This is a genomic window from Xanthomonas hortorum pv. cynarae, from assembly GCF_002939985.1.
In the GTDB taxonomy this organism is placed as follows: domain Bacteria; phylum Pseudomonadota; class Gammaproteobacteria; order Xanthomonadales; family Xanthomonadaceae; genus Xanthomonas; species Xanthomonas hortorum_D.
On sequence record NZ_MDFM01000032.1, the window covers coordinates 1 to 56,454 of the forward strand.

At 63.8% G+C, this 56,454-nt stretch carries 50 protein-coding genes, 1 tRNA gene, 1 other RNA gene and 2 pseudogenes (1 of these 54 only partly in view); 23 read left to right on the forward strand and 31 right to left on the reverse strand.

Translation table 11 applies throughout. The annotated features are described in order from the left end of the window. Positions 1-468 precede the first annotated feature (468 nt). From tsaB to mrcB, 4 genes are all read right to left on the reverse strand, one after another. Positions 469-1,191, reverse strand: coding sequence for a tRNA (adenosine(37)-N6)-threonylcarbamoyltransferase complex dimerization subunit type 1 TsaB (tsaB, locus tag XcyCFBP4188_RS18300; protein ID WP_006452753.1), 723 nt, complete (start codon positions 1,189-1,191; stop codon positions 469-471). A 28-nt stretch (positions 1,192-1,219) separates the two neighbouring features. Beyond that, on the reverse strand, positions 1,220-3,226 hold the full coding sequence (yoaA, locus tag XcyCFBP4188_RS18305) for a DNA repair helicase YoaA (RefSeq protein WP_006452754.1): 2,007 nt from the start codon (positions 3,224-3,226) through the stop codon (positions 1,220-1,222). A gap of 279 nt (positions 3,227-3,505) precedes the next feature. Continuing rightward, positions 3,506-4,033 (reverse strand): hypothetical protein, encoded by a 528-nt coding sequence (locus XcyCFBP4188_RS18310; protein WP_006452755.1) that lies wholly within the window; start codon positions 4,031-4,033, stop codon positions 3,506-3,508. Between the two features lie 14 nt (positions 4,034-4,047). Continuing rightward, positions 4,048-6,495, reverse strand: a complete 2,448-nt coding sequence (mrcB, locus tag XcyCFBP4188_RS18315; RefSeq protein ID WP_104592582.1) for a penicillin-binding protein 1B — start codon at positions 6,493-6,495, stop codon at positions 4,048-4,050. A 95-nt stretch (positions 6,496-6,590) separates the two neighbouring features. On the opposite strand from mrcB, the gene XcyCFBP4188_RS18320 reads away from it, so the two are divergent. Beyond that, positions 6,591-8,693, forward strand: coding sequence for a glycosyltransferase (locus XcyCFBP4188_RS18320; RefSeq protein ID WP_006452757.1), 2,103 nt, complete (start codon positions 6,591-6,593; stop codon positions 8,691-8,693). Positions 8,694-8,842: 149 nt separating this feature from the next. On the opposite strand, the gene XcyCFBP4188_RS18325 is transcribed toward XcyCFBP4188_RS18320, so the two are convergent. Together XcyCFBP4188_RS18325 and XcyCFBP4188_RS18330 are read right to left on the reverse strand one after the other, a co-directional pair. Beyond that, on the reverse strand, positions 8,843-10,357 hold the full coding sequence (locus XcyCFBP4188_RS18325; protein ID WP_104592583.1) for a hypothetical protein: 1,515 nt from the start codon (positions 10,355-10,357) through the stop codon (positions 8,843-8,845). A 190-nt stretch (positions 10,358-10,547) separates the two neighbouring features. Continuing rightward, a complete protein-coding gene (locus XcyCFBP4188_RS18330) occupies positions 10,548-12,734 on the reverse strand; it encodes a RelA/SpoT family protein (RefSeq protein ID WP_104592596.1) in 2,187 nt (728 codons plus the stop codon). Between the two features lie 289 nt (positions 12,735-13,023). Between XcyCFBP4188_RS18330 and pqqA the strand changes: the two genes are divergently transcribed. The 8 genes from pqqA (at position 13,024) to XcyCFBP4188_RS18370 (ending at position 20,956) form a co-directional block, all read left to right on the forward strand. Continuing rightward, entirely contained in the window at positions 13,024-13,104 is an 81-nt protein-coding gene (pqqA, locus tag XcyCFBP4188_RS18335; protein ID WP_002812057.1) for a pyrroloquinoline quinone precursor peptide PqqA, read from the forward strand. A gap of 67 nt (positions 13,105-13,171) precedes the next feature. Beyond that, positions 13,172-14,071 carry a pyrroloquinoline quinone biosynthesis protein PqqB gene (pqqB, locus tag XcyCFBP4188_RS18340; protein WP_043910884.1) on the forward strand — a complete coding sequence of 300 codons (900 nt, stop codon included), beginning with the start codon at positions 13,172-13,174 and terminating at the stop codon, positions 14,069-14,071. Then, the gene (gene pqqC / locus XcyCFBP4188_RS18345) at positions 14,068-14,820 is read left to right on the forward strand and encodes a pyrroloquinoline-quinone synthase PqqC (RefSeq protein WP_006452761.1); all 753 of its coding nucleotides are present in this window, start codon (positions 14,068-14,070) and stop codon (positions 14,818-14,820) included. Before pqqB ends, pqqC begins: the two co-directional genes overlap by 4 nt. After that, positions 14,817-15,095, forward strand: coding sequence for a pyrroloquinoline quinone biosynthesis peptide chaperone PqqD (pqqD, locus tag XcyCFBP4188_RS18350; protein WP_006452762.1), 279 nt, complete (start codon positions 14,817-14,819; stop codon positions 15,093-15,095). The genes pqqC and pqqD overlap by 4 nt, the downstream gene beginning before the upstream one ends. Next, entirely contained in the window at positions 15,092-16,216 is a 1,125-nt protein-coding gene (pqqE, locus tag XcyCFBP4188_RS18355; protein WP_006452763.1) for a pyrroloquinoline quinone biosynthesis protein PqqE, read from the forward strand. Before pqqD ends, pqqE begins: the two co-directional genes overlap by 4 nt. A 171-nt stretch (positions 16,217-16,387) precedes the next feature. Next, positions 16,388-16,900, forward strand: coding sequence for a hypothetical protein (locus XcyCFBP4188_RS18360; protein WP_074058016.1), 513 nt, complete (start codon positions 16,388-16,390; stop codon positions 16,898-16,900). A gap of 277 nt (positions 16,901-17,177) precedes the next feature. Further along, entirely contained in the window at positions 17,178-18,212 is a 1,035-nt protein-coding gene (locus XcyCFBP4188_RS18365; protein WP_104592597.1) for a glucokinase family protein, read from the forward strand. Positions 18,213-18,319: 107 nt separating this feature from the next. Beyond that, positions 18,320-20,956 (forward strand): TonB-dependent receptor, encoded by a 2,637-nt coding sequence (locus XcyCFBP4188_RS18370; RefSeq protein ID WP_104592584.1) that lies wholly within the window; start codon positions 18,320-18,322, stop codon positions 20,954-20,956. Positions 20,957-21,203: 247 nt separating this feature from the next. On the opposite strand, the gene hrpA is transcribed toward XcyCFBP4188_RS18370, so the two are convergent. Beyond that, on the reverse strand, positions 21,204-25,325 hold the full coding sequence (gene hrpA, locus XcyCFBP4188_RS18375) for an ATP-dependent RNA helicase HrpA (protein ID WP_104592585.1): 4,122 nt from the start codon (positions 25,323-25,325) through the stop codon (positions 21,204-21,206). A 90-nt stretch (positions 25,326-25,415) separates the two neighbouring features. Here hrpA and XcyCFBP4188_RS18380 point away from each other — a divergent pair, with 90 nt between their 5' ends. The 4 genes from XcyCFBP4188_RS18380 to XcyCFBP4188_RS18395 all read left to right on the forward strand — a co-directional run bounded on the left by XcyCFBP4188_RS18380 (position 25,416) and on the right by XcyCFBP4188_RS18395 (position 29,126). Continuing rightward, on the forward strand, positions 25,416-25,973 hold the full coding sequence (locus tag XcyCFBP4188_RS18380) for a Dps family protein (RefSeq protein WP_006452768.1): 558 nt from the start codon (positions 25,416-25,418) through the stop codon (positions 25,971-25,973). 214 nt (positions 25,974-26,187) lie between these two features. Then, on the forward strand, positions 26,188-27,990 hold the full coding sequence (recQ, locus tag XcyCFBP4188_RS18385; protein ID WP_074058019.1) for a DNA helicase RecQ: 1,803 nt from the start codon (positions 26,188-26,190) through the stop codon (positions 27,988-27,990). 170 nt (positions 27,991-28,160) lie between these two features. Continuing rightward, complete coding sequence (locus XcyCFBP4188_RS18390; protein WP_023904796.1) at positions 28,161-28,643, forward strand: hypothetical protein; 483 nt, start codon at positions 28,161-28,163, stop codon at positions 28,641-28,643. A gap of 78 nt (positions 28,644-28,721) precedes the next feature. Next, positions 28,722-29,126 carry a response regulator gene (locus XcyCFBP4188_RS18395; protein ID WP_043910889.1) on the forward strand — a complete coding sequence of 135 codons (405 nt, stop codon included), beginning with the start codon at positions 28,722-28,724 and terminating at the stop codon, positions 29,124-29,126. A gap of 528 nt (positions 29,127-29,654) precedes the next feature. On the opposite strand, the gene XcyCFBP4188_RS18405 is transcribed toward XcyCFBP4188_RS18395, so the two are convergent. Further along, positions 29,655-30,365, reverse strand: coding sequence for an rRNA pseudouridine synthase (locus XcyCFBP4188_RS18405; protein WP_104592586.1), 711 nt, complete (start codon positions 30,363-30,365; stop codon positions 29,655-29,657). A 245-nt stretch (positions 30,366-30,610) separates the two neighbouring features. Between XcyCFBP4188_RS18405 and XcyCFBP4188_RS18410 the strand changes: the two genes are divergently transcribed. Both XcyCFBP4188_RS18410 and XcyCFBP4188_RS18415 read left to right on the forward strand, forming a co-directional pair. Further along, positions 30,611-30,817 carry a hypothetical protein gene (locus XcyCFBP4188_RS18410; RefSeq protein ID WP_006448620.1) on the forward strand — a complete coding sequence of 69 codons (207 nt, stop codon included), beginning with the start codon at positions 30,611-30,613 and terminating at the stop codon, positions 30,815-30,817. Positions 30,818-31,317: 500 nt separating this feature from the next. Continuing rightward, positions 31,318-32,712, forward strand: a pseudogene (locus XcyCFBP4188_RS18415) (methyl-accepting chemotaxis protein); the annotation flags it as partial. Positions 32,713-32,913: 201 nt separating this feature from the next. Here the strand turns inward: XcyCFBP4188_RS18415 and XcyCFBP4188_RS18420 are convergent. After that, positions 32,914-33,354 carry a GNAT family N-acetyltransferase gene (locus tag XcyCFBP4188_RS18420; RefSeq protein WP_104592598.1) on the reverse strand — a complete coding sequence of 147 codons (441 nt, stop codon included), beginning with the start codon at positions 33,352-33,354 and terminating at the stop codon, positions 32,914-32,916. A 27-nt stretch (positions 33,355-33,381) separates the two neighbouring features. After that, positions 33,382-34,008 (reverse strand): LysE/ArgO family amino acid transporter, encoded by a 627-nt coding sequence (locus XcyCFBP4188_RS18425; protein ID WP_104592599.1) that lies wholly within the window; start codon positions 34,006-34,008, stop codon positions 33,382-33,384. 106 nt (positions 34,009-34,114) lie between these two features. Here XcyCFBP4188_RS18425 and XcyCFBP4188_RS18430 point away from each other — a divergent pair, with 106 nt between their 5' ends. Then, entirely contained in the window at positions 34,115-35,020 is a 906-nt protein-coding gene (locus XcyCFBP4188_RS18430; RefSeq protein WP_104592587.1) for a LysR family transcriptional regulator ArgP, read from the forward strand. Positions 35,021-35,113: 93 nt separating this feature from the next. On the opposite strand, the gene XcyCFBP4188_RS18435 is transcribed toward XcyCFBP4188_RS18430, so the two are convergent. Next, positions 35,114-35,473 carry a response regulator gene (locus XcyCFBP4188_RS18435; RefSeq protein ID WP_006448627.1) on the reverse strand — a complete coding sequence of 120 codons (360 nt, stop codon included), beginning with the start codon at positions 35,471-35,473 and terminating at the stop codon, positions 35,114-35,116. Then, a complete protein-coding gene (locus XcyCFBP4188_RS18440; RefSeq protein WP_104592588.1) occupies positions 35,470-36,477 on the reverse strand; it encodes a sensor histidine kinase in 1,008 nt (335 codons plus the stop codon). The genes XcyCFBP4188_RS18435 and XcyCFBP4188_RS18440 overlap by 4 nt, the downstream gene beginning before the upstream one ends. Before the next feature lie 299 nt (positions 36,478-36,776). On the opposite strand from XcyCFBP4188_RS18440, the gene queC reads away from it, so the two are divergent. After that, entirely contained in the window at positions 36,777-37,451 is a 675-nt protein-coding gene (gene queC / locus XcyCFBP4188_RS18445; RefSeq protein WP_104592589.1) for a 7-cyano-7-deazaguanine synthase QueC, read from the forward strand. A 47-nt stretch (positions 37,452-37,498) separates the two neighbouring features. Next, positions 37,499-37,574 (forward strand) — tRNA-Lys (locus XcyCFBP4188_RS18450). 255 nt (positions 37,575-37,829) lie between these two features. Here the strand turns inward: XcyCFBP4188_RS18450 and XcyCFBP4188_RS18455 are convergent. From XcyCFBP4188_RS18455 to XcyCFBP4188_RS22935, 3 genes are all read right to left on the reverse strand, one after another. Continuing rightward, positions 37,830-38,138: a hypothetical protein gene (locus XcyCFBP4188_RS18455; protein ID WP_006449145.1), complete on the reverse strand. Its 309-nt coding sequence runs from the start codon at positions 38,136-38,138 to the stop codon at positions 37,830-37,832. Next, positions 38,135-38,530 (reverse strand): hypothetical protein, encoded by a 396-nt coding sequence (locus XcyCFBP4188_RS23485; RefSeq protein WP_233397311.1) that lies wholly within the window; start codon positions 38,528-38,530, stop codon positions 38,135-38,137. Before XcyCFBP4188_RS23485 ends, XcyCFBP4188_RS18455 begins: the two co-directional genes overlap by 4 nt. Before the next feature lie 103 nt (positions 38,531-38,633). Continuing rightward, the gene (locus XcyCFBP4188_RS22935; RefSeq protein ID WP_160113182.1) at positions 38,634-38,780 is read right to left on the reverse strand and encodes a hypothetical protein; all 147 of its coding nucleotides are present in this window, start codon (positions 38,778-38,780) and stop codon (positions 38,634-38,636) included. Positions 38,781-38,822: 42 nt separating this feature from the next. On the opposite strand from XcyCFBP4188_RS22935, the gene XcyCFBP4188_RS18465 reads away from it, so the two are divergent. Together XcyCFBP4188_RS18465 and XcyCFBP4188_RS18470 are read left to right on the forward strand one after the other, a co-directional pair. Then, positions 38,823-39,119, forward strand: coding sequence for a Com family DNA-binding transcriptional regulator (locus XcyCFBP4188_RS18465; protein ID WP_233397310.1), 297 nt, complete (start codon positions 38,823-38,825; stop codon positions 39,117-39,119). Beyond that, a pseudogene (locus XcyCFBP4188_RS18470) lies at positions 39,037-39,463 on the forward strand (DNA methyltransferase). Before XcyCFBP4188_RS18465 ends, XcyCFBP4188_RS18470 begins: the two are co-directional and overlap by 83 nt. A gap of 61 nt (positions 39,464-39,524) precedes the next feature. Here the strand turns inward: XcyCFBP4188_RS18470 and XcyCFBP4188_RS18475 are convergent. Together XcyCFBP4188_RS18475 and XcyCFBP4188_RS18480 are read right to left on the reverse strand one after the other, a co-directional pair. After that, the gene (locus tag XcyCFBP4188_RS18475) at positions 39,525-39,887 is read right to left on the reverse strand and encodes an ASCH domain-containing protein (RefSeq protein WP_233397309.1); all 363 of its coding nucleotides are present in this window, start codon (positions 39,885-39,887) and stop codon (positions 39,525-39,527) included. Continuing rightward, a complete protein-coding gene (locus XcyCFBP4188_RS18480) occupies positions 39,871-40,926 on the reverse strand; it encodes an N-acetyltransferase (protein WP_104592591.1) in 1,056 nt (351 codons plus the stop codon). The genes XcyCFBP4188_RS18475 and XcyCFBP4188_RS18480 overlap by 17 nt, the downstream gene beginning before the upstream one ends. 313 nt (positions 40,927-41,239) lie before the next feature. Here XcyCFBP4188_RS18480 and XcyCFBP4188_RS18485 point away from each other — a divergent pair, with 313 nt between their 5' ends. The 3 genes from XcyCFBP4188_RS18485 to XcyCFBP4188_RS18495 all read left to right on the forward strand — a co-directional run bounded on the left by XcyCFBP4188_RS18485 (position 41,240) and on the right by XcyCFBP4188_RS18495 (position 44,965). Then, entirely contained in the window at positions 41,240-41,887 is a 648-nt protein-coding gene (locus XcyCFBP4188_RS18485; RefSeq protein WP_104592592.1) for a hypothetical protein, read from the forward strand. A gap of 78 nt (positions 41,888-41,965) precedes the next feature. Then, the gene (locus XcyCFBP4188_RS18490) at positions 41,966-43,813 is read left to right on the forward strand and encodes an XVIPCD domain-containing protein (protein ID WP_104592602.1); all 1,848 of its coding nucleotides are present in this window, start codon (positions 41,966-41,968) and stop codon (positions 43,811-43,813) included. Positions 43,814-44,098: 285 nt separating this feature from the next. Further along, positions 44,099-44,965, forward strand: coding sequence for an aldo/keto reductase family oxidoreductase (locus XcyCFBP4188_RS18495; protein ID WP_104592593.1), 867 nt, complete (start codon positions 44,099-44,101; stop codon positions 44,963-44,965). Positions 44,966-45,012: 47 nt separating this feature from the next. On the opposite strand, the gene queE is transcribed toward XcyCFBP4188_RS18495, so the two are convergent. From queE to XcyCFBP4188_RS18565, 14 genes are all read right to left on the reverse strand, one after another. Beyond that, positions 45,013-45,696 carry a 7-carboxy-7-deazaguanine synthase QueE gene (gene queE / locus XcyCFBP4188_RS18500; RefSeq protein WP_006452382.1) on the reverse strand — a complete coding sequence of 228 codons (684 nt, stop codon included), beginning with the start codon at positions 45,694-45,696 and terminating at the stop codon, positions 45,013-45,015. A gap of 42 nt (positions 45,697-45,738) precedes the next feature. Continuing rightward, positions 45,739-46,557: a tol-pal system protein YbgF gene (gene ybgF / locus XcyCFBP4188_RS18505; RefSeq protein WP_104592594.1), complete on the reverse strand. Its 819-nt coding sequence runs from the start codon at positions 46,555-46,557 to the stop codon at positions 45,739-45,741. 6 nt (positions 46,558-46,563) lie between these two features. Further along, the gene (pal, locus tag XcyCFBP4188_RS18510; protein WP_006452380.1) at positions 46,564-47,082 is read right to left on the reverse strand and encodes a peptidoglycan-associated lipoprotein Pal; all 519 of its coding nucleotides are present in this window, start codon (positions 47,080-47,082) and stop codon (positions 46,564-46,566) included. A 56-nt stretch (positions 47,083-47,138) separates the two neighbouring features. Further along, complete coding sequence (gene tolB, locus XcyCFBP4188_RS18515) at positions 47,139-48,458, reverse strand: Tol-Pal system beta propeller repeat protein TolB (protein WP_006452379.1); 1,320 nt, start codon at positions 48,456-48,458, stop codon at positions 47,139-47,141. 157 nt (positions 48,459-48,615) lie between these two features. Next, positions 48,616-49,656: a cell envelope integrity protein TolA gene (tolA, locus tag XcyCFBP4188_RS18520; protein WP_006452378.1), complete on the reverse strand. Its 1,041-nt coding sequence runs from the start codon at positions 49,654-49,656 to the stop codon at positions 48,616-48,618. Further along, positions 49,646-50,095, reverse strand: coding sequence for a protein TolR (tolR, locus tag XcyCFBP4188_RS18525; RefSeq protein WP_006452377.1), 450 nt, complete (start codon positions 50,093-50,095; stop codon positions 49,646-49,648). The genes tolA and tolR overlap by 11 nt, the downstream gene beginning before the upstream one ends. Before the next feature lie 139 nt (positions 50,096-50,234). After that, on the reverse strand, positions 50,235-51,014 hold the full coding sequence (tolQ, locus tag XcyCFBP4188_RS18530; RefSeq protein WP_006452376.1) for a protein TolQ: 780 nt from the start codon (positions 51,012-51,014) through the stop codon (positions 50,235-50,237). Positions 51,015-51,025: 11 nt separating this feature from the next. After that, entirely contained in the window at positions 51,026-51,457 is a 432-nt protein-coding gene (ybgC, locus tag XcyCFBP4188_RS18535; RefSeq protein WP_043910488.1) for a tol-pal system-associated acyl-CoA thioesterase, read from the reverse strand. Next, positions 51,447-52,484, reverse strand: coding sequence for a Holliday junction branch migration DNA helicase RuvB (ruvB, locus tag XcyCFBP4188_RS18540; RefSeq protein WP_006452374.1), 1,038 nt, complete (start codon positions 52,482-52,484; stop codon positions 51,447-51,449). Before ruvB ends, ybgC begins: the two co-directional genes overlap by 11 nt. A 178-nt stretch (positions 52,485-52,662) precedes the next feature. Beyond that, complete coding sequence (locus tag XcyCFBP4188_RS18545) at positions 52,663-54,570, reverse strand: potassium transporter Kup (protein WP_104592595.1); 1,908 nt, start codon at positions 54,568-54,570, stop codon at positions 52,663-52,665. Between the two features lie 59 nt (positions 54,571-54,629). Continuing rightward, a non-coding RNA gene (locus XcyCFBP4188_RS18550) (sX9 sRNA) lies at positions 54,630-54,701 on the reverse strand. Between the two features lie 61 nt (positions 54,702-54,762). Beyond that, the gene (gene ruvA, locus XcyCFBP4188_RS18555; protein ID WP_006450983.1) at positions 54,763-55,347 is read right to left on the reverse strand and encodes a Holliday junction branch migration protein RuvA; all 585 of its coding nucleotides are present in this window, start codon (positions 55,345-55,347) and stop codon (positions 54,763-54,765) included. A 118-nt stretch (positions 55,348-55,465) separates the two neighbouring features. After that, positions 55,466-55,990, reverse strand: a complete 525-nt coding sequence (ruvC, locus tag XcyCFBP4188_RS18560; RefSeq protein WP_006451884.1) for a crossover junction endodeoxyribonuclease RuvC — start codon at positions 55,988-55,990, stop codon at positions 55,466-55,468. Between the two features lie 129 nt (positions 55,991-56,119). Continuing rightward, a protein-coding gene (locus XcyCFBP4188_RS18565; protein WP_006451885.1) for a YebC/PmpR family DNA-binding transcriptional regulator crosses the window boundary here: on the reverse strand, positions 56,120-56,454 show its end. Its footprint extends 394 nt past the window's final position; only the last 335 of its 729 coding nucleotides appear in the window; the start codon falls outside the window, past its right edge; the stop codon is at positions 56,120-56,122.

The following is a 56,454-nucleotide window of genomic DNA, read 5'->3' on the forward strand; positions in this document are numbered from 1 at the left end:
ACACCTAAACTGCCAGAATCCGAACAGATAAGGCTCTTACGCGGCATCCATGCCGCGTAAGGTCCCGCGACGGTGAGCGGGCAAGGACCAGTGGAGATGGTCGGTGTGCATGGTGCAATCAATGCCTGACGTGGGTTGCTTAGATAACGGGGCGCCCGATCATCTTCTCAATGCAAGCCGAGCAGTGGACAAGCTTTAAGAAAGCAACCGACAAACTCTCTGGTGCGGTGTCCTCACCGATTGCGGGACCGTGTGGCGGCATGGATGCCGCCACCGAGCCTACAGGGACGTACTTGCGGCGTGTCCCGCGAGCGGTGAGGGCACCGCACGCTCGACCGACCAAGCTTTTGACTCCATCTAAACGCCGCCAAGACTCGACATCTTGATTGCCTTTGAATCGTTGGACAGTTGTTGCAACTTCCATATCCGCAATCTTGCCGCTATCAAAACAGCGTTCAAAAGGTGTTGTTAGCCGCTCTTGGCGCCGACCGCCTTCGCTGCGCGTGCGGCCTGCTGCTCGACCAGGGTCAGCGCAACGTTGTCGCGCAGATAGGCTGGCTCGACCCGCTCCGGTGCCACGCCTTCGCCGCGCAACAGCGCCGGCACGGCGAGCGTGAGCAGATCGGCAGCGTGCGGGAGCGCGGCTGCATCGACGCTGGTCAGCTGCGTTGCGAATCGCTGTTGCAGCAGTGCATCGGCAGCGGCGAATCCGGTGCCCACACCGGCAAAACGTTGCAGCGTATTCGGCAGAACCAAGGCGTCCGGTGCACAGACCACTTCCGGCGCCAGTTCCAGCAGCGTGTCGCTGCGGCGCTCGAACACGCCGGCATACACCTCGCCCATGCGCGCATCGATGCAGGCCATCACGTGCGTCGCATCGGCCGGCGCGCGCAAGGCCAGCACCTGTAGCGTGGAAACGGCAAGCACCGGCACGTCCAGGCCCAGGGCGATGCCTTGCGCGATGCCAATCGCCAGGCGCACGCCGGTGAAGGCGCCGGGGCCACGGCCGACCGCAATCGCATCCAGCTGGCGGCGCGCGATGCCTGCTTCGGCCAGCAGTTGCTCGGCCCACGGCAGCGCCAGCTCGGCGTGGCGGCGCGGCGCCAGTTCGAAGCGCTCGAGCACGCGGCCATCCACATGCAGCGCGACGGAACAGGCTTCGGTGGAGGTCTCGAACGCGAGGACTTTCATGACAGGACCGCAGGCAGGAAGGGAAAGATCACGCGTCGCCGAACGGCAACGCGTGCACGCCATTGTCGCCCACCGGCTCGGCGACGCCAAAAAACGCGCGCACATCGCCGATCTCGCGGGTGCGCGCAAACGGCGGCAGCGAGTTCATGAAGGTGCGGCCGTAGCCTTTGTTCAACAGCCGCGGGTCGCACAGCACCAGCACGCCGCGATCGGTCTCGCTGCGGATCAACCGGCCCACGCCCTGCTTCAGCGCAATCACCGCCTGCGGCAATTGCTCGTCGCGGAACGGGTTGCCGCCCTCGCGGCGGATCGCATCCAGGCGCGCTTCGAAGACCGGGTCGTCGGGCGCGGCAAACGGCAGCTTGTCGATCACCACCACGCTCAAGGCATCGCCGACCACGTCCACGCCCTCGCGGAAGCTGGCAGACCCCAGCAGCACACCGTTGCCGGAAGTGCGGAAACGCTGCAGTAACGTGGCGCGTGGCGCTTCGCCTTGCACGAACAAGGGCCACGGCGCACCGCGCAATGCCTCGGCGGCTTCGCGCAGCGCGCGGTGCGAGGCGAACAACAGGAATGCGCGGCCGTTGGAGGCTTCCAGTACCGGCGTCAATGCGGCGATCAGCGCCGTGCCGAAGCCGCGCGCCGCCGGATCGGGCAGATGCGGCGGCAGATAGCACAGCGCCTGGCGCGCCCAATCGAAGGGACTGGGCTGCAGCAAGGTCACCGGATCGCTCAAGCCCAGGCGCTGCGCAATGTGGTCGAACTCGCCGCCCACCGCCAACGTGGCCGAGGTGAACACCCATGCCGCGTGCGATTTTTCGCGGTGTTCGCGCAGCGGGCCAGAGACATCCAGCGGCGTGCGTTGGCAGCGGAAACCGCGCGGACTCAGCTCGTACCACAGCACATCGTTGTCGACGGTGTCCGGCAATTCCTGCGCAAAATCCAGCACCGGCGCGTCTTCGCCCAGCCAGCGCGACAGCCGCGCGAGCGCTTCCTGCGCGCGTGCAGAGCAGCCGTCGAACCCGGGCGATGCCTCGCGCAACGGCAGCAAGGCATCGCCCAACCGTGCCAGCGACGACAGCACCGCATCGAAGCCCTCGCGCACCTGCGGCTTGGCCAGCGCGCGCCATTGGGTGCCGCGTGGCGGCAGGCCTTCCATGCCTGAGCGCAGGCCGCGCAACGCTTCGTCCAAGGCGAGAATCGGTTCCTGCAGGCTGGCCTGCGCGCCGGCCACCAGCCGCGCTTCGACCATGCAATCGCGGGCCAGCTCCTGCCAGGGCCGCATGCCGAAACTTTCGCCAAAGAAATTCGCCGCCAGTTCCGGCAGCTGATGCGCTTCGTCGATGACGAAGGCCTGCGCGCCGGGCAGGATCTCGCCGAAGCCTTCCTGCTTGAGCGCCAGATCGGCCAGCAGCAGATGATGATTGACCACCACCAGGTCGGCGGCCTGCGCGCGCTGACGCGCCTGCACCACAAAACACTCGCTGTAGAACGGGCATTCGGTGCCCAGGCAGTTGTCGACCGTGGAAGTCACCAGCGGCAGCAGTGGCGAGTCGTCCGGTAGGGCTTCCATCTCGGCCATGTCGCCGAACTGGGTACGCCCGCTCCAGGCAACGATGCGATGGAACTGCGAGACCTGTTCGGGCGTAGAAAAACGCGGTTCGCCGCGCGCCTGCTGGGTGCGGTACTTGCACAGATAATTGGCGCGCCCTTTCAGCAGTGCGCTGCGCAGGCCGATGCCCAACGCGGCGCGTACGCGCGGCAGATCGCGATGGAACAACTGGTCCTGCAGCGCGCGGGTGCCGGTCGAGATGATGGTCTTGAGCCCGGACAGCAGCACCGGCACCAGATAGGCGTAGGTCTTGCCGGTCCCGGTGCCGGCCTCGGCCAACAGCACATCGCGCTGCTCGAACGCCTCGGCGATGGCGCCGGTCAGGCGCAACTGCGCGGCACGCGGCGCAAATGCGTCGAGCTGACGCGCAAGCGCCCCGCCCTCGCTGAGCGCCTCGATGCTGGCAGTGGCAAGTTGGGACATGGGATCGAACGGATGCGGGACACAGAAGCGCGACAGCCTAGCGCGTGCGCAGTGATGCTGCCTGGATTGCGCTTTATGGATTGCGGACTAGCGCCATTGCGCCAGCAACAGCCACCTCCCGTGCCTGCATCACCTCTGACGGCCTGCATAACGCAGCGAGCAGCATTCACATCAGCAGGGGGCAGCTTTCCAACCACCGATGCGCGGCAGTGACACCAGCTGCACCAAGCGCCGACCGCGCCCCCCTGGCGGTGAGCGCAGTCGGCCTGATTACTGCAATCAGTACCGCTTCACACCAGGCACCGTGCACCCGGCAATCTGCACCTTGGCCGAGGCGGCATTTTCTTTTTCGCCACGGGCAATTCGCGACTGCTCGATGGTGGCCCAGTGACGACGGCACAGCGGGCCGGTCTTGGAACCCAGTTCGATGGCCTGTTTGGCAAAGCGCTCGGCGGCCGGCCAATCGGCTTGCAGCACGGAAATTTCCGCACGCTCCTGCAGCACCGCCGGGTCGCCGGCGACCAGACCCAACGCCTGATCCAGCGCTGCAGCGGCGCCGGCCAGATCGCCGGCCTGGCGCTTGGCCTTGGCGGTCTCGCGCAGATCGTCCACCTGCGGGTCGCGCAGCGGCTGCACCGACAGTTCGGTGTCGTCGACGCCGGCCTCGCGTTCGATCAGCAACAGCCGCTGTGTCGGGGTGGTCGGGTCCACAGGTGCCGGCGGCGGCGGCGCGGGCGGCGCACTGACGCAGGCAGACAGCGCGGCAAGCACGCCGAAAAGGGCAAGGAGGCGGTGCAGTCGGTTCATGAGGTCACTCCAATTCAATGCGCGGGCGGGGGCGAGGCAGGCGCTTGCGCGGGTTCTTCCGGCTTTTTGTCCAGACCGAAGAAGCGGCGCCAGCCACCCCCGCCGGATTGTTCGGCAGGCGCTGCAGGATCGCCGGGCGCGCCTTCGATCGACGGTGCATTGCCGGCACACGGGGCGTAGGCCGGCGTGAACCCGACCACGAACGGGAACTGGCGCGCGCCCGGGCAACCGGGGTCGGTCACGCCGGTGCCGGCCGCATCCACCCACTGCCAATCCAGGCCCTTGCCGCTGACCTTCAACGGCGCACTCGGCAGCCGCGCGAAGATGCTCGACCACACCCGCATCGCGCCGGTGGCGCCGTACAGGCCGGTCTGCTCGTTCTGATCGTTGCCCATCCAGATCACCGCCAGATGGTCGCCGGTATAGCCGGCATACCAGCTGTCGCGGCCGTCGTTGGAAGTACCGGTCTTGCCGGCCGGCGACAGCCGGCCCAGGCCATAGCCCAGCAGTTGCCGCGCGGTACCGCCGCTCACCACTTGCTGCAAGGCGATGCTGATCAGGTTGGCGGCCACCGAATCACCTTCCTGCGCCGGAGCCGGGGTCTTGTCGTAGCGCTTGAGCAGCTTGCCCTGCGGGTCGAGCACGCCGCGCACCGCATGCAGCGGCTGGATCTCGCCACCGGCGGCCAGGAACTGATACAGCTGTGCCATGCCGTACGGGCTCTGATCGGTCGCCCCCAGGATCAGCGAGGGATTGGTGTCGGCCTTGATGCCGGCCAGCACCTGGATCAGCTGCGCGATGCGCTCCGGGCCGACCTGCATGCCCACGCGTACCGTGGCCTGGTTGTAGGAATGCGCCAGCGCATCGATCAGCCGCACCGTGCCATGACTGCGGTTGTCGGAATTGCCCGGCGACCAGGTCTTGCCACGGCTGAGCTGCACCGTCACCGGCGCATCGTCGACCCAGCTGGACAGCGCCCAGCGATCCGGCGAGGCCAATGCCAGCAAATACACGAACGGCTTGAGCAACGAGCCAACCTGCCGCTGTGCTTCGACGGCGCGATTGAAGCCGGGCTTGGCCACATCGCGGCTGCCGACCACCGCCAGCACATCGCCGTTATGCACATCGGTGAGCACCAGGCCGGCCTGCAGCGGCGGGCGCTTCTTGTTGTCCAGCCGCTTGATGGTGCCGGTCACTGCGCCTTCGGCGTACGCCTGCGCGGACGGCGACATGCCGGTGAGCACGCTCATGCCGGCGCCTTGCAGCACGCCTTCCGGGTAATCGTGCGCCAGCTGGCGCCGCACCAGATCCACGTAGGCCGGGAAGCGGTTGGCGGCGACCAGACCGGGTTCCTTGGGCACACCCAACGGCTCGGCCAGTGCGCGCTTGTACTCGGCCGCGTCGATCAGGTTGTTTTCGTGCAGTTTGCCCAGCACGAAATTGCGTCGATCCAGCGCACGCTCGGGGTTACGCCGCGGGTCGTAGTAGGACGGCCCCTTGACCAGCCCGATCAGCAAGGCGATCTGCTCGGTGGTCATCGAGTTGAGTTCGCGGCCGAACCACAGCTCCGCACCGGAGGACACGCCGTGGATCGCCTGCCCGCCGCGCTGCCCCAGATATACCTGATTGAGATAGGCCTCCAGGATGGTGCGCTTGTCGTAACGCGCCTCCATGATCACGGCATACAGAATTTCGTTGAACTTGCGGGTAACCGTCTGTTCCTTGCCGATGCCGAGCAGGCCGCTGCGTGCCAGCTGCTGGGTCAAGGTGCTGGCGCCCTGCCGCACCTGGCCGCCGGAGCGCGCCATGATCCAGGCCGCGCGCACCATGCCGCTGAGATCGATGCCGTGGTGGCTGTTGAAGTCGCGGTCCTCGACCGCCTGCAGGCCGGTGACCAGCAGCTCGGGCACTTCTTCCATGCGCACCAGGCGGCGCTCTTCCTGCTTCTGCCCGTACAGCGTGGCGATGCGCGCCGGGTCCAGGCGCGCACTTTTCAGCGCCTTGCGGTCGCCGGCATCGCGCAGGCTGGCCACACGCCCGCCCGACACGCTGACCTCGATGCGCCGCGCAGGCACCCGCCCGTCCACGTCGATGTAGCCGCGGCTGGCGATGGTGAAGCGGCTGCCGTCCTGCTGATAGGTACCGGCCAGTTTGGCTTGACCATCGTCACGGTACGAGGCTGCATCCAGCTCGGTCTTCAAGGTGGCCGCATCCAGCGCATCGCCGGGCACCAGCACCAATGGCCGCCCGTACACGCGGGTCGGGATCTGCCAACGCAGCTCGCCGAAACGCTGGGTGACCTGCTTGTTCAGATACACCGTGTAGGGAATCAGAAAACCAAGCGCCAGCGCGAATGCCGCAAAGGCCCAGACAATCAGCCTGCGTTGCCAGCGGGAGCCTTGCTCGTTGGTGTCGTCCTCGAAATCGTCGGGAGCGTCGTGGTCGTCGTGGCGTCGGGGCACAGGGATGCGAGAATGTAGAGTCCGGCGAGTCTAGCGCAGCGCTGTGGTGGTTGTGGTCAGCCGGACCCTTTGACTTAAGCTGGAGTTTCAACGCGATGTCGATGTCCCTGGCCGATGCACGCTATCTGTTCAATCGCGTGCTTGGGCTGATCCACCGCAGCGTGGCAAGCATGCGCACACGCGGCTGGCGCGCCACCTGGCAGCGCATTCGCGTGCACACGCAGGCGCCGCCGGTCGCGCTCGGCACGCCGCTGTGGTTGCCGGACCCCGCACCGTTTGCCGCGTTTGCGGTCCCGCATAGCGCCACGCCGCGCGTGACGCTGGTGATTCCGGTCTACAACCACATCGCACACACGCTTGCCTGTTTGCGCGCGCTGGCTGCGCATCCACCGCAACTGGATGTGGAAATTGTGGTGGTGGACGACGGCAGCAGCGATGCCACCGAGGCGCAGCTGCCGCAGATACAGGGCCTGCACTACCACCGCCGCACCAGCAATGGCGGTTTCATCGCCGCCTGCAACGACGGCATCGCACTGGCGCGTGGCGATTTCGTGGTGCTGCTCAACAACGACACCATTCCGCAACCCGGCTGGCTGGATCGGCTGATCGACACGTTCGCGCAGCATCCCAGCGCCGGCATGGTCGGCGCGCAACTGGTGTATCCGGACGGACGCCTGCAGGAGTCCGGCGGCGTGGTGTTCGCCGATGGCAGCGCCTGGAGCTACGGCCGCTTCGAATCGGCCGACGATCCGCGCTACGCGTATGTACGTGCGATGGACTATTGCTCGGGCGCCGCAATTGCGCTGCCACGCGCGTTGCTGCAGACGCTGGGCGGGCTGGATCGCCGTTACATGCCTGCATATTACGAAGACACCGATCTGGCGTTTGCGGTGCGTGCGGCCGGGTATCGGGTGCTGGTGCAGCCGGCCAGTGTGGTGGTGCATGACGAAGGTACCAGCAACGGCACCGACACTCGCACCGGGGTGAAGGCGTATCAGGTCCGCAATCAAGCCGTGTTCGCCGAAAAATGGCAGCAGGCGCTGGCAATGCAGTTGCCGGTCGGCACCGTGCCTGCGCCTGCGCTGCTGCATCGCGGCCAACGCCAGGTACTGATCCTGGACGAGAGCGTGCCGCAGCCGGACCGCGATTCCGGCTCGCTGCGGCAGTTCAATCTGATCCGCCTGCTGTGCGAAGAAGGCGCGCATGTGGTGTTCGTGCCCACCCGCCGCGAACACGCCGGGCGACATACGCAGGCACTGCAGCAACTGGGTGTGGAAGTCTGGTATGCGCCGTTTCTGGATGGCATCGGCAGCTGGCTACGCACACATGGCGCGCGCTTTGCGGTGGTGCTGCTGGTACGCCATCACGTTGCGCATGCCTGCCTACCGTTGCTCAAACAATACGCCCCGCAGGCGCGCACCCTGTTCGACACCGTCGATCTGCATTACCTGCGCGAACGCCGCGGCGCGGAGCTGGCCGGCGATGCCAACCTGTTGCGCGCGGCAGAACGCACCCGCCTGCGCGAACTGGAGATCATGGCCGCCACCGACGTCACGCTGCTGGTCTCGGCAGCCGAACAGGCGCAGCTGCAGGCGGACGCACCGCAGATCCGCACCGCCCTGCTCTCCAATCTGCATGAAGTGGCCGGTAGCGGTCATCCCTTCGCGCAACGTCGCGACCTGGTGTTCGTGGGTGGCTTCCGGCATCCGCCCAATGTGGATGCGGTGCAATGGTTCATCAGCGCGATCTTTCCGCAGGTGCGTGCGCAGTTGCCGGAGGTGATCTTCCACTGCATCGGTGCGGATATGCCGGAGGCACTGAAGCTCTTGGCCGACGAGTGCCCGGGCGTGCAATTGCACGGACATGTGCCGGATCTGGTGCCGTATATGGACACTGCGCGCATCGCGGTGGCGCCGTTGCGCTTCGGCGCCGGCGTCAAGGGCAAGATCAATCTGAGCATGGCACACGGCCAACCAGTGGTCGGCACCACCTGTGCAGTGGAAGGCATGCATCTGCGCGATGGCGAAGATGTATGCGTAGCGGATAACGCCGACGCCTTCGCCGCTGCGATTGTGCGCCTGTATCGGGATGCAGCGCTGTGGCAGCGCCTGGCCGACAACGGCTTGCGCAACGTGGCGCAGCATTTTTCGCTGGATGCCGCGCGTAGCACGGTACGCGCGTTGTTTATCGAGGCTTGAGTTGCCTGCCACTGGCGTGCGTGCCTTGGTACACCAGCGCTGCCAGCGTGGCCGGGCACGTAGCGGGAGTTGGGGGGGCGGAGCTGCCATTCCCTGCGCGCCGCCCAGGCCTCGCGCTCAAGGAAGCGCCGTCAAAAGCGGCCTCCACCTCAGCGCTGCTCAGCTACCGCCTTGACCCGGCGCGTAAACTCGACCAATTCCGGCAGCCCCGGATCCAGCTGACGCGCCTCATCCTGCGCGCGCCTTGCAAACGCCGCATCCTCCTGCCCCAACCGCTCGCTGCCCACCGCAATCCAGCGCTGAGCCAGACGTCGGCGCGCGCCGATCAGCGCCTCGCCATTCGGCGTCAATGCCTGCCACGCATCCAAGCAACCGCGCGCGGCACGCAGACGGTTGTTGCGCAACTCGTCCTCGAAACAGCGCTGGCTCGCCGGCGCCACGCGTGCGGCGGCCTGCAATACGCGCGGATCGCGCGGTGCCAGCGCCTGCGCTGCTCGCACCGCGTCGTAGGCACTGGCGCCGGGCGGGGTCATCCATTGCTGCTGCGCTTCGGCATCTGTCACCCGTTGCAACAGCGCGCGCAGACGGCGCTCGCGTGCACCACGCGACAAACCGGTTTCAGGGCTGCGTTGTGCATCGCGTGCGCGCGCAATCGCCTGTTCTGCCTGCGCGATCGATGCAGCGCCCGGCACCAGGGCGCGCGCCTCCTGCAGCGATTGCAGTGCAGCGTCGAAGTGGAAATCCGCCGCCTGCCGGCTGGCCTGCGCGGCGTATTCGCTCGCGACCTGATCGAGCCCGCGACGCGCTGCGGCATCGTCTGGCTCGGCCGCCAGCACGGCGTTGAAATCGCGTGCGGCCGGCGCCAGGCGACCACGCCGCAACAAGCCTTCCGCGCGTTGACGGCGCTGCTCCAGCACGCGGTGGTAGTGGCCTTCGGTCAGCGGTACATCGGCATGCCCGGCGTCGTAGCGCTTGGCAGCGGCCAGCAACATCCCAGCATCGCCGAGCGCGTCGCGCGCCAGTGCATGGCGGGCCTGCGCCAGCAGATCGGTCAGGGCATCTTCGCGCCCTTCCAGGGCATCGGTGCGGTCCGGCGCCAGGGTCAGGATGCGTTGGTACAACGGCAATGCACTGTCCGGCGTGCCATCCAGGCGTCCTTGTTGCTGCGCGGCCACGGCCTGCGCGAACAAGGCATCCAACCCGGCGCGACGTGCCTGCAGCGCGCGCAAGCGCAGCGTGACTGGCGCGATCTGCGCTTGCGGCACTTCCAGCGCAGTCGCCAGCGCCAGTCTGCGTTGCGCTCCGGCGGCGTCACCGGCCGCGATTGCCGCACGCGCCTGCACCACTGCGGCGGCACCGGTGCGCGCCAGTCCGGCACGGGCTTCGCTGCGGTCGCTATCCAAGGCGAGCGCGGCAGCGAACAGTTCGCGCGCGCCGCTGCCATCGGCGGCACTGAGTTGGCCGCGCGACAAGGCCGCATCGCCCCGTTGCAGCAGCTGCTGGATACGCGTATCCGGCCACAGCCAATCGGCCAGCGGCTTGCGCAATACGATCGTGGTCAACAGCAGGCATGCGCAAAGCACCAATGCCACGCGCCATAGCGCACGGCTGCGCAACGGCGCCCAGAGGCGGGGCGATCTGGCCCAGCGCGGAAGCGGGAGCATGCGGTGGCGTCCATCCTTGGCGCGACCTGACGGGGACGCGTTCACACCGCTATGGTAGCCGGCCGTTGCGAAGACGATGTGCGCTTCGGGATTCGGGATTCGGGATTCGGGATTCGTCAGGCAAGCACACCTTTCTTGCTGTGTGTGCCGCCTGTTTCAAATCGATGGGCGCTGGCGAGGTGTGCGTCGCTCAGCCGAGTCGCCGCACCTCGCTCACCCCGGGTAAGGCATCCAGCTTGCCAAGCAAGCCGGACAGCTGGTCGTAATCGCTGACCTTCAAACGCAAACGCAGTTGCGCGCGGCCGGTGTCACGCACGTTGTCGCTGTTGATCTCCAGCACATGCGCATCCTCCTGCGCGATCAGGTTGGTGATGTCCTTCAGCAGCCAGCGCCGATCGACTGCGCGCACCTGCACATCCACTTCGTAGCCGCTGCCGGCCTGGCCCCATTCCACCGGCAACAAGCGCTGCGGATGCGCAGCAGCCAGACGCGACAGCGCCGCGCAATCGGTGCGATGCACGGTGATACCGCGGCCACGGGTCAGATAGCCGGCGATCGGCTCGCCCGCCACCGGCTGGCAGCAGCGCGCCAGCTGCACCAGCAGATTGCCCACGCCCTGCACGGTGAACTTGGATTTGCCCAGACCCTCGCGCCGCGCGGTGGGCCGTGGCGGCGCCGGTACCGCAGGCTGCGAGGCAGCGCGCTCGGCTTCCAGCAGCGCACGGCTGACCTGATTGGGCCCGGTATCGCCCAGCGCCACCTGGATATACAGATCGTCGATGTTTTCGGCGTGGAATTTACGCGTCGCCACACTCAGATCGGAGTGCTGCAGGCCCAGGCGCTTGAGCTCGCGATCCAGCAACTCCTTGCCCGCGTGCACGTTGCGCGCACGGTCGAGCTTGTGGAACCACGCGCGCACCTTGTCGCGCGAGCGCCCGCTGGCCAGGAATCCGTTGGACGCCAGCAACCAGTCGCGGCGCGGGTCGGCTTCCTTGGCGGTCATGATCTCCACCCGGTCGCCGCTGCGCAGCCGGTAGGTCAGCGGCACGATGCGATCGTTGACGCGCGCGCCGCGGCAGCGATGCCCGACCATGGTGTGCACGTGATACGCAAAATCCAGCGGCGTGGCGCCTTGCGGCAGATCGATCACCTCGCCCTTCGGCGTCAGCGCATACACGCGGTCTTCGATCAGCTCGGCATCCAGCGCGCCGGCCAGTTCGCCGTGGTCGCCCTCCTGCACCTGCTCCAGCAGCTGCCGCATCCACAGGATCTTGCGGTCGAACGCCTTCTCGGCGCCCTTGCCGCCCTCTTTGTACTTCCAGTGCGCCGCAACCCCGAGTTCGGCCTGCGCGTGCATCTCGTGGGTACGGATCTGGATTTCGATCGTGCGCCCTTCCGGGCCCAGCACTGCCGTGTGCAGCGAGCGATAGTCGTTGGCCTTGGGCCGGGCGATGTAGTCGTCGAACTCGCTCGGCACCGGCGCCCATAGCGAATGCACCGCACCCAGGGCGGCGTAACAGGCGGCCACGTCGTCGACCATCACCCGCACCGCGCGGATGTCGTATAGCTGGTCGAACGACAGGCGCTTTTTCTGCATCTTCCGCCAGATGCTGTAGATGTGTTTGGGCCGCCCGCTCACTTCCGCACGCAGGCCCTGCTGGGTCAACGACGTCGACAAGGTGCGCTTGACCGTTTCGAGATAGCGCTCGCGCGCCACGCGGGTTTCGTCCACCTCGCGGGCGATGCGGCGGTAGGTGTCCGGCTCCAGATGCCGGAACGCCAGGTCTTCCAGCTCCCACTTCACCTGCCAGATGCCCAGCCGGTTGGCCAGCGGTGCGTGGATGTCGCGGGTGAGCTGGGCAAGCGCGCGGCGTTGTTCCTCGCTCAGGCGGTCGGCCACGCGCATGCGCGCCAGCTGCCGCGCCAGCAGGATCGGCACCACCCGCAGGTCGTGGATGATGGACAGCAGCAGCCGCCGCAAGCCTTCGCTGTTGCGCCCGGCCTCGCGCCCGGCATGCAGCGCCCAGACCTGATCGGCCGCATCCAGCCCATCGAGCAAACCTTCAACCACCACACGCCGTTCGGCCGGTTGCCATGGCAGGCTCGCGACCACGCCGCGCAAGGCGGGCAGATCGAACAGCAATGCGGCAATCAAGGTGGCCTCATCGGCCGCCAGCAGCGCCAGCGCATCCAGCGTGTCGGCAAGCAGCGCCCACGGCACGGCATCGGCTTGCGCTGGCGGCACGTTCTGCCAGGCCTGCGCCAATGCGTCGCGCAAGGCGGGCGCGATCGACGCAATGGCAGGACGCTGCAGCACGGCATGCAGGCGGTCGAATGAGGAACTGGTCACAGCGGTAGACACGGGCGTGGGCAACAACAATGGTCTGACAGCTACGGTAACGTGCGCGTCACCTTCTCCACAACGCGCAATCGCAGCGCAGCCACGGAAATCCGACACCGTTGCGCTTATGACCGGTTCACCCGCCAACGCCTTGATTCGCAACCGCTCTGCGATGGAGACGCATCAACGCAGCGCGCCAGTTGCGACGTAATGGCGGCTTTTTACAAGCTATTTACAATTAAAATATACCGACTGCCTATGCTCGGCCCACGTCATCGCTGCATTACGCCGCGACGGCGTTTTTCCATCCACTGCGAGATAGCCGATGAAGACCTGGAAGAAGCCTGTCGTTCGTGAAGTCAATTGTGGCGCCGAGATCAACTGCTACGTCTCCGGCGAATTCTGAGCTCACCTGCCGCCCTTCCTCTTGATGCATGACCGGCTTGCTGCCGGCAGATAGGTAACAGTTCTCCATGCGCATCATCGTTCTGGGATCGGCGGCCGGCGGTGGGCACCCGCAGTGGAATTGCCACACCCCCGCGAGTCAACGGGCGTGGCAACAAACAGACGGTGCCCAACGTCGTACCCAGGCCAGTATCGCCGTCAGCGCCGACGGCCAACGCTGGGTACTGATTAATGCCTCACCCGATTTCCGTCAACAAATTCTCGCAACGCCTGCGCTTTGGCCGCAGCACGGCCTGCGCCATTCGCCGATTGAAGCAGTGCTGCTGACCAGCGGCGAGATCGACCATATCGCCGGGTTGCTGTCGATGCGAGAGAGCCAGGTGTTCTCACTGCATGCAAGCAGTCGCGTGCTTGATCTGCTTTCGCAAAACCCCATCTTCGATGCGGTCAATCCGCAGTATGTGCAGCGCCAGCCATTCGCGCTCGATACGCCGTTGTCGCTGCTGGGTTTGCAGCTCACGCCATTCTCGGTGCCCGGCAAGGTACCGCTGTTTATGGAATCGCGCAGCGGCGGCGATCTGGCCGGTTCCAACGAAGAAACCCTCGGGCTCACCATCGACGATGGCCAGCACCGCGTGCATTACATTCCCGGCTGCGCGGCAATGACCGATGCGTTGCGTGCGCGTCTGCAAGGCGCCGAACTGGTGTTCTTCGACGGCACGCTGTGGCGCGACGACGAGATGGTGCAACTGGGCATCAGCCAGAAAACCGGTCAGCGCATGGGTCACATGAGCATCGACGGCCCCGACGGCACCATCGCCGCCTTCGCCCCGCTGGATGTGGCACGCAAGATCTTCATCCATCTCAACACCACCAATCCCGTGCTCGACACCCACTCGCCGGAGTACGCCAGCGCGCGTGCCAGCGGCTGGGAGGTCGCGCACGACGGCCTGGAGATCACCCTGTGACCGCCCTGCTCACCCCCGACCAACTGGAAGCGGACCTGCGCGCCATCGGCGCCCGTCTGTACCACGACCAGCATCCATTCCACGCGCTCTTGCACGAGGGCAAGCTCGATCGCGGCCAGGTCCAGGCCTGGGCGCTGAATCGCTTCGAGTACCAGCGCTGCATTCCCTTGAAAGACGCCGCGATTCTGGCGCGTATGGAAGACCCGGCGCTGCGGCGGATCTGGCGTCAACGCATTCTCGACCACGATGGCAACAGCGCCAGCGATGGCGGCATCGCGCGTTGGCTGCACCTGACCGATGCGCTTGGCCTGGATCGCACGCTTGTTGAATCCGGCCGTGCGCTACTGCCCGGCACCCGTTTCGCCGTGCAGGCCTACCTGCAGTTCGTGCGCGAAAAAAGCCTGCTCGAAGCGATCGCCTCTTCGCTCACCGAGCTATTCGCCCCCAACATCATCGGCCGACGCGTGGCCGGCATGCTCAAGCACTACGACTTCGTCTCGCCCGAGGCGCTGGCCTACTTCGAGCATCGCCTGACCGAAGCGCCGCGCGATTCGGATTTCGCACTCGACTACGTCAAGCAGCACGCCACTACCGTCGAGAAGCAGGAGCTGGTGAAGGCCGCGCTACACTTCAAGTGCTCGGTGTTGTGGGCGCAACTGGATGCCTTGCACGTGGCCTACGTCACCCCGGGCATCGTGTGGCCGGATGCGTTCGTGCCCGAGCGCGATGCCAGCCGGGCCGCTGCGTGAGCAGCATCACCCGCGACTGCCAACCTGCCCTGCGCGCAGGCGTGCGCCTGCAGCATGACCGCGCACGCGACCAGTGGGTGCTGCTGGCGCCCGAGCGGGTGGTCGAGCTGGACGAGATCGCGCTGGTGGTGGCGCAGCGCTACGACGGCGTGCGTTCGCTGGCGCAGATCGCGCAGGAACTGGCGGCCGAATTCGATGCCGACGCGGCAGACATCGAGGTCGATGTAATCGAACTCACCAACACCCTGCATCAGAAACGCCTGCTGCGACTATGAGCATCGCCCCGCCGCCACTGTCCGTGCTGCTGGAGCTGACTCATCGCTGCCCGTTGGCGTGCCCGTATTGCTCCAACCCGATCGCACTGGCAGCGCTGCGCGAGGAAATGGACACCGCAGGCTGGTGCTCGTTGCTGCAGCAGGCCGCCGACATGGGCGTGCTGCAGGCGCATTTTTCCGGTGGCGAACCGATGCTGCGCAAGGACCTGCCCGAGCTGGTGGCGCATGCGCGCGCGCTCGGGTTGTACAGCAATCTGATCACCTCCGGCGTGGCCGGCGGCGAGCCGATGCTGGACCAATTGCAGGCTGCCGGACTGGAACACGTGCAGCTGAGCGTGCAGGACGTCGACCCGGCCGGTGCCGACCGCATTGCCGGCTATCGCAACAGCTTGTCAAAGAAGCGCGACTTCGCTGCCGCTGTGCGTGCGCGAGGTCTGCCGCTGACGCTCAACGCTGTACTGCACCGTCATAACGCCGAGCGCGTGCCGGGCATGATCGCGCTGGCGCTGGAATGGCAAGCCGAGCGTATCGAAGTGGCGCACACCCAGTATTACGGTTGGGGCCTGCGCAATCGCGCCGCGTTGATGCCCAGCCGCGAGCAACTGATGACCACGATTAAGGCAGTGGAAACCGCACGCCGCGAGCTCGGCGACCGCCTGGCGATCGACTTCGTCACGCCCGATTACTACGCGCGCCAGCCCAAACCCTGCATGGGCGGCTGGGGCCAGCGCTTCGTCAATATTTCCCCGCGTGGCGATGTACTGCCCTGCCACGCGGCCGAAACCATCGAGGGCATGCGCTTCGACAATCTGCGCGAGCGCTCGCTGGCCGATATCTGGAACAACGGCGAGGCGTTCGTGCGCTTCCGCGGCACGGCGTGGATGCCCGAGGTGTGCCAGGGCTGCCCCAAGCGCGAGATCGACTGGGGCGGCTGCCGCTGCCAGGCCCTGGCGCTGGCTGGCGATGCCGCCACGCTGGACCCCGTGTGCGAACGCTCGCCGCGGCATGCCGAGGTGCGCGCCACCGCCGAACGCGAGGCCGCCGCGCCCGCACCTGAGTTTGTCTACCGCCGTCCCGAACGTGCTGCGCGCGCGACCGTAGCGACGGTAGACGAGGAGTAATTCACAGCAGCAGCTTGGCCTTTCTGCGCATCTGCCTGCCACCTCTCCATGCGGCGCAAAAGGGCCTGTGGCTATTGGAGGCGAGCACCACGCAGCGAGCGCCGTAGGCCAAGCTGCACGATGCGCGCAAGCGTCTACACTAGCGGCCTCTTCGTCTTCCGGATCGCCTCCATGTCGCTCGCGCGCCGCATTCCCCTGCTGGTCTGCCTGACCTTCGCGTTGACCGCTCTCCCGGCCCTGGCGCAGCGCGCCGTGCAAGGCGATCTGCAGTCGCAGATGAGTGCCGAGCAATTCAAGGCAGCCGGCCTGGACAAGCTCAATGCCAGCGAGTTGGCCGCGCTCAACGACTGGCTGCAGGGCAAGGTCGCCAAGGAAGCGGCCGTGGTGGTCGAACAAGCCAAGGAAGCCGGCCGCCAGGAAGTGATCGTCAAGAACCGCGGCTTCTTCGATTTCGGCAGCAAGGAGCCGATCGAAAGCACGATCGTTGGCGAGTTCAAGGGCTTCTCTAAGGGTCGCGTCTACACGCTGGCCAATGGTCAGGACTGGGAGCAGACCGACGCCGCCAGCTTGGCCGGCGTTCGCAAGGATGCGCCCAAGGTCAAGATCAAGCCAGGCCTGGTCGGCGTGTGGTATCTGCAGATCGAGGGCTACAACACGCCTGCCAAGGTGCGTCGGGTCAAGTAAGCGCGGCTGACTGACGACTACGCCGCCTTGTCCAAACAGGCTTGCGGCTACAAACAGAGTCCACCGACAAACAGGCGCTACCCCAGCTGGGGAGCGCCTGTCCTGTTTGCGCATTGAAGTCCGCACAGACACCTCCAAAACCGCCTGTTTAGCGCTTGAGTGCGTCAACAAGATCGATCCAACCCGACTGATCCATTGACATCGTTGTCACCAACTCCTACACAGGCCCGTACTCGCTGACGGCATCGGACGCTCGGCGAACCCTTGAGGATTGAATGTGGCTGCGACCTCGCGTTCTGCTCACACTGCTTTATTGCCCGCTTGCCCCACTGCCACCGGCTTCATCGCTGCCGATGTCGGTGGCACGCATGTGCGTGTCGGCCACGTGGCGTATGCGGGCAACGCAGCGATCGAGTTGTCGCACTACCGCACTTATCGCGGCAGCGAGCACGCCAGTCTGGAGGCGATCCTCGGCGACTTTCTGCAGCAGGTGCGCGGTGTCGATGCGGTGGTGATCGCCAGTGCCGGTGTCGCACTGGACGATGGCAGCTTCATCAGCAACAACTTGCCGTGGACGATTTCGCCCAGCCAGATACGTCACGCGCTGGCAGTGCGCAGCGTGCATCTGGTCAACGATTTCGAAGCGGTCGCCTACGCCGCGCCACAGATGCAACAACGCGCGGTGCTGCAGCTCAGCGGGCCGACGCCACGGCATACGCGCGCCGCCGGTCCGATCCTGGTGGTCGGTCCCGGCACCGGGCTTGGTGCTGCAGTGTGGATCGATGCCAAGCCTCGTCCGATCGTGCTCGCCACCGAGGCCGGCCAGGTTGCGTTGGCCAGCACCGACGACAGGGAGCTGCAACTGCTGCAGATTCTCCAGCGCGGCCAGCCCTATCTGCCCCTTGAGCATGTGTTGTCCGGCCCCGGCCTGCTCAATCTCTACAACGCCGTGTGCGAACTGCACGCGGTGCCGCCACGCCATCGCCTGCCGGCCGCGATCACGCATGCAGCACTGCACGAAGACGATGCGGTGGCGCTCGACTGCCTGCACAGCTTCTGCGCATTGCTGGGCAGCGCGGTCGGCGATATGGCGCTGGCCTACGGCGCTGCCGGCGGCATCTATCTGGCCGGCGGGATCCTGCCGACGATCGGGCAGTTTCTGGCCAACAGTACTTTTCGCGAACGTTTTTTAGCCAAGGGAAACATGCGTGCGCTGCTCGAGCGCATCCCGGTCAAGCTGGTCGAGCACGGGCAGCTGGGCGTGCTCGGCGCGGCCAACTGGTATCTGCAACAACACGTCCACGTGTCGTAAGCGATCCACCACGCGTTTGTGCTCCCCGCAAAACGCGCGACATCAAGACCCGCATCCGGCGAGCTGTCGCTCGCCGTCCATCCCTGTGCGTGATGAGGAGAGACATCATGAAATACAGCACCACCCTGCTGTCCAGCGCGATCGCGTTGTCGCTGGCATTCGCGGCGCAAGCCCAGGACAACAATGACCCGCAAGCCACCGACCTGGACGCCGTGCAAGTCGTCGGCATCCGCGCGAGCCTGGAAAAATCGCTCGACACCAAACGCAACAACACCGGCATTTCCGAAGCGATCACCGCCGAAGACATCGGCAAGTTTCCCAGCACCAATGTGGCCGAAGCGCTGTCGCAGATTCCCGGCGTGACCCTGGACCGCCGCTTTGGCCAGGGCGAACGGGTGAGCATCGACGGCACCGACCCCAGCCTCAATCTATCGTTCCTGGACGGGCATCCGGTGGCGCAGGCGATCTGGTTGTATGGCGAGCAGCCCAGCCGCGGATTCGATTACACCTTGCTGGCACCGCAGATCCTGGGGCGTGTGGAAATTCTCAAATCCTCCGAAGCGCGTCTGACCGAAGGCAGCCTGGGCGGCACCGTGTTGATGCACACACGACAACCGCTCGATCTGGAGGTCAACGAGGTCGCCGCCTCCATCGGCTACAGCTACAGCGCGCAAGCCAGCCAGGGCAAACCGAATGCGGCACTGCTCTACAGCTGGAAAAACGCCGCCGACACCTTCGGCATCGCGGTGTCGGCGCAGCATTACGAAGAACGCGTCGACCGCCGCGGCATGGAAGTGTTCGGCTACGCGCCGGCCGGCAGCTTCGCTAATGCGGCCGGCAGCGTCCCCGCCGACGCGGACGTGCCCAATTCGATCAATGCGGCCTGGTTTCAGCAGGATCGCGAACGCGACAGCGCGGTGGTCAACCTGCAACTCAAGCCCAGCGAGGCGCTGGAGTTCAACCTCAGCGGCCTGTACATCAACGAGAATTTCGACAACTACAACCAGTCGATGTACAGCTTTCTGACCTGGAATCCTGGCACGGTTGCGGCAGTGGACCAGCTCGGCGGGCTGCGCAACGGGGTGGTGACCAGCGGGCATTCCAGCGCCAATGCCGACCCGCTCGGCGGCACGGTGATCTACGACAACAACGTGCGCGAATCGGAGGTGACCACCAAAGGCCTGGACCTGCGCGGTGCGTTTCGCGGCGATGGCTGGGGCCTGAGCGGGCAGCTCGGCCAGAGCAAGTCGGAGAACAAGGACCTCTCGCAATACTTCATCGAGCCGTTCTACAACGGCGGTTTCAGTTGGGATACGCGGCGTGGCATTCGCTTCGACGATCCGGCGCGCGCGCGAGACCCGGCCAACTGGGGATCGGCGGGTGGCTGGTTCGGCAATAACGGCATCTTCTCGACCGAAAGCAAGGACACCTATGGTCAACTGGATCTCGCTGTGCAGTTCGACAGCGTGTTCAATCAGTTGCTGCTGGGCGTGCGCCACGGCAAACACGAGGAGCGCTTCGAGCTCAATGTCTATGGCGGCGTCACGCCGGGCACGCTGGCCGATGTGGGCACGATCGGGCTGACCGATCTGCAGGACTTCTATCCCGATCATGGGCAGCATGTGCAGGCAGGTCGCAACAATGTGCTGAACTGGATCCGCAACAGCCCGGTCGACTACGGCGCGCCGGACCCGTCCAGTTATCTCAACAACACCTGGGCGCTGCAGCAGACCAATAACGCGGCGTACGCACAGCTGAATTTCTCAGGCGGCGGTTTGCGCGGCAATCTCGGGCTGCGCTATGTGGACTCCAAGACCGAAGGCAGCGGCTTTGTCTACAGCGGCACGCCGTCGCTGCTGAATGCCGACAGCCTGTGGCAGACACGCACCCGCAAGGAAGACTTCCTGCTGCCTTCGCTCACGCTGGCCTACGAGGCTGCAGACGACTGGGTGTTTCGCTTCGCTGCGGCCAAGGTGATCGCCTGGGCACCGTACAACCAGATGGTCAACAACACCTTCCTCAACGACACCACGCTGACCGGCAGCGGCGGCAATGCGGAGCTGTCGCCGTACGAATCGTGGAACTTCAATCTATCGGCCGAGTACTACTTCGCACAGCAGTCGGTGGTGGCGTGGTCGGTGTTCTACAAGAAGATCGACAACTACATCGACACCAGCGCCAGCGTGGAGCGCCAATACAACGCGCTGCGCGACACCGCACCGCAGAGCTGGGCGCAACTGGTCGGCAGCAATGGCTGCAGCGCAGATGGCTATTGCAATTACAGCATCCAGCGGCCACGCAATGCCGGCGACGGCAAGGTCAAGGGCTTCAACATCGCGTTCCAGCAACCGTTCGGCGACAGCGGCTTTGGCCTGACTTCCAATTACACCTACGCCAATGGCGAAAACAACACCGGCGATGCGCTGCCTTACCAGTCGCGCAACAGCGTTGCCTTCAGTCCGTACTACGAGAAAGGCCCGCTCAATGCACGGCTGACCTACAACTGGCGCGACAGCTACCTGGCAGGCGGCTACGTGGCCGGTGCGGCACCGGCGAGCGTGGATGATTACGCCGAACTCGGCGCGAGTGTCGGCTATGCATTCAGCCCGAACTGGTCGCTGCAAATCGATGCGCAGAACCTGTTGGACGAGGAGTACCTGCAGTATCTCGGCGACAAGCAACATCTGGCCGGCCGCTACAAGAGCGGGCGCCGTTACATGGCGAGCCTGCATGTGAAGTTCTGAGGGTATGACCAAAGCCCGCGCGCAGCGTCAGCAAGCTGCGCCCGGGCAGCATGGACCAACCCACGCGGCGGGCTCCAGGTATGCCGCACGCACCTGTCTGACACGCGCTCAGCAGGTTTTTTAGAGGCGTCATGTGGCTGCATGCGCTGGCCGCTCAGATGCGATCTGTCGGAGCGGCCAGTGGATGTCGATCCGCATGGATCAGCGCGTCTGGTGATCACCTCGACCCTGGCGCATCCGGCACCATTCAAGCGCGCAACGCAGCCACCCGCTGCGACAACTTCTTCGCAGACACGCCCGACTTGGCGCCCAGCTCCTGCGCGAACACCGAGACGCGCAACTCTTCCAGATCCCAGCGCAGCGACTCCCACTCGGGACGCTGCTGCAAACCGCGTGCGGCCGCATCACCCAACGCATCCACGAACGGTTTGAGTTCGAGCATGCGTGTCTGGTCGCGAGCCGGATCGCGTTTGGCCCGCTCGGTACGCAGGATCATCGCCTTGAGATAGCGCGGGTAGTTGGCCAGCGCCTCAGCCGGGGTCTCGCGCAGGAAGCCGGCATGCACCAACGCGCGCAACTGCTGCTCCATATCGTCCAGATTGCCGCGCGCCCAGCCCATCAACGGCGCTTCCAGCAAGGGCTTGAGTTCGGCCACGGCACCGAGAATGCTTTCGGCCAGTGTCAGGCGTTCCATCGCCTCGCCGAACAAGCGCTTGGTCGCATCGTCGCGGCGTTGCGCAAAGGCACCCGCGTCGCGAATCGCGCCCAGCCCTTCTGCCAGCACCGCATTGAGCGCGGCATCGACCAGATCGCCGCGCAGTCGCTCCTGCGACTCGATCGCCGCGTACAACAACCCGGTTTTGGGCGACACCGGCAATTGCTTGCGCGCCTGCTTGATCTTGTCGGCAAGCGCGATTTCCAGCAGCCGGCGCACGCCGCGCGGATGCGCCTGCGCCGCTTCGTTACGGTCGGCAAAGATGCGCAGCGCTGCGTCTTCGCCCTGATCCACCAACGCCGGATACGCCGGCACACCGGCCTCGCCCGACACCTGTTCGGGGATCGGGGTGGCCGGGAAATCGCGCAAGCCCTCGGCAGCCAGGGCGCGGCCGGCACGTGCGGCAAACGCCTGCCCCGCCCGCTCGCCGAAGCGTGCGCGCAACCCGTCCAGATCGCGCGACTCGGCCAGCACCTTGCCGTCGTCATCGCGCAGGCGCAGGTTCATCAGCAGATGCGTGTCCAGCGCCTCCTCGTCGAAATCCAGCGCCGCCACCTGCGTGCCGGTGGCCTTGCTCAGAAAGCGCGCCAGCTCGCCACGGATATCGTCGGCCGACGCAATGCTGTAGGCCTCGTAGAACGCGCGCCCGAAATCCGGCGCCGGCACATAGTTACGGCGCTGCGCCTTGGGCAGGCTACGAATCAATGCAGATGCCTTGTCGGCAACAAAGCCAGGCGCCAGCCACGACAGCCGCGTTGGATCCAGCGCATTGAGCAGATGCAACGGCACATCCAGGGTGACGCCGTCATCGATGGCCCCCGGCTCGAAGCGGTAATGTAACGGCAGCCGCGCATCGCCAAGGGAGAAATACTTCGGGAAGCGATCGGCCTCGCTGCCTTCGCCGGGCAGCAGATCGTTCAACGACCAATGCAGGCTGCGGCGTTTGTCCGGCGGCAAGGTTTTCCACCATGCATCCAGGCCGATGGCCGAATGCAGTTCGGACGGAATGCGATCCAGATACCAACGTGCCTGCCACTCTTCGTCGGCCACGATGCCGGCGCGACGCAACTTGGCTTCTTCTTCGCGCGCCTGCTCCAGCACCTTGAGGTTGTCGGCCACGAACGCCGCGCGCGTATTGATTTCGCCCGTCACCAGGCCCTGACGCACGAACAGGTCGTGCGCGGCGGCCGGGTCGATCTTGCCGAAATGCACCGGCTTTTTCGGCGCCAGCACCAGCCCGAACAGGCTGATCTGCTCGGAGGCGACCACCTGCCCCTGCGCACGCGACCAATGCGGGTCGAAATGCTTGCGCGCCAGCAGATGCGGCAGCTCTGCGATCGCCCAATCCGGCTCGATCGCGGCGTTGGTCATGCCCCAGACTTTCTGCGTGTCCAGCAGCGTGGCGGCCAGAATCCACGGCGGCGGTTTGCGCGCCAACGCCGAGCCAGGGAACGGCACGAACCGGCGTTGTCGCGCGGCGAGGAAATCGCCTTTTTCGGTGCGATGGCCGATCTGCGTCGGCAGGCCGGCCAACAGCGCGCGATGCAAGGCCTGATACGCCGCAGCGCGTTCGCGCTCGCTGGTCCGTGCCGATACTTCAGCAGCCTCGGCCTGCTTGTTCGTAGCTGCGGAGGTGGTGCGTGCAGGTGCCGCACTTGGCTCCGGCTTGCCTTCGCGCGCCAGACGCGCGGCGCGATGCAGCTGCCCGCGCGTGGGCCGGTTGGCGTTGTGGCCGTCCTCGCGCGGCGGTGCGTTGGCACCGGCCAGCAGCGGCGCCATCATCACCGCGGCCGGCTCTTCGCTCCAACCGAGTTCTTCGCACAACAAGCGTAGCTGCCGATGCAGTTCGCGCCACTCGCGCATGCGCAAAAAGCCCAGAAAATGTCGATTGCACCAATCGCGCAACTTGGACTGGGTGAGCTCTTCGTGCACCTGTCGATATGCTTCCCACAAGCGCAGGATGCCGACGAATTCCGAGCGCGCGTCGGCAAACAGCGCATGTGCGTTGTCGGCGGCCTCGCGCGCTTCGGGCGGGCGCTCGCGCGGATCCTGGATGCCCAGGAAGGAGGCGATGACGATCATCTCGCGCAGGCAGCCGTGCTGCTGCGCGGCCACCAGCATGCGCGCCAGTTTGACGTCCACCGGCAGGCGCGCCATCTGGCGGCCGGTCGCGGTCAGGCGGCGCTCGCCATCGATCGCGCCCAGCTCCAGCAACTGCTGCCAGCCATCGGCCACCGCACGCTCGTCCGGCGCTTCCAGAAACGGGAAATCCTCGATCCGCCCGAGACCCAGTTGCAGCATGCGCAGGATCACGCCCGACAACGACGCGCGCCGGATCTCCGGGTCGGTGAACGCTGGCCGGGCGGCAAAGTCGGCTTCGGCATACAGGCGGTAGCAGATGCCCTCGGCGATGCGCCCGCACCGGCCCATGCGCTGGTTGGCGCTGGCTTGCGAAATCGGCTCGATATGCAAGCGGTCCAGCTTCTGACGCGGGCTATAGCGCTTGATGCGCGCAAAACCTGGGTCCACCACATAGCGGATGCGTGGCACCGTCAGCGAGGTCTCGGCCACGTTGGTGGCCAGCACCAGGCGGCGCCGCGGGCCCGGATTGAACACCCGGTCCTGGTCCTGCGCAGACAGCCGCGCGTACAACGGCACCACTTCGGTTTCGCGGTATTTGCGCCGTTCCAGCGACTGATGCGCATCGCGGATTTCGCGCTCGCCGGGCAGGAACATCAGCACGTCGCCGCGCGGGTCGATACGGGTGATTTCGTCGATCGCCGCCACGATCGCATCGTTGACGGTGCGCTCGCCATCGCGGCCGTTGCCTTGCTCGCCGTCGCTGTCAGTACCGGCGTCGCCTTCGAGCGGGCGATAGCGCACCTCGACCGGAAACGTGCGTCCTTCCACACTGATCACCGGCGCATCGTTGAAATGCTGCGCGAAACGCTCGGTGTCGATGGTGGCCGACGTCACGATCAACTTCAGATCGGGACGCTTGACCAGCAACTGCTTGAGATAGCCAAGCAAAAAATCGATGTTGAGGCTGCGCTCGTGCGCCTCGTCCACGATGATGGTGTCGTAGGCCGACAACCAGCGGTCGCTGGCGATCTCGGCCAGCAGGATGCCGTCGGTCATGAACTTGATCCGCGAGTCTTCACCAACCCGGTCGGTGAAGCGCACCTGGAAGCCCACCGTGGTGCCCAACGGCGTCTTCAACTCCTCGGCCACGCGTGCAGCCACCGCACGTGCGGCGATCCGGCGCGGCTGGGTGCAGCCGATCATGCCTGCGGCGCCCCGCCCGGCCGCCAGACACAGCTTGGGCAGCTGGGTGGTCTTGCCCGAGCCGGTTTCGCCGGCAATGACCACCACTTGATGATCGCGGATCAACGCGATGATGCGCTCGGCCTCGCGCGCGATCGGCAGTTGCGTGTCCAGCGTGATGGCGGGCTGCTGCTCGGCGCGCGCCTTGCGCTGCGCCTGCGACGCCGCCAACGCCTGCTCGAAGGCCTGGCGCAGCTGCACGTTGCCGGGTTTGCCTTGCCAGCGCGACCATAGGCCGAGCAAGCGGCCCCGGTCGCGGCTCATGCCGCCATCGACGGCACTACGGCCCTCGCGCAAGGTGGTGGCCAGGTCGGTATCGATAGCGCTCATTGATGAAAAAATGTGAAAGATTGAATGACGAGTGATCCTTTAGAGTGACTATTGTGACCCGATATCTGTTCCCTCAGGAGGACCATTCCCATGTCCAAGAAAAAGAACGCCAACAAGCCCGTCGTCATCATTGACGGACCAGACGCCTTACCGGTTGCCGCCGCATCGGCCCCGCACATCGATATCGGGATCAAGGACGGCGATCGCAAGAAGATCTCCGACGGTCTGGCCCGCTACATGGCTGACGCCTTCACCTTGTATCTGAAGACCCACAACTTCCATTGGAACGTCACCGGGTCGATGTTCAACTCGCTGCACACCATGTTCGAAACCCAGTACACCGAGCAGTGGGCCGCACTGGACGAAGTGGCCGAGCGCATCCGCGCCCTGGGCTACAACGCACCGGGCTCCTACAGCGAGTTCGTCGCTTTGACTTCGATCCCGGAAGAACAGGGCCTGAGCGACAGCGCCGACTGGCGCGAGATGGTGCGCCAGCTGGTCAGCGGCAACGAAGCGGTCTGCCGCACCGCACGCAAGGTGCTGGGCACCGCCGACGACGCCGGCGACGACCCGACCGTGGACCTGTTGACCCAGCGCCTGCAGACCCACGAAAAGTACGCGTGGATGCTGCGGTCACTACTGCAGTAAGCACCTCTCTCCACGCGCCGGCACTGTCAGCCGCGGGACACAAAGCCCCTCTCCCCTCGGGAGAGGGGTTGGGGTGAGGGTACGGAGCGAAGCTTACGTCCGCATCAGCACTCGTAGGCACACCCACCACGTCGCGGCGATCCCCGACACCGCATTACGCAACGCCGCCGGCATGACACCGGCCAAGACGTGACCCGCGCGGTATCCTAGACGGATGTCTTCCCCCGCCCACGAACTGCTCAGCCGCGTCTTCGGTTACGACGACTTCCGGGGTCCTCAACAGGCCATTGTCGAACACGTCGCTGCCGGCAACGATGCCCTGGTGCTGATGCCCACCGGTGGCGGCAAGTCGTTGTGCTATCAGGTGCCTGCGCTGCTACGCGATGGCATCGGCATTGTGGTCTCGCCGCTGATCGCATTGATGCAGGATCAGGTCGACGCCTTGCGCCAGCTCGGCGTGCGCGCCGAATTCCTCAATTCCACGCTGGATGCGGAAAACACCCAGCGGGTCGAGCGCGCCTTGCTCTCGGGCGATCTGGATCTGCTCTACGTCGCGCCAGAGCGCTTGCTGACGCCACGCTTCCTGTCCTTGCTGGAACGCAGCCGCATAGCGCTATTTGCCATCGACGAGGCGCACTGCGTCTCGCAATGGGGGCACGACTTCCGCCCCGAATACCGCCAGCTCACCGTGCTGCACGAGCGCTGGCCGCATATTCCGCGCATGGCCTTGACCGCCACCGCCGACCCGCCGACCCAGCGCGAGATCGCCGAGCGCCTGGATCTGGTCGAAGCGCGCCACTTCGTCAGTTCCTTCGACCGCCCCAACATCCGCTACACCGTGGTGCAGAAGGACAACGCGCGCAAGCAGCTGCAGGAGTTCCTGGGCCGCCATCGCGGCTCGGCCGGCATCGTCTACGCCATGTCGCGGCGCAAGGTCGAAGAAACCGCGCAGCAGCTGTGTGCGCAAGGCTTCAACGCCCTGCCCTACCACGCCGGTTTGCCGGCCGAGGTGCGGGCGGAAAACCAGCGCCGCTTCCTGCGCGAAGACGGCATCATCATGACCGCCACCATCGCCTTCGGCATGGGCATCGACAAGCCCGACGTGCGCTTCGTGGCGCATGTGGATCTGCCCAAATCGCTGGAAGGCTACTACCAGGAAACCGGCCGCGCCGGCCGCGATGGCGACCCGGCCGAAGCCTGGCTCTGCTACGGCCTGGGCGACATGGTGCTGCTCAAGCAGATGATCGAACAGGGCGAAGCGGCCGAGGAGCGCAAGCGCCTGGAGCGCGCCAAGCTCGATCACCTGCTGGGCTATTGCGAATCGATGCAATGCCGCCGCCAGGTGCTGCTGGCCGGCTTCGGCGAGACCTATCCCAAGCCCTGCGGCAATTGCGACAACTGCCTCACCCCGGCGGCCGCCTGGGATGCCACGGTGGCGTCGCAAAAAGCGCTCAGTTGCGTGTACCGCAGCGGGCAGCGTTTCGGTGTGGGCCACCTGCTCGACATCCTGCGCGGCAGCGAGAACGAGCGCATCAAGCAGCTCGGCCACGACCAGTTGAGCACCTACGGCATCGGCCGCGATCTGGACGAGCGCACCTGGCGCGGCGTGTTCCGCCAGTTGGTGGCCGCCAGCCTGCTGGAGGTCGACAGCGAAGGCCATGGCGGTCTGCGGCTTACAGATGCCAGCCGCCAGGTACTCAAGGGCGAGCGCCAGGTGATGATGCGCCGCGAGAACCCGGCTGCCGGACGCGAGCGTGAGCGTGGCACGCAACGCACCGGCCTGCCGGTGCAACCGCAGGATCTGACCTTGTTCAACGCCTTGCGCGGCTTGCGCGCAGAGCTGGCCAAGGAACAGAACGTGCCGGCGTTTGTGATCTTCCACGACAGCACGCTGCGCAACATCGCCGAACAACGGCCAACCAGCATCGATGCGCTATCGCATATCGGCGGCATCGGTGGCGGCAAACTGGCCCGCTACGGGGCGCAGCTGATCGAGATCGTGCGCGAACAAGGCTGATGCAACGGCGTGTGTCATCGGCATACCAACGCCGGCACAAAAATCCCCAAGATCGACAGCGCGCATTCAATCAGCCGTTGCTAGTTTCACAAGGCGATCTGGCACGCGCTGTCAGTCCCTCATGTAGAGTCCAATCGATGAAACGCAGCCTGCTTCTCCTGGCCACTCCGATGAAACGCAGCCTGCTTCTCCTGGCCACTCTGTTTGCCGCTGGCGGCGCGCTCGCCCAGGCAGGCGACGGCAGTGCCGAGCCGGTCACGGCGCGCTCGCTCGATCTGAGCATTCCGCAGGCACCGGTGCAGTACCGCTCCGACCCGGAGGTCCCCACCGATCCGCCAGGCACCTTTTACGGCGACAAAAGCGGTCCCCAGCCTGCGTTGAGCCGGCCCAGTGCCGCCGCCATCGCCGCCGAACGCGCCGAGCAATGCCAGGGCAAGCTGCATGGCGCAGTCGAAACCGGCATGGGCTACGCCAGCCGCGGCGGCAACAGCAACTGGCAGGCGGTCAATCTGAATTCCTGCAAGACCTATTACGACGACGACGGCAAGGCGCACCAGATTGGCGTCAGCATCAGTGTCGGGCGTGGCGAAGGCCCGATTTTCGGCCCGCGTTATGGGCCTGGCGGCTACGGTCCCGGCCCGTTCGGCTGGTAACCATACGGCCCCGTCTGCGTTGACGGAGGGTTCACCCCTGCATCGCTGAGAATGCGGCTTGCCTTACGAGACGCGCTCATGTCACAGAACAAGGAACGGCCGGTTGTCTTCGTCGTCGAAGACGGCGATGGCACCCGACAACTCAGCTGCCTTGTGCTGGAGAGCTATGGGTTCACCTGCCGCAGTGCAGGCTCGGTCGAAGAAGCGCTGACCCTGATCGAAAGTGACCCGCGCATTGATGTGCTGTTTTCCGATATCCACTTCCCGGGCGGTTTGACCGGCGTGGATCTGGCGGTCAAGACCGCGCAGGCACCGTACAAGCTTCCGGTATTGCTCACCTCCGGCCTGGCGGTGGAGTACGTGGAAGAGATCCTGCCCGACGGCGTGGCCTTTCTGGAAAAGCCTTACACCCCCGAGCAATTGCTGACCGCCATCCGCAGCGTGATGGCCAAACACCGGGTGCTTCCCACCCCGGTGGCCTGACGGCGGCCCACAATCCCGGTATGAAATGCCAGCCGTCGCGCCATGCGCCGGCCACTGGGATCGATCAACACACGTTTGTGCCAAGGATGCGGCGCCATCGCCCGCCTGCAAAAGCCGCTCAGTCAGCCAAACGCTGCAGGGTCTGCTTGCACGATCTGCGCCAGACATTGCGCTTCGACACCCATACACCGAACGTCCATCGCATGACGCCTCACGAATGCAACGTGCAAAGAACATTTGAACCACGCATACGTCGTATTTCACGCGATCAAGCACGGCGCTCGCTAGGCTGGTTCGAATGCAGCGCTTTGCTGCCAAAGAACTCAGGAGATCCCCATGGGCGACAACTCGTTTCTGTCACCGGCTTTCATCATCTTGGTCGTTGCGATCATCGGCGTGGTTTTCTGGCTGGTGACGCGTGCCAAGAAGAAGCGCAACAAGAAGTAAGCGACCCGGGCATCGGTTCGAAGGCAGCGACTCGTCGCATTGCCTGCAGGTTGCCGCCAGCGTTGAACGCCAGCGGCACACTCAAAAACGCTCGCCCGCCGGCAGGTAGCGCCATTCGCCGATCGCCAGTTTGCCCAGCGAGATGCGGCCCACGCGCAAGCGCCGGATGCTTACCACGTCCAGCCCGACTTCCTTGCACATGAAGCGCAGTTGCCCGGGCTGCACATGTTTGATCGCAAAGCGCAGCCGCTCTTCGTTCTGCCAACTCACCTTGCACGGCGACAGGCTGCGCTGCTGATAAACCAGGCCATGCGCAAGCCGTGCCATGCCGTAGGGGCGCAGCTCGCCGCTGACTTCCACCAGGAATTCCTGCTCGATGGAGGTCGCATCGGCGCTGAGCCTGCGTAGCACGCGGCCATCCTGGCTCAGGACCAGCAAACCGCTGGCCTCGTCTTCCAGCGGCAACGGCGCGCTCAGACGCAGGAAATGCCGTTTCAGCACGCGCACGTTGGCCTGATCCAGACTGCTGCGCGCGGCCGGCACGGCCAACCCCAACGCGGCCTCGGCCGTCATTCCGGCAGGCTTGTGCAGCAGCAACGTGGCTGGCTCGGCAGGCGCAAGCACCGCATCGGCTGCCAGCGTCACCTGCGGCGCAGTGGCCAATGTCTGCGGCTCCTCGACCACCACACCGTCCACGCTGACCCAGCCGCCTTCGATGTACTGCTGGGCCTCGCCACGCGAGCAGCCGAACAGCGCGGCAACGCATTTGTCGAGACGGATCGGTTCGGACATCGGACGAGCTCAGCATCAGGGCACGGCAGTGTACGTGCTGGGTCCGTGGATGCGCGAGGTTGGCCTCCCTGCGTGGCTTTGAGGCTCTGTCAACACCTGGGGGGTACGTCGGCATCCATGTGAACGCCAACGAATCAGCGCCGTCGCCGGGTACCCATGCAAGCTTTGCCCGGCACTTTGCTGCCATCGCGCTTCTGCCGCACCCGACAAAATGGGAAACTGGGCGCTCACACAGGAGATTGAAGATGTTCATCAAATTCGGCACAACCCGGATCCGCCTTGCCCATATCTCCGTCGTCAACGACCCGTTCAACGCCGGCGAGAGCTTCGGTTCGTATTGCCACTCGGTGCGGGTCGGCCTGATCTCCGGCGACGAGGTGTTCGCACGCTTCAACAACGAGGCCGATGCCGAACAGCTTTACGCCAACGTCCTTGCCGCGCTGGAGAGTTGAGCGCAAGACAACACCCATCGCGCCATGCTTGCTGCGCGCGACGGCGCGATGGATCAGTGGCTCGCTAAAAAGTAGTCGGCACAGGCCGGCTCGCGATGTGCACGGGCAGGCTGCTGCGCTGCCCAGCAGCAACCGAATCGCTCGCGGCATTGATGCATTCGCAGCAATCTTGCGGTTCTCATCCGCCCATACCACACACGTCAGCGAACTCGACCATTCGTCAGTTCCAATCGTTGGCTGTGCGCGCTGCGTTATCCACCTCAGCGCGTCGGTAAAACGTTGGAAAATCGTCATGCCATTGGCACGCTTCGATCCACCAACGACGCATTAAACAAGGCGTTTTTGGCGGGATGTCAGGTAGCGGCGGACAGCTGTCGGGAAATTTCTTCCACGTCATGAATCCGCCATAAGTATTTCCGAATACAAGCCTTTAGCTCCTCACTCTCCGGCCGCTAGCTGGGCAAGACGCTTGAGTGGATGCACCCCGCATTCACTGAGTCCTTCAGCTGCACAACCTGATTGCCGCGCAGACCGACATGGCCAAGCATCACGACAATGGCCAGATCAGTTTCCGCATCGATGCGGCGGCATTCCCCGGCGATTACGGGCGCATGGCCAACGACACCAATTTGCTGGTCGCCTCGCATGTGGCGGTGCAAAACGATCTGGCCCGCATCATGGGGCGTTACGCCATCGGCGAACTCTCCGAAGACATGCAGCCACTGCCGGGTGAAAAAGCCGCCTTCAGTGACACCATGTCGCAGGTCAAGCTCAATCTGTCGGCGATGAATCACGAGATCAAACATCTTGCCCAGTCGGCCGCCAATGGCGACTTCACAGCGCGTGGCGATGTCGAGCGTTTCCAGTTCGATTTCCGCATCATGGTGGAAAGCCTCAATCATCTGATGTCCACCGCCGATGGCAATCTGCAGTCGCTATCGTCGTTGCTGCAGTCGATCGCCGCCGGCGATCTCACCGCACGCATGAGTGGCGAGTTCCGCGGCGTGTTTGCCCAGATGCGCGACGATGCCAACGCCACCGCCAGCCAGTTGGCGCAGATCGTCGGCAACATCCAGCAATCGGCGGTCTCGATCAACTCGGCTGCCAGTGAAATCGCTGCCGGCAATCAGGACCTGTCGCAGCGCACCGAGCAACAAGCGGCCAACCTGGAAGAGACTGCTGCCTCGATGGAAGAGCTGACGTCCACCGTCAAACAGAATGCAGAGAGCGCACGCGAGGCCAATCAGCTCGCGATCGGCGCCGCACGCGTGGCCTCGCAAGGCGGCGAGGTGGTGGGCAAGGTCGTCCAGACCATGACCGGTATCGAAGCCTCGTCCAAAAAGATTGCCGACATCATCAGCGTCATCGATGGCATCGCATTCCAGACCAACATCCTTGCCTTGAACGCCGCGGTGGAAGCCGCGCGTGCCGGCGAACAGGGGCGCGGCTTTGCGGTGGTGGCATCGGAGGTCCGCACGCTCGCACAGCGTTCGTCTGGCGCGGCCAAGGAAATCAAGAGCCTTATCGACGATTCGGTGCAGCGTGTGGCCGAAGGCTCGGCGTTGGTGCACAGCGCTGGCAAGACCATGGGCGATGTGGCGGCCAGCGTGCAACGCGTGACCGACATCATGAGCGAGATCTCTGCGGCCTCGCAGGAGCAGTCGGCCGGCATCGAGCAGGTCAACCAGACCATCACGCATATGGACGAGGCCACCCAGCAAAACGCCGCGCTGGTGGAAGAAGCCACGGCCGCCGCACGCTCGATGGAAGAACAGGCTGTGCAGCTCACCGACGCGGTGGCGATCTTCAAGATCGATGCACGGCAGACAAGCCAGGCACAGACGCGCGCGGCAGCACCAGTCGCGCATCTGTTGAACAAAGTCCGTAGCGCTTGAGGAGTTAGGCGGTGAACCCAGCGCTGCCCTCAACAGCGTCGTCGGCGTGGTTCCACTGACGGCACTGACGGCACTGGCTGGGGCTTGCATAGATCGGCCCTCGGAATGTCGTCTACGAAAAGCGTCGGGCAAGGCGCTTTTCGTTGTTTCCGGCCGTTTAAACCGCAGCCACGCAGATCACGTCCACGACTGCAGGCCTGATCAGTTGCTAGGCGCGGTCGCGGTATATATCCCGGGGATGTAACGCTCCATCAGCGACTGTGGATACAACGGTGACGTAAACCCGTAGCGCGCGTATAACCCGTGCGCATCGCTGGTGGCAAGGCTGAAACGGCGCAATCCCTGCAGCTCGGGGTGTGCCATGACCGCATCCATCAGCAGCTTGCTATAGCCCTTGCCTTGATGCTCGGGCAGCACGAAGACATCGCCCAGATATGCAACGGTTGCGTAATCGGAAACCACCCGCGCGAACGCCACCTGCACGCGCTCCACAAACCCGCCAAAGCACAGCGAATTGGCGATGGAGCGCTGCAGCAGCGACAACGGGATGTCCCTGGCCCACGTGGTGTGCTGCGACAGATAGCGGTGGATCATCGGCACATCGAGCTCGGACGTGTCGGTGGTAATGCGCAACGGCGGCATGACAGTGACTCCAGTCATAGGGGGGCGTCAGAGTAGCGCAGCATGCGATGGCAGCAGCAACAAGGCGCACAGCACCAGCATGAACACCGCAATCAATGCATCCAGGACGCGCCATGCGCGCGGATCACGAAAGGCCGGCTGCAGCAAACGCGCGCCATATCCCAGGCTTGAGAACCAGGTAACACTGGCAAGGCACGCACCCGACGCAAACGCCCAGCGCAGCTGACCTGGATAGCGCGCAGACACGCTGCCCAGCAGCACCATCGTGTCGAGATAGACGTGCGGATTGAGAAACGTGAATGCCAGACAGGTCAGCATGGCGCGCTGCCAAGGTTGCGCGCCACTTGCTGCCGGTGCCAGTGCTCCCTTGCCATGCCAGGCCCTGCGTGCAGCCAGGATTCCGTACGCTGCCAGGAACGCAGCGCCTGCATAGCGAAGAACTTGCAGCACGCCCGGCCATTGCTTCACCAACGCACCGATCCCGGCGACGCCCAGCACGATCAGCGCGATATCGCCGGCTGCGCAGATCAGCACGATCAGGCCCACATGCTGACGCTTGAGCCCCTGCCGCAACACAAACGCATTTTGTGCCCCGATCGCAATGATGAGACCTGCGCCAGCGATCAAGCCGGCCGCTGCTGCCTGAACGAACATATGCATCTCCCGAGAACCAGGCCTGCATCGTGATGGCAGCGAGCGATTCAGAAAAACTAAATATTCTGTAGGCTAGTTAGAACTTCTAATCCAGTAGAGAGATGCCATGGATCTGCTGCATCCACCGCTGGCGGCGTTCGCGGCCGTGCTGGAAGAAGGCAGCTTCGATGCTGCTGCGTATCGGCTGTCGGTCACTCCCTCGGCCATCTCGCAGCGCATCAAGGCACTCGAAGACCGGCTTGGCCAGGTGCTGGTGATACGAAAAGCACCCTGCCGCCCTACCCCGGCGGGTGAACGCCTGTTACGTCGGGTACGACCGATGCAGGTACTCGAAGCCGAGGTAATGGCCGACTTCCTGCCCGGCGACGGCGCAGCTGGACATCCACGCACCATTGCCATCGCCGTCAACGACGATTCACTGCAGACCTGGTTCCTGGCTGCACTGGCGTCCTTGCATCAAACGCATGGGTTCCTCTTCGACGTCCATGTGGACGACCAGGACCACACCCTGGAATTGTTGCGTGCAGGCACCGTGCTTGGCGCCGTCACCTCGGAGCGCAAGCCACTGCAAGGCTGCAATGTCGACGCATTGGGTGTGATGCGTTACCACGCCATCGCATCGGCCGCCTTCGTTGCAAGGTATTCCGCGCAGGGTTTCAACGCTACGGCGCTGACGCGTGCGCCGATGCTGGTTTTCAACCGAAAAGACACGCTACAAGCCCGCTTCGTCCGCCGCATCACGCGCGCGCAGGTGTCGCCACCGGTGCACTATCTTCCCACCTCGACCGGCTTCGTCGAAGCTGCCGCGCGTGGACTTGGGTGGTGTCTGGCCCCGGACTCGATGGTCGTTCCGGCAGTCCGGGACAGGCAGGTGTTCATCATCGATCCCACGCGCTGGCTCGATGTGCCGCTGTACTGGCAATGCGCGGCAGTGCGCTCAAGCGCCTTGCACCATCTCAGTCAGGCGCTGAGTAAGGCGGCAGCTGCCAGTTTGCTTGGCGGCAGGCAGTAGCTTTTGCCGTAGCGCGCACCCGCACGATGCCTCGATCCGGCAAAGCGTTATTCACTCGCTTTGGCTGACCTCGGCAATTTTCAAAAGCGCGGACTAGCCGGCGCTTGTCTGCTGCAGCAGCGCCAATGCGGCCTGCAGATCACGCAAGTGGAAGGGCTTCTGCAAACCGTGCCGATGCTGGAATTTCTCGGGGATTCCGCCCACAGAATATCCAGTCACAAAAATATACGGCACTCCGCGGGCATCCAGTTCCTCGGCGATCGGAAAGGAATAGCTGCCGCCAAGATTGACGTCCAGCAACGCCAGATCAAGATTCCCCTTCTTCACTTCCTCAAGCCCGGCATCCACGTCACCCACCGTCGCCGCGATCTCGTATCCCAGTTCGATCAAGCAGTCTTCCAGCAGCATGGCAACCACGGATTCGTCTTCGACCAACAAGACGCGCCCGGTCACGTGTGCGCCTCGACCAGCTCGGCCGGCAGCGGCATGCAGACACGGAACGAAACGCCCGCAGGGTCAAAAACGAGTTCGACATCGCCCTTGAGGTCGTGCTTCAAACCACGTTCCAGCAATCGGGAGCCGAAGCCTTTGCGCGTTGGTAGGCGGACAGCCGGCCCGCCGCGTTCCTGCCAGATCAGTTCGAGCTGCGCGTCTGCATCCTGCATTCTGCGTTCCCACGCGATCAGCACGCTGCCTTCCGGAACAGACAGGGCGCCGTGCTTGAGCGCGTTGGTACACAGCTCGTGCAACGCCATCGATAGTGCCAGCGCCCGCCGAGGATCGAGCCGGCATGATTGGCCCTGCAGCGCGAAGCGCACGCCATCGTGCGTTTCGTACAGTGCAGCAGCATCGCGGGTCAGCTCGAGGATATCGGCACTGACCCAGTTTTCGCGGGTAAGCGTGTCATGGGCTCTGGAGAGCGCCAGCAGACGCGCATCGATCTTTTCTTGTGCATCCGCAAGGCTGGTCGCGTTATTGAACGACTGGCGAGCCAGCGACTGCACCATGATCAGCGAATTGTTGACGCGATGATTGAGCTCGTTGATCAGCAACTGCAGGTGCTGCTCATGCTGTTTGTGTTCGGTGATGTCACGCGTGGCGCCAGCGATCGCCTCCACCTCGCCATCAGGCCCAAAGACCGGTGTAAAGATGTACTCGTACACACGCAGGCCCTTGGTGGTATGCGGAAACGGCACCTCGCCTCGCAGCGGCTGGCCGGTCGCCTTCACCTGCTCGATTTCGGTATCGTACATCGCGGCATGCCAGGGCTCGTAGCCAATTTCAAGGCAGGTCTTGAGGTGCGCCTCTTCCCAGCGCATCCCCCACATCGTCAACAATGCCTCGTTGGCGTAGATAAAACGATGCTGGATGTCGAACACGTACAGAAGATCCGGAGTCGCTTGTAACAGCGCCTTGTAGATACGCGATTTCGCGGCGTCTTCCTGCTGGTCGGCCATCACGTCATTGACTCCGGATTCGATCCGCACAATAAACCGCTAATCGTGAACAAAAAATCATGCGACCGCCACTGCAACGTTCACTGGATGGGCAGTGTGACGATGTGGAATCCAGGAATCCATGCAGTGTCTCTTTCAGCCGCATAGCGTCAATAGACAGGCGCTCAAGACATTCAAACCCTAGGCCTCGACCGGATACCAGAACTCCTTGGCAGGACCATGCGGCAATAGCGCGCTGTCGCCGTGCAACGCCGACCCTGCTAGCCTCTCCGCTTCCGTTGTTACAGCCTGATTCCGTCATGAAAAAAGCCGTAGTCCTCTTGTCCGGTGGCATGGATTCCGCCGCCGTCGTCGCGCTCGCGCAGGAACAGGGCTTTGCCGTGCACGCCCTAAGCGTGCGCTACGGCCAGCGCCACACCTCCGAACTGGACGCGGCCGCACGTGTGGCCACCGCGCAAGGCGTTATCGCCCACAAGGTGGTCGACGTGGACCTGCGCAGCATCGGCGGCTCAGCGCTCACCGCCGACATCGACGTGCCCGATGCCGGCGGCGACGGCATTCCGGTTACCTACGTGCCTGCGCGCAACACCATCATGCTGTCGCTCGCGCTGGGCTGGGCCGAGGTGATCGGCGCCAACGACCTGTTCTGCGGCGTCAACGCGGTGGACTATTCGGGCTATCCCGACTGCCGGCCCGAGTTCGTACGCGCCTTCGAAGTGCTGGCCAACCTGGCCACCAAGACAGGCGTGGAAGGCGCCGGCCTGCGCGTGCATGCACCGCTGCAGTTCCTCAGCAAGGCCGATATCGTCCGCGAAGGCGTACGCCTGGGCGTGGACTTCGGCCTCACCGTCTCCTGCTACCGCGCCGACGCCGACGGACGCGCCTGCGGCCACTGCGACGCCTGCCGCCTGCGCGCCGCCGGCTTCACCGACGCCGGCATCCCGGACCCCACCCACTACGCCATTTCGTCTTGACGCCGGTGTAGGGTAGAATGCGCACCCCGGCGCACTGCCGGGACAGTGGGCCGTTAGCTCAGTCGGTAGAGCAGAAGACTTTTAATCTTTTGGTCGATGGTTCGAATCCATCACGGCCCACCAATAAAATCAGTCACTTGAAGAGCGCCTAAGGCGCTTTTTTTGTGCCTCCGGGAAAATTACCGGGAAGATGAGTGGCCGTGGAGCATGCTCCACGGCCACGAAGTCGGATGGCATGCGCCGGATGGCGCGGGCCTTCACTGCCGGCACACCCTTGCAGATCACATTGCGTCATCTTGCAGGTCATGTGGCCAAGCGGATGCAGCCGTGTCTTCGACGAGGTCTGCCAAGGGCCACACAGGATCACGTGGTCCACATCTACTGGATAAGCGATTGCACCCGTCGTGTTCGTCGTGCGCCTCCGCTGGCCCGTGCTTGCTTGCGCAACCAAGTGAGGACTTCAAGTGCAGAATCGACACGCATGCAGACATGCAACTTGCCCAGTACGATGCTCTGCGCATCGCCGCCCAACAAGACCTCTTCAAGGCCGGTCGCTTCGCAGGCGATCAGAACCGGCGCCACTTCTTGCTGCGCGTCGGAATGCAGCATCGCCAGCAAGTAGCCCTGCATTGTCTCGAAGCTGAGGACGACGCCCGCGCAGACGCGGAATTGCTTGTTGGCGCTCATCGCTGAGCCTCCGCAAACGCGCCATCAACGGCAACGATCGCTACATCGACATCGGCAGGCGTGAGGACGTGGATGGGCGTGCCAATGCCTTCGAGGCTCGGCGTCACGTTGAGCGAATCGGCACAGTTCCATTCGAAGACGATGGCGGTCAGATCGAAATGATGGGCGACCTGACGCGCCGCAAACACGGGCATTTCTTGGGTGTCGTAAGACATGCTGGATTCCTTTTGTGTTTTGGAATCCGCCACCCAGACGCCAATCGGGGTGGCGGACGGTACGCGGTTGGCGTGCCGGCCAAAAGGAACCGGTGGGCCTTGCGGCCCCCGCGCACCGCCCGCCATAAAGCTGGCCGGCATGCGCCCGCGACGATGCTGGCGATAAAAAAGCGCCATGCATCGGTCGATGGGCGCTGGTGCGCCTTTTGATTCGGGACGCCAATCCCGGTCGCCGAGTGTGCGGCGACATGGGGATACTCACTCCGACTCTTGGAGCATGTCAACGGAAAAATGCGCGCCGCTGCGGCGATGGTGTCGAGAACACCAGGCAGTTCACCGTCGGGTCGGCGTCGAAGCGATTGATGAGACCGGCGCTGTTCAAGCCAGTATTGGCCAACACCACGTGTGCCTGCGCGAATCGCGCCATCAGTCTGCGCAACAGCTCCGGGCCGGGCCGGGCAAAGCGTGATTGAATAGCACTGCTAGCAGCGGCGTAACCCCTTCCCCCCAGCAAGACACGTCATTCTCAAAAATCCAGTGTGGCGACTGCGCCCCCCTGCTGTGCAAAGCCGGCGTCTTCGATGAAATTCAAATCAAGTGCCCGCGCTGCGGCAGGCTTAATCACCTGAAGGCCGAGAGCCTCACCTCTGATCGCCGCGAGCGAATCAAAGAATGCTCTCACCATGAAAAACCAGCTGCTGCAGGGCGACGCCCTGACCATTCTGCCCACGCTCGAAGCGAACTCCTTCGACGCGCTGATCACTGATCAGCCGTATGCCAGCGGCGGGCTGCACGCCGCCGCGCGTGCCCGGCCACCCTCGACCAAGTACTGCAGGGAAGGAGGGACGTCGGGACCGCCGCACGCCCGTGTTGCCGGGTGTCATCCGTAAATCGGTACGCAAAGCCGATAAGCATCACCTGACCGGCAAGCCCACCGAATTGATCCGGCAGCTGCTGCGGATCTGCGAAGCAGGAGCACGTGTGCTTGATCCATTTGCTGGTAGAGGGACGACTCTGATCGCGGCACAGTTGGAGGGATACAGGTTTACCGGCGTCGAGATGACCCGCCACTACGCTAATTCTGCTACTAAGCGCCTATTAGATTTCTAGCGTATGCATGTGTCCGGCCGCATTTTTGTGCGACCGGATATGATGGGCTAGTTTCAATCTTTTAAGTTAGGTAACAAAAAGACTGGGGGGCGATCCCGCTAGCAATGACATGGCGAAGTTCCTTAGGCTCATGATATCGAATAACTGATTTCACCTTGATAGCATGCGCTGTGGCTCGGCCTTTAAAATAGTCGGTAAAAAATCGCTTTGAGATTCCCGAGAATTGAGCTGTTAGTGGCCACAGCACTGCAGGTCTATCAGAGATAATTTCATCAATCTCAAATTCTCCCACAACCTTCCCCACAGGCTTGGTTGCGTATATTACAACGGTTTTTACACCATCCGCTTTCGGAATAGCCTTCCTAAATTCGTACCGCTTGTCACCATCAAGAATTTTTTCGGCATACTCAGGCTTGATGGACAATAAGACTCTCATGAACGTTTCCTAGCTGTGCGATGTTGACGAGCTGGCTATGTGTCAGCGGCATGAAACCCCAGCGCGCATCCGCGTTCAGGCCCACTTCTTCGATAAGCGCCTTGCGATTTGGGCGTCTCGTTAACGCAACATTGTATGTGAAGCGCACAACGTGAGGGTAGTTCTTGCGCGCCCAAAACTGTTCCAATTCATCGTCGGTGAAGACGCTGTAGGGACGACAGTAGTTCATGAACTCGTTTAGGGATGAGAAGCTGTTAATAGTTCTATATTCCTCAACAACGCAAATGGACGTTGCAACAGATCGGTAGAACGCCGAGCCTTGGCCGTCATTGGTTCTATAGATCAGTAAGAGATCACCACGACGCAAGGCCTCCATTCCGGGCATTGCTGCCAGATATACCTTATGAATGCTATTTGCGTGCGATATGTCCTGCACGATCTCTTCATCCTCACTCCTGAGAATCGAGTCGGGCAACAAGCGCGTGTGCCACTTAGGATAGAGCGCTAACAGATAGGCAGAGTTCTTCCCGACAGGGATTAATGGATATCTAGTTGAGACGTCGGAGTAAGGGGCGTTGAGCGCCCGAACGAGCACGAGTTCAGTTCCGTTCGGTGAGGTCTTATTCGCCCTGTGCTCAAAGCCGTAACGTGTTAAGAGGGCGAGCAATGCGGCGTGCTCTGGGAACGCGGTGACATAGATTTCATCTGCTTCTACATGCATCGCATGGTCGAAGAGCTTTTTGACAAAGCGTTCTCCGAGTCGAGTCCCATGGGGATTCACCTTGAAAGTACCAACTTTCACTCGTATTGCAGGCGGTAGAGGCGGTGTCGTGTCCTCGACCGCGCCGCTTTCAATTTTCAGGTATAGGAAGCCCTCGACAGTCCCTGCATCCCCATAAAAGACATACGCCCGGTCCTCAGCCTTTCGTTGGAACCAACTCGGAAATTCTGCATAGCCAGCCTTCAGTGAATCAAAAAAGCGATCGGCTAGGTCGATTGTCTTGAATTGCTTCAGTTGCAACTGCATAAGGCCTCCTTGTCAGCTTGATCACATGGCCCACGCCGGGCCTCAGCAAATATTAATTTCTGCTTAAGGAAAGAGCAATTGGCTGGCTGTTGCAGGCGGCGGCGCCGCGCTCAATCGTCACCCCGCCACGCCTGCGGACTTCATAGTGCTATTTCGATGCACTTCTGCAGGCACGTCGGCACTCGACCGCCTAGACCTTCTGTTGCGTGCACCTCCCGGTGCAGTCCTCGACGCAGCAGCGGCCACGAAAACTTTACTGGCTGTTCATGTGCACTTGGCTAGGTTCCGTTCGTCACCCGTACGGAGTGCGTCAATGAGGCCCATCAGAGCCGCCCCGTTTTTGATCGTCGCTGCCCTGTGCGGAACTGCGCTCTGTGCTTGTGCGCATACCCAGGCTGACTCTATGCAGCCGTCTCCGAAGGAACACACCACCATGACTACGCATGAAGCCGAGACGGTCAGCAATCCCACACTTAGCGCCGAGGAGATCGGTAAGCGGCTTCTAGCACTGATCGGAGGACTGAAGTCTCGAGACGAGATCAGCCTAGACAGAATTCGGGACGTGATGCACATCTCTCTGAAGCTTGAGCCAGGCGCACTGGGCGCTGGGTTCCCGAGCGGTGATCTAGGAGGCGGTTGGCGCTACGTATTCGATTACTTCACCGAGTCGCCCTCCAACTCGAAAGGGATCAAGTTGACATTCGTCAACACTGCAGATCGTTTCGCCGACATGACTGCCGTCTGCAGCCTCGACTTCGACTACTACGATAAATCGCTCAAGCGCATGGGCTTTGTCAGTGCGCCGACACATGGCCCGATCGGTCAACTGGAAGATATGCACTATGTGAAAGCTGCGGCAAATGAGGTGGGCGGAGACATCGTGATTTCTATCGTTCCGCAAAACGTGGTTGCAGGATCCGCTACTCGGCTCTGTGTCAAATCTATCAGCACGCTAGGCTAATCAAGGAAGAGCAAGCATATGGCAAGCCCTGGCCCCCAACTCGAAGCAGCATTGGCCCAGTTCGCGGGGCAGCAAGGGGTGACGCAAGATCAGCTTGCGCAATTGCGCAATGCGATCAACGCGGATCCTGCTCTATTGGCGCAGTTTGATCAGCAGGCACAGACTGGGAACTTGCGAGGTTTTGCCCTGCAGTCCGCTAATAGCACTACGCCGAACTTGACGGGAACCTACGACATCCAAAGCGGAGTCGTCACGCTGCCGGCGGCAAGCTTGCCTCCTTCTGGAACGACTGCGAGCAATGACCTAAAGGGCACCTTGCAGATCCAGCAGATGTCGGTCGCATTTGCCCACAGCACCTACCAAGATGCGGCGCGTACCAGTCGTCCTGTTACACAGGATATGGTCAGCAATCTTCAGTCCAGCATCAACAACTCGCCCTTCCTGGCAGACGAAATCAAGAAGGCTGCGACCACGCTCGACGCGTCAGATACGCACAATCCGAAGCGTGCAAACCTTGAGGGCTTCGGATTCGTTGGTCCTGGCCAAGCTGCCGGCGGAACATACGACGGCAACCAAAAGATAATGAACTTGCCGCCCATCGGATTACAGAGACGATCTGCTGCGAATCCCGGCGGGAGTTTCAATGCGGATGCCATGACCTTCGTGCTGGGGCATGAGATCCAGCACAGTTTCAATCACGCGGCAAAGAGCCAAGCCACTTCTACGTTTTTGTCTGACATTGGAAATCAGGCGAAGGTAAAAGGCCCGGTACACGATTACACCAACGAACTGCGCGCCTACGTACAAGCTGGACGCGAGGATGAAGCGAAAGCGGAAATCGCTGGCTGGAATGCACTGCTGAGCTTGAAAAGGCAGGGAAATCCAAATGCCAACGGCGTGGACTTGATGTTGACCACCACGACCAGCAGAACGGAAGACTTCATTGAGCGAGATCCAACGTCTGCCGTTCCCAAGGCCATCATAAGACCAAGCCTGGCATTCAATCAGGACGGTAGCCTTTCGCAGACCCCAGGCAACATTGCCGCGATGGGCCAGCACTACTTCGATCGGCCTTCGCCGGCCTATGCGCAACCTGGCCAGCGCCCTGTCGGACTTGGCGAGCACGTAGACCAGGCCGGCAATCTCCAGCCCACTGCCGACTACGCTAATTACTATGGAGCCTGGGCGGTGGAGCAGATTGTACGCGCCGAGGATCGGGCCAATGTGCTGTACCAGGGTGCCAGACCCAGAGTGACCATCGATATGGCAGGACTAGGGTTGAGCGAGCATTTGATCGAAAACGAGGGTCTGGATCTAGGCGTCAACAAGGCACCGCGACCGTACTACGACAGCAGCACCACGCCGGCAGCGTTACACCACTTCGACCACACTCAGGACGGAAGCGTGAATCCTGCGCACAACCATACCTACGTGCCAGTGGTGCCAGCTGCTCCGAGTTCTCCGGCGGCAGCTGCTCCGCTGAGTCCAGACGACGCGAGTCATCCAAATCACAGCATGCTCGAGCAGATCCGTAGCGGCGTGCGCAAGATCGACGAGAGTGTAGGCAAACCCTACGACGACATGAGCGAAAGGGTCAGCCGGAGCCTTTTGGCTGCCTGCAAGGACAACCGCGAAGCCTATCCAGAGAAGCCCGACTATTCGCTAGCGGGAAATGAGCTGAGCCGCGTGGACCTGGTCGTAATGGGCAAGAACGGCAATCTCTTCGCCGTGGAAGGCCGGCAGGACGACCCCGCTCACAAGCGGGCGCATGTGCAGCTTGATGAAGCCATCAATACCCCGATAGAGCAATCGGACCAAAAGCTGCTAGCGGCCAATCAGGCCATCGCGCAGCAGAAAGAGTTGACGCAGCAACAGGAGCTGACCCGCGGCATGGGCGACCCAAGCCAGGGAGGGCCGAGCAGATGAACCGAGATGCGGCCCCTAGGACGATTCTCTTCGCGTTGAAAGGCGATAGCGGCTGCTAGTGGCGAGCAAGAGATTTCTCGCCATTCCAACCTAAAGCACCACCCTTCAGGCCATCAAAACCTGAAACACCTACAGGTCCGGCCATACGAATATCTCAGCCGACGCCCCTGCGCCCATGCAGTGCAAGCCTCGGCAGCGATCAGCTAGGGCCACATCAAACGCGAATTCACAAGCCGCGCCACGTTTCCTATCGTTGTTGGCTCAACGACACGCGAGCGCAACGCCATGACCAACATCGACAAAGCCGGAACGTTTCTCCTTGGTGACCGCCAGGTCACCCGCGTCGGCTACGGCGCAATGCAGCTTGCCGGGCCTGGTGTGTTCGGCCCGCCCAAGGATCGCGATGCGGCGTTGGCGGTGCTGCGCGAAGCCATTGCGCTGGGCGTCAACCATATCGATACCAGCGATTTCTACGGGCCGCACATCACCAATCAGCTGATTCGCGAAGCACTGCATCCGTATCCGCACGATCTGACCATCGTCACCAAGATCGGTGGAGCGCGTGGCACGGATGGAGCGTGGCTGCCGGCTTACTCATCGCGGGAGCTGGTCAAGGCCGTGCACGACAACTTGCGCAACCTGGGCCTGGACGCGCTGGACGTGGTCAACCTGCGCGTGATGTTCAAGGCCCAGGAGCCGGCAGAAGGCTCCATTGCCGAGCAGTTGGAGACCTTGGTCAACCTGCAGCGTGATGGCCTGGTGCGGCACATCGGCATCAGCAACGTCACTGCAACGCAGGTGGCCGAGGCACGCGCCATCACCGACATCGTCTGTGTGCAGAACATGTACAACATCGCGCATCGACACGACGATGAAATTATCGACGCGCTCGCGCGCGACGGCATCGCCTACGTGCCGTTCTTCCCGCTGGGCGGTTTCTCGCCGTTGCAATCGTCCACGCTTGCCGCTGTTGCCGAGCGCCTCGCCGCAACCCCGATGCAAGTGGCACTGGCATGGCTGCTGCAGCGCTCACCCAACATCCTGCTGATCCCGGGGACGTCGTCGGTGGCGCATCTGCGCGCCAATCTGTTCGCGGCGGAACTGAAACTGCCGGCCGATGCCGTCGAGGAATTGAACAGGATCGCAGTGTAGAAACGCGGGCGATTGCGTCTTGGCAAGCAGCGCCTGGCAATCGGGCGTCAGCGCCCTTGCTCGTCGTTCCACAGCAACTTGTGCAACTGCATCTGGAACCGCACCGGCAGACGATCGGCCACGATCCAGTCGGCCAGCTCCCGCGGCGTGACTTCGCTCTTGCTGGGCGAAAACCACACCGTGCAGCGGCGGTCCAGCGCATGCGCGGCGACAATCTCGCGCGACCATTCGTAATCGGCGCGGCTGCAGATCACGAACTTGATCTGGTCGCGCGCGGTCAGCAGCGGCAGATTCTCCCAGCGATTGCGCTGTTCCTCGCCGGACGCGGGCGTCTTGATGTCGACCACGCGCGAGACGCGCGGATCCACGGCCGACACATCCAATGCGCCGGACGTCTCCAGCGAGACGTCGAAGCCGGCATCGCACAGTTTCTGCAGCAGCACCAGGCAGCGCTTCTGCGCCAATGGCTCGCCGCCGGTCACGCAGACGTGGCGCACGCCATGGCTGGCCACCTCGGCAACGATCGCATCGATATCGTGCCACTCACCGCCATGGAAAGCGTAAGCGGTGTCGCAGTAGTGGCAGCGCAGCGGGCAGCCGGTCAGGCGCACGAATACGGTCGGCCAACCGGCAGCCTCGGCCTCGCCTTGCAACGACAAAAAGATTTCGGTGATCTTCAATCGCGGCAATGGCGATTGGACGATCTCGCTGGGGACGGCGGCGGCGTTCATAGGCAAAGTATGCGCCGCGCCCAAAGGCGCCGACGCGCGGGCTCAGCGCAGTTGCTGGCCGAGACGGATGGACTGCAGGCGTTCCTGGGCGACGCGCGCCGCATCGGAGCCGGGATACTGCGAGACAACTTGCTGCAAGGTCTGCTGGGCTTCGTCGTTCTTGCCTTCGCCATACTGCGACAGGCCGAGCTTCAACAAGCCGCCAGCGGCCTTGTCATGCGTGGGGTAGCGGCCGACGAGATCGCGAAACTGCGCCTCGGCCAGCTGAAAATTTCGGGTGGCGTAATAACTTTCGCCCAGCCAATACAACGCATTTGGGGTGTAGACGCCGTTCGGATAGAGCTCCAGAAAGCTCAGGAACAGTTGCGACGCATCGTCGTACTTGCCGTTCTTCAACGCATCGAACGCCACGTTGTAAGCCGTACGTTCTTCGTTACTGGCGGTCAGCGTGCCGGAGTCGCCATGCACACTGGGCGGCTTCTCGGAAGTTGCCGCCGCTGCAGGCCGCGCAGCCGGAGCCGGGGCTGGGGTGACGCTGCCGGTAGCCGGTGGCAATGGCGGTGTTGCACCACCTGCACCTTCCAACCGATTCAGACGCCCGTCCAGATCCAGATACTGGTCCTTGGACTGTTGTTTGAGTTGTTCGTTGTCGTGCTGCAGCTGTTCCACCGTCGCTCGCAATCCCTGCAGGTCAGAACGCGCCTGCTGTAGCTGATTGAGAAGATCGTTGTTGGCCTGACTGTTGGCCTGCTGCTGCTCGAGAACGGCAACACGATCAGCGAGACTGGCTCGCTGCGCGTAAGCCGGCGCGGCGACCACAAGGGCCGCCGCGACGAACAGAGATGTCACTCGAAAGCGCATCGCTTCTTACTGAGCCGTGTACACGATTTCGACGCGACGGTTCTGCGACCAGCAGCTTTCGCTGGTTTCGGTGCAGACCGGACGCTCTTCACCGTAGCTGACGACGGTCAGCTGGCTGGCGGAACCGCCAGCAGCCTGCAGCGACGACGACACGGCATTGCCGCGACGCTCGCCCAGGCCCATGTTGTACTCACGCGAGCCGCGCTCGTCGGCATTACCCTGCAGGGTGATGCGCGAGGAAGGACGGTCACGCAGGTACTTGGCGTGGCAAGCCATGATGGCCTGGAATTCCGGCTTCAGGGAGTCCTGATCCAGATCGAAGTAGACAACGCGCTGGCGCAGGCAGGCATCGGTATCCAGGTCGCCCGGGCCGTACAGGCCTGAGGTTGCCGGGCCGGTGGGAACGGAGGAACCGGTGGTGGTGTCGGTCGGAGCAGGCGGAGTTTCCTTCACCTTTTTCGAACAACCAGCCAGCACGGCAACAGACAGCAGGGAGACAAGCAAGACGCGGGTGGACTTGTTCATGGGATACCTATGGTGGCTCCTGGGCCAATGGGGTTTAACGCAGCGAAATATTAACATTAATGCGCGGTTCGGTAAGGCCCCCATGCAGGTTCTCTTACATCACCATCGGCCAGGACCAGACGCTGGCGTACCCGAGCGTCGGAAGAGACGGCATACAGCACGCCCCGGCCACCCTCGCGAGCGGCGTACAGAATCATGCTGGCGTTGGGCGCGAAGCTCGGCGATTCGTCCAGCGAACCCGGCGAAATCGTGCTCCAGCTGGGCGAACCCAGGCTGCGATCCATCATGGCGATACGGTAGGTATTGCCGCTGCCCTGCGCCACGGCGACCTTCTTGCCGTCGAACGAGACGCTGGCAGTGGCGTTGTAATTACCCTGGAAGGTCACGCGGTTGGCGCTGCCGCCGCTTGCAGCCACCTGATAGATCTGCGGGCGACCGCCGCGATCGGAGGTGAAGTAGATGCTGCCGCCATCCGGCGCCCAGGTCGGCTCGGTATCGATGCCGAAGTGGTTGGTCAGCTGGGTCAGCTGCTTGCTGCCCAGATCCATCACGTATATCTCCGGGTTGCCGCTACGCGACAGCGCCAGCGCAAGGCGACGGCCATCGGGCGAGAACGAGGGCGCACCATTGATGCCGCGGAAGCTGGAAACCAGTTCACGCGCACCAGTGGAGATGTCCTGCAGATAGATCGAGGAATTGCCGCGCTCGAAGCTCACATAGGCCAGCTTCTTGCCGTCCGGGCTCCAGTTCGGCGACAACAACGGCTCGGCCGAACGCACGATGGTCTGCGGGTTGTAGCCATCCGAATCGGCCACCATCAGCGCAAAACGCATCGAACCGCCGCTACCGCTGGCAGTGACATAGGCAATGCGGGTCCAGAACGCGCCACGCACGCCGGTGATCTTTTCGTAGATCGCATCGGCCATCTGATGCGAAACATCGCGCATTGCATTAGCGCGTGCGGTCATCGCAAGACCTAACAGGCGCTCGCCCTTGGCGACATCGAACAATTCGTACTCGACGCGGTAAGCGCCTTCGCCGGCATCCATCACGCGGCCAACCACGATGTAGTTCTGCTTGAGCGTGCGCCAGGTCTGGAACTGCACCTCGGTCCCGCGGGTCGGCTTTTCGACGATCTGCGCGGCCGGCAAGGTCCGGAACTGACCGGAGCGGTCAAGATCGGCGCCAACCACGGCCGCCACATCGGTCTGCGGCGCGGTGCCGGAGCCTTGGTAAGCCATCGGAATGACAGCGATCGGCGTAGCCGATGCGCTACCGCCGACGATATCGATAGTGAGCCCCTGCTGCTGCGCGAAGGCACTCAGCGGAAGCAACAAAGCGGTCAGGGCAGCTAACCAACGCAGCGGTTTTTTCATGGACGGCTCGGATCGGGCAGGAAAAGTGTGCAAGAGATACCAATCAACGAGTGAACATACTCGCAATCGTGAACGAGACAGCGTGAAAGTGGAGCGAGTGGCCGCAGACAGCACGACACCTCTGTATTGCCAACCGACCGGTCGTCCAGACCGGCCGTTACTGATCCTGCGCAGTGAATACAAAGGTCAGATTGCGCTGGAACACCGATTCGTAGCCGCGATACGGCAGCGGCTGCGCGCTCAACACGGCGGCCTCGATCGAGCGCTGACCCGCTTCGTCGTACGGACAGCCCGGCGCGACCTTGGCTTCCATCACCTGCCCGCCCGGCAACTGGCGGATGTTGATGGTGCATTTCTGACCCGGCGGCACAGACGGCGGGCGCACCCACTGCCCCAACACCTTCTGCTGGATGGCCGCAGCGTACTTGGCCGACAGATCGGTGTTGGTGCCGCCCTGCCCTGCAGTCGGTTGGGCAGTGGCAGCGGCGGCCGAAGACGCCTGTTGCGCACGTGCGGCGGCCACCTGGCGCAGCTTCTGTTCGGCCAGTGCGGCTTCCTTGGTGGCCTGTTCGCGCTGCCGGCGGATATCGGCGATCTTCTTTTGGCGTTCGGCGTCTTCGGCCTGCTGTGCGGCAGCCTGCTTCTTCTTGGCGTCGGCCTCTTCCTGCTGCTTGGCCAGGCGCAGCTTCTGCTCGGCCTCTTCCTGGCGTTTGCGCTCGGTGAGGTCGATCTGCTCCTGACGGCGCTTGGCTTCCTGCTCCTGCTTGGCCTTTTCCGCCGATAGCGCAAGCGCATCGACACGTTCCTGATCGACCTTGTCCGGCTGGGCCACGCGTTCCTGGGCCTGCGCCTGTTGCGGCGTGGGCGCATCCTGCGGGCGCGGCTCGGGGATCGGCTGCGGTGGCGGCACGCTTTCTTCCGGCGCGGGCTCGGGCACCGGTGCGGGCGGTGGCGGTGGCGTCTCCACCGGGGTCGCCTTCAACGCCTGCCGCGCAACGCGCGCTTCGGCTGCGGACACGTCCAGCGAGGCTTCCATGCTGGGATCGCCAGCGGCCGGCTCGACCGAACGCTCGGGCGACCACAGCCAGCCGGCGATGAACACCAGCGCGACCAGGACGTGCACGACCAAGGCCAGCACGACCGGTCGCAACCAGCCATCCTCGCGCGCGGTCTGCGTGGGGAGTGCGTCAGCGTGCATCGCTGCCTGCAGCACCGCCGGAGTCGGAAATCAGGCCGACCTTTTCGACCTTGGCCTGCTTGAGCACGTCGATGGCATCCATGATCTTTTGATAGGGCGCGGCGCGATCGCCGGCCACCACCACGCGGGCCTCTTTGTCCTGCGCCACGATGGCGGCCAGCTGCGCCTGCAGCGCGGCCACGTCCATTGCCTGCGGCTTGCCCTTGGGCAACTGCAGTGCGAGCTGGCCGTCGGCGGCGACCACCACCACGATCGGATCCTGCTTGCTCTCCAGCGCCTTGGCGCGCGAGCTCGGCAGATTGACGTCGGTGCTCAGGGTCAACAGCGGCGCGGTCACCATGAAGATGATCAACAGCACCAGCATCACGTCGATGTACGGCACGACGTTGATGTCGGATTTGAGCTTGCGCTTCTTACGGCGGGAAATACTGGAAATCATCGCGACACGTTCCTAATTGATCCCTCGCACATGCGCGTGCGGACTGCTCCGAGGGACTCGCCCATCCTGTCCCCGCACACGAAGGTGCGGGCGTCTGCGAGGCACTCGCATGCAAGCCGGCTGTTGCGAGGGAGCGGCATCACTCGTCGGCGCCGGCCTGGCGCTGCAGGATCGAGCTGAACTCGTCGGCGAAGGTTTCGTAACGCACCGACAGCCGTTCCACGCGGGTGGTGAAGCGGTTGTAGGCCCACACTGCCGGAATCGCCACGAACAGGCCGATGGCAGTGGCGAACAAGGCTTCGGAGATACCCGGTGCGACCGCAGCGATACCTGCCTGTTCGCCGCTGCTGACCATGTCGTGCATGGTCACCATGATGCCGAATACGGTACCGACCAGGCCGACATACGGCGCGGTGGAGCCGATATTGGCCAGCAGTTCCAGATTGCGCTCGAGCTGGTCGACTTCGCGGGTGAAGGCGGTGCGCATGGCGCGCTGGGCGCCTTCCAGCTGCACCCGGCCATCCAGACGGCGGCGATCGCGCAGGCGCGAAAATTCGCGGAAGCCGCTTTCGAACATCGACTCCAGGCCGCCGACGGTGCGGTTGCGATCGGTGGCCGAGGCGTACAGCTTGGCCAGATCGGCGCCGGACCAGAAGCGGTTTTCGAACTCGTCCGCCTCGCGGTTGGCCTGTTTGAAGGCGCGCGCCTTGCGGAAAATGATCACCCAGCTGATGAACGAGCCGATCAGCAGCAACAGCACGATGATCTTGACCGGAATGCTCGCCCGCAGGATCAGCTCGACATAGTTGATGCCGCTGTTGTGCGCCACGCTGGCGGTCTGTGCCGCAGCGGCGGCAACGTCCTGCGGTAGTGCTTCCACTACCGTGTCCTGCAGGGCCAGGAGCAATGCAATCGACATCCGTTTGTTCCTCAGTCTTCTGATTCTGTGGTTTCTAAAGCTTTCAACACGTCGTATAGCGCATCGTCCATGCCGCGCGGGCGGAAGTCGCTGGCACTGAGTGCGGCAATGCGCACCTGCGCGGTCAGCAGCACTTCGCCCTCGCGACGCACCGACTGCGCGAACAGCAGGCTGGCACGTTTACATCTGAGCAGGACCGCCGACACCGACAGCGCGTCGTCGAGCCGGGCCGGCTTGAGGAAATCCAGTTGCATCGAGCGGACCGCGAACACCAGATCGTGCTGCTGGCGCAGGCGTTCCTGCTCATAACCGAGTGCGCGCATCCATTCCGTGCGCGCCCGTTCCATGAAGGCGACGTAGCGCGCGTGGTAGACCACCCCACCGGCGTCGGTATCTTCCCAATACACGCGTGTCGGCCAACTGAATCGGGGATCAACCGACATCCTCGTCCTCCACGAACAGGTCCGGTGCCGGCGCGGCCTTGGGCTTGAGCCCGAGGTGGCGATAGGCCTTGTTGGTGGCCATGCGCCCGCGCGCGGTGCGGATCAGAAAGCCCTGCTGGATCAGGTAGGGTTCGATCACGTCTTCCAGCGTGCCGCGTTCTTCCGACAGCGAGGCGGCCAGCGATTCGACGCCGACCGGGCCACCGTCGAAGTGATCGACGATCACCCGCAGCATGCGCCGGTCGAGCTCGTCAAAACCTTCCGGGTCGACCTTGAGCATCTGCATCGCCGCCTGCGCCACCGGCAGATCAATATGCCCGGACGCCTTGACCTGGGCGAAATCGCGCACCCGCCGCAGCAGCCGGTTGGCGATGCGCGGGGTGCCGCGCGCGCGGCGTGCGATCTCGGCGGCGCCATCGGGCGTGCAGTCGATGCCCAGGATTGCGGCAGAGCGGATCACGATGCGGGTCAGCTCTTCCGGCGAATAGAACTCCAGCCGCTGCACGATGCCGAAGCGGTCGCGCAAGGGCGCGGTCAGCAGGCCGGCACGGGTGGTGGCGCCGATCAGGGTGAACGGCGGCAGGTCGATCTTGATCGAGCGCGCGGCCGGGCCGTCGCCGATCATGATGTCGATCTGGAAATCTTCCATCGCCGGATACAGCACTTCTTCCACCACCGGCGAGAGCCGGTGGATCTCGTCGATGAACAACACATCGTGCGGCTGCAGGTTGGTCAGCAGCGCTGCCAGATCACCGGCTTTTTCGATCACCGGGCCGGAGGTCGAACGCAGGCTCACCCCGAGTTCGTTGGCGATGACGTGACTGAGCGTGGTCTTGCCCAAGCCCGGCGGGCCGAAGATCAACACGTGATCCATCGCCTCGCCGCGCGCCTTGGCCGCCTGGATGTAGATATCCATCTGCTCGCGCACCGGCTGCTGGCCGAGATAATCGGCAAGTCGCTTGGGGCGGATGCTCGCATCGGCGGCATCGTCTTCCCGGGTGGCACTGCTAGCGATGATGCGGTCCATTGAAAAGCCGGGAATGGGGAATCGAGAATGGGGAATCGAGCGGACAATAGTAGCGGTTACCGGCACGGCTGGTGCCCTTTTCAGCCGCCGCCGAGTGTCTCGGGCTGGCGCAGGCCGTTGCTTTTCCTATTCCCCATTCCCGTCTCCCGATTCCCAAGGCCGCGACGCTGTCGCGGCCTCAGATCTCGACCTGCGCGCCCAACTCCACCAACCGGTTGCCGGGGATGCGGAAGAACCCTGTCGCCGGGGCGGCGTTGCGATGCATCAGCGCGAACAACTTGTCGCGCCAGATCGGCATGCCGCGGTTGGCGCTGGCCACGATGGTCTCGCGGCTGGCAAAGAAGGTGGTGTCCATCGGGTCGAAATGGATGCCGCCCTGGTCGCAGGAACGCATCAGTGCCAGCGGCACGTCGGGCGTTTCCATGAAGCCGAAGCGCACGTAGACGCGGTAGAACTCGTCGCCGATCGATTCGATCTGCAGCCGCTTGTCCGCCGGCGCATACGGAATCGGCAAGGTATCGACGTTGAGGAAGATGTTGCGCTCGTGCAGCACCTTGTTGTGCTTGAGGTTGTGCATCAGCGCATGCGGCACGACCATCGGGTCGGCGGTGAGGAACACCGCCATGCCCGGCACGCGCGCCGGCGGGGCCAGCATCAGGCCCGGCAAAAAGCTGTCGATACGGATGCCGTCCTTGCGGATTTCCTCGCGCAGCAGCGCGCGGCCGCGGCGCCAGGTGCGCATCAGGGTGAACACCACGATGCCCAGCGCCAACGGGAACCAGGCGCCTTGCAGCAGCTTGGCGCCGTTGGCGATGACAAAGGCCAGTTCGATGATGAAGAACACTACGCACAGCGGCAGCACCCAGTTGCGCCAGCGCGGCCACAACGAACGCGCCACCAGCGCCAGCAGCAAGGTGTCGATCAGCATGGTCATCGACACCGAGATGCCGTAGGCCACCGCCAGATTGGTGGAGCTGCGGAAGATCAGCACCAGCGCGATCACCATCACCATCAACAGCCAGTTGATGCCGGGCACGTAGATCTGGCCGATGGTGGTGCGCGAGGTGTGCTTGATCAACATGCGCGGGATGTAGCCCAGCTGCATCGCCTGGCGCGCCACCGAATACGCACCGGTGATCACCGCCTGCGAGGCGATCACTGCCGCCAGCGTGGCCAGGATGATCATCGGATACAGCGCCCAGCTCGGCACCGCTTCGAAGAACGGGTTCTTCAGCGCGGACGGGTGATTGAGCACCAGCGCGCCCTGCCCCAGGTAATTGAGCAGCAGCATCGGCAGTACGAAGAAATACCAGCCGTGGCGGATCGGCTTGGCGCCGAAATGGCCCATGTCCGCGTACAAGGCTTCGCCGCCGGTCACTGCCAGCACCACCGCACCGAGAATGAAAACACCGTGCCAGCCGTGCTGAATGAAGAAGCGGATCGCCCACCAAGGATTGAAGGCCTTCATCACTTCCGGCGCATCGACGATGTTCCAGATGCCGATCGCCCCCAGCGACAGGAACCACAGGCAGGTGATCGGGCCGAACACCTTGCCCACTTTTTCGGTACCGAAGCGCTGCACCATGAACACCACCAGCAGCACCACCACGGTGATCGGCACGATGAAGGGATGCAGGCTGGGCGCGGCGATTTCCAGGCCCTCCACCGCGCCCATCACCGAGATGGCCGGGGTGATCACGCCATCGCCGAAGAACAGCGAGGCGCCGAAGATGCCCAGGATGCCGACCACATACGCCGAGCGCGACCCGTTGCGCATGGTGCGCTGGGTCAGCGCCATCAGCGCCATGATGCCGCCCTCGCCCTCGTTGTCGGCGCGCATGATGATGGTGACGTACTTGAGCGTCACCGTGACCATCAGCGCCCAGAACGCCAGCGACAGCACGCCCAGCACGGTGTCGTGATCGCTGGTCAGCCCGTAATGCGGCGAGAACGCCTCCTTGAGGGTGTACAGCGGGCTGGTGCCGATGTCGCCGAAGACGACGCCGATGGCGCCGATGACCAAGGCCATATGGCTATTGGCAGGCGCATGGCCGTGGCCAGCTGCGGAAGTGGGGGTCTGTGACATGAAGTGGGCAGGGTATCGCCAAGTGGCGTGAAGGAGAGGAAGACAGCGCGGCGTTGAGTAACTAAAAACGTAGCGATGGGGTCAGCTGGGGGCGGGCGGCGCGCAGGAGCCGCAGTGTACGAGTGGTACATGCCGATTCCGAGCACCGGCCGCGCCCGTCTGGCGACCGCGCAGTCGTTTTGCTAGTCGCCCTTAACGCAGTGCGGCCTGGAGGGCCTTGCGGATGACCGTGGCGACTTCGTCGCCTTCTGCCCCGGCCTCGCGTGCCATGCGTGCGGCCTCGGCCGGCTTGTAACCCAGTTGCTGCAAGGCCACGGTGGCTTCGGACACCGCATCCGGGCCGAGCTGGCCGGTGATCGGCGCGCCACTGCTGAAGTCGGCGGCGCGGTCGCGCAGCTCCACCACCATGCGCTCGGCGGTCTTCTTGCCGATGCCGGGGATGCGGGTCAGCGCGGTGATGTCGCCGCTGGTGATCAGGCGGGCGAACTCGTCCACGGTGACCCCGGACAGCACCGCCAGCGCGATCTTGGCGCCGATGCCGGTGACCTTCTGCACGTCGCGGAACAGCCGCCGCTCGCCTTCGCGCAAGAAGCCGTACAGCGACACGCTGTCTTCCTTCTGCGCGTAGTGGGTGAACAGAATCACGTCGCGGCCGACATCGGGCAGGTCGTAGAAGGTGCTCATCGGCGCCTCCAGCTCGTACCCCACCCCACCCACATCGATCACCAGCCACGGCGGCTGCTTGTAGGCCAGGATCCCGCGCAGGCGGCCGATCATTGGGCACCGCCTTGGCGGTGCCGGGAATCGGGAGTCGGGAATGGGGAGTCGCAAGAGCGCGTGCTGCTCTGGACCCTGCGTTTGCAATTCCCGATTCCCGATTCCCGATTCCCGATTCTCATTTCTTGCGGCTCCAGGCCTGTTGGGTATTGATGCCCAGGCGCTGCGCGGTGGCGCGCACGTGGGCGTGAGTGATGGCCACCGCCAGTGCGTCGGCGGCGTCGGGCTGCAGCTTGCCTTTCAGGTTGAGCATGATGCCGACCATGTGCTGGACCTGCACCTTGTCCGCCCCGCCCTTGCCGACCAGCGCCAGCTTGATCTCGGTGGCAGCGTACTCGTGTACCGGCAGGTCGCGTAGCACCACTGCGCAGATCGCCGCGCCCCGCGCATGGCCGAGCTTGAGCGCCGAATCGGCGCTCTTGCCCATGAACACCTTCTCGATCGCCACTTCCTGCGGCCGGTAGGTCTCGATCACCTCGCCCAGCCCGTGCAGCAGGCGCTTGAGCCGCTGCGCGAAGTCGCCCTCGCCCAGCAGCACCAGCGGCGCGTGATAGACATGCCGGCTGCGACCGCTCTCGTCGATGTCGATGACGCCAACCCCGGTGCGCTGGGAGCCGGGGTCGATGCCGAGGATGCGGGTCATCGAGGGGCCGGGAATCGGGAGTTGGGAATCGGGAATGGGTAGAGCGGCCTACTGGCATGCCCGGAGATACTGGGCGGTGCCAGATGCAGCTTTTTCAATTCCCGATTCTCCATTCCCGATTCCAGGCGCTTACGCGCCGAGCGCCGCTTGATCGACGTTCGAATACACGTCCTGCACGTCGTCTAGGTCCTCGAGCATGTCGAGCAGCTTGCGGACCTGTAGAGCGGTGTCGCCGTCGACGGCGATGTCGTTTTCGGCGCGGAAGGTGATTTCCGCATGCACCGGCTCCAGACCGGCGGCGGCGAGCGCCTGCTTGACCTGGGCAAAGGCGTCCGGGGCGGTCAGCACGTCGATGGCGCCGTCTTCGGGGTACACCACCACGTCGTCGGCGCCGGCTTCGATCGCCGCGTCGGTGAGGGTGTCTTCGTCGGTGCCGGCGGCAAAGCTGAGCACGCCCAGGCGCT

Excerpts from the sequence above, each read along its gene's own strand:
- pqqA (WP_002812057.1), top strand. The coding sequence starts at position 13,024 with ATGAAGACCTGGAAGAAGCCTGTCGTTCGTGAAGTCAATTGTGGCGCC.
- XcyCFBP4188_RS18425 (WP_104592599.1), bottom strand. The coding sequence starts at position 34,008 with ATGTTCGTTCAGGCAGCAGCGGCCGGCTTGATCGCTGGCGCAGGTCTC.
- XcyCFBP4188_RS18360 (WP_074058016.1), top strand. The coding sequence starts at position 16,388 with ATGTCGCTCGCGCGCCGCATTCCCCTGCTGGTCTGCCTGACCTTCGCG.
- XcyCFBP4188_RS18410 (WP_006448620.1), top strand. The coding sequence starts at position 30,611 with ATGTTCATCAAATTCGGCACAACCCGGATCCGCCTTGCCCATATCTCC.
- XcyCFBP4188_RS18485 (WP_104592592.1), top strand. The coding sequence starts at position 41,240 with ATGAGGCCCATCAGAGCCGCCCCGTTTTTGATCGTCGCTGCCCTGTGC.
- tolB (WP_006452379.1), bottom strand. The coding sequence starts at position 48,458 with ATGAAAAAACCGCTGCGTTGGTTAGCTGCCCTGACCGCTTTGTTGCTT.
- XcyCFBP4188_RS18395 (WP_043910889.1), top strand. The coding sequence starts at position 28,722 with ATGTCACAGAACAAGGAACGGCCGGTTGTCTTCGTCGTCGAAGACGGC.
- XcyCFBP4188_RS22935 (WP_160113182.1), bottom strand. The coding sequence starts at position 38,780 with ATGGCGCGATTCGCGCAGGCACACGTGGTGTTGGCCAATACTGGCTTG.
- ruvA (WP_006450983.1), bottom strand. The coding sequence starts at position 55,347 with ATGATCGGCCGCCTGCGCGGGATCCTGGCCTACAAGCAGCCGCCGTGG.
- XcyCFBP4188_RS18495 (WP_104592593.1), top strand. The coding sequence starts at position 44,099 with ATGACCAACATCGACAAAGCCGGAACGTTTCTCCTTGGTGACCGCCAG.
- XcyCFBP4188_RS18325 (WP_104592583.1), bottom strand. The coding sequence starts at position 10,357 with ATGCTCCCGCTTCCGCGCTGGGCCAGATCGCCCCGCCTCTGGGCGCCG.
- pqqB (WP_043910884.1), top strand. The coding sequence starts at position 13,172 with ATGCGCATCATCGTTCTGGGATCGGCGGCCGGCGGTGGGCACCCGCAG.
- XcyCFBP4188_RS18420 (WP_104592598.1), bottom strand. The coding sequence starts at position 33,354 with ATGCCGCCGTTGCGCATTACCACCGACACGTCCGAGCTCGATGTGCCG.
- XcyCFBP4188_RS18370 (WP_104592584.1), top strand. The coding sequence starts at position 18,320 with ATGAAATACAGCACCACCCTGCTGTCCAGCGCGATCGCGTTGTCGCTG.
- tolA (WP_006452378.1), bottom strand. The coding sequence starts at position 49,656 with ATGCACGCTGACGCACTCCCCACGCAGACCGCGCGCGAGGATGGCTGG.
- XcyCFBP4188_RS18545 (WP_104592595.1), bottom strand. The coding sequence starts at position 54,570 with ATGTCACAGACCCCCACTTCCGCAGCTGGCCACGGCCATGCGCCTGCC.
- XcyCFBP4188_RS18455 (WP_006449145.1), bottom strand. The coding sequence starts at position 38,138 with ATGAGCGCCAACAAGCAATTCCGCGTCTGCGCGGGCGTCGTCCTCAGC.
- pal (WP_006452380.1), bottom strand. The coding sequence starts at position 47,082 with ATGAACAAGTCCACCCGCGTCTTGCTTGTCTCCCTGCTGTCTGTTGCC.
- XcyCFBP4188_RS18405 (WP_104592586.1), bottom strand. The coding sequence starts at position 30,365 with ATGTCCGAACCGATCCGTCTCGACAAATGCGTTGCCGCGCTGTTCGGC.
- XcyCFBP4188_RS18380 (WP_006452768.1), top strand. The coding sequence starts at position 25,416 with ATGTCCAAGAAAAAGAACGCCAACAAGCCCGTCGTCATCATTGACGGA.
- XcyCFBP4188_RS23485 (WP_233397311.1), bottom strand. The coding sequence starts at position 38,530 with ATGGCGCTTTTTTATCGCCAGCATCGTCGCGGGCGCATGCCGGCCAGC.
- tsaB (WP_006452753.1), bottom strand. The coding sequence starts at position 1,191 with ATGAAAGTCCTCGCGTTCGAGACCTCCACCGAAGCCTGTTCCGTCGCG.
- ybgC (WP_043910488.1), bottom strand. The coding sequence starts at position 51,457 with ATGTCGGTTGATCCCCGATTCAGTTGGCCGACACGCGTGTATTGGGAA.
- ruvB (WP_006452374.1), bottom strand. The coding sequence starts at position 52,484 with ATGGACCGCATCATCGCTAGCAGTGCCACCCGGGAAGACGATGCCGCC.
- XcyCFBP4188_RS18440 (WP_104592588.1), bottom strand. The coding sequence starts at position 36,477 with ATGGCCGACCAGCAGGAAGACGCCGCGAAATCGCGTATCTACAAGGCG.
- XcyCFBP4188_RS18390 (WP_023904796.1), top strand. The coding sequence starts at position 28,161 with ATGAAACGCAGCCTGCTTCTCCTGGCCACTCTGTTTGCCGCTGGCGGC.
- hrpA (WP_104592585.1), bottom strand. The coding sequence starts at position 25,325 with ATGAGCGCTATCGATACCGACCTGGCCACCACCTTGCGCGAGGGCCGT.
- yoaA (WP_006452754.1), bottom strand. The coding sequence starts at position 3,226 with ATGTCCCAACTTGCCACTGCCAGCATCGAGGCGCTCAGCGAGGGCGGG.
- queC (WP_104592589.1), top strand. The coding sequence starts at position 36,777 with ATGAAAAAAGCCGTAGTCCTCTTGTCCGGTGGCATGGATTCCGCCGCC.
- XcyCFBP4188_RS18430 (WP_104592587.1), top strand. The coding sequence starts at position 34,115 with ATGGATCTGCTGCATCCACCGCTGGCGGCGTTCGCGGCCGTGCTGGAA.
- queE (WP_006452382.1), bottom strand. The coding sequence starts at position 45,696 with ATGAACGCCGCCGCCGTCCCCAGCGAGATCGTCCAATCGCCATTGCCG.
- pqqE (WP_006452763.1), top strand. The coding sequence starts at position 15,092 with ATGAGCATCGCCCCGCCGCCACTGTCCGTGCTGCTGGAGCTGACTCAT.
- XcyCFBP4188_RS18480 (WP_104592591.1), bottom strand. The coding sequence starts at position 40,926 with ATGCAGTTGCAACTGAAGCAATTCAAGACAATCGACCTAGCCGATCGC.
- XcyCFBP4188_RS18310 (WP_006452755.1), bottom strand. The coding sequence starts at position 4,033 with ATGAACCGACTGCACCGCCTCCTTGCCCTTTTCGGCGTGCTTGCCGCG.
- recQ (WP_074058019.1), top strand. The coding sequence starts at position 26,188 with ATGTCTTCCCCCGCCCACGAACTGCTCAGCCGCGTCTTCGGTTACGAC.
- ybgF (WP_104592594.1), bottom strand. The coding sequence starts at position 46,557 with ATGCGCTTTCGAGTGACATCTCTGTTCGTCGCGGCGGCCCTTGTGGTC.
- tolQ (WP_006452376.1), bottom strand. The coding sequence starts at position 51,014 with ATGTCGATTGCATTGCTCCTGGCCCTGCAGGACACGGTAGTGGAAGCA.
- tolR (WP_006452377.1), bottom strand. The coding sequence starts at position 50,095 with ATGATTTCCAGTATTTCCCGCCGTAAGAAGCGCAAGCTCAAATCCGAC.
- XcyCFBP4188_RS18320 (WP_006452757.1), top strand. The coding sequence starts at position 6,591 with ATGTCGATGTCCCTGGCCGATGCACGCTATCTGTTCAATCGCGTGCTT.
- ruvC (WP_006451884.1), bottom strand. The coding sequence starts at position 55,990 with ATGACCCGCATCCTCGGCATCGACCCCGGCTCCCAGCGCACCGGGGTT.